60 protein-coding genes and 1 pseudogene (1 of these 61 cut by a window edge) are annotated in these 55,177 nt (G+C 66.6%); 43 read left to right on the top strand and 18 right to left on the bottom strand.

The genetic code is table 11. The features are described 5' to 3' along the window. The 25 genes from rpmC to N4R40_RS06215 all read left to right on the top strand — a co-directional run. Positions 1–162: the 3' portion of a 50S ribosomal protein L29 gene (gene rpmC, locus N4R40_RS06335; protein ID WP_298740515.1), read on the top strand. The gene continues 153 nt to the left of window position 1, outside the view; 162 of the gene's 315 nt are visible here — the last part of the coding sequence; its start codon lies beyond the left edge, outside the window; it ends in the stop codon at positions 160–162. 116 nt (positions 163–278) lie between these two features. Beyond that, positions 279–593 carry a 30S ribosomal protein S17 gene (gene rpsQ, locus N4R40_RS06330; RefSeq protein ID WP_261606541.1) on the top strand — a complete coding sequence of 105 codons (315 nt, stop codon included), beginning with the start codon at positions 279–281 and terminating at the stop codon, positions 591–593. A 3-nt stretch (positions 594–596) separates the two neighbouring features. Then, entirely contained in the window at positions 597–965 is a 369-nt protein-coding gene (rplN, locus tag N4R40_RS06325; RefSeq protein WP_261606522.1) for a 50S ribosomal protein L14, read from the top strand. Between the two features lie 4 nt (positions 966–969). Then, a complete protein-coding gene (gene rplX, locus N4R40_RS06320; protein ID WP_261606521.1) occupies positions 970–1,329 on the top strand; it encodes a 50S ribosomal protein L24 in 360 nt (119 codons plus the stop codon). After that, positions 1,329–1,916 carry a 50S ribosomal protein L5 gene (gene rplE / locus N4R40_RS06315; protein WP_261606520.1) on the top strand — a complete coding sequence of 196 codons (588 nt, stop codon included), beginning with the start codon at positions 1,329–1,331 and terminating at the stop codon, positions 1,914–1,916. The genes rplX and rplE overlap by 1 nt, the downstream gene beginning before the upstream one ends. 66 nt (positions 1,917–1,982) lie before the next feature. Continuing rightward, entirely contained in the window at positions 1,983–2,381 is a 399-nt protein-coding gene (gene rpsH / locus N4R40_RS06310; RefSeq protein WP_261606519.1) for a 30S ribosomal protein S8, read from the top strand. A gap of 6 nt (positions 2,382–2,387) precedes the next feature. Then, entirely contained in the window at positions 2,388–2,924 is a 537-nt protein-coding gene (gene rplF, locus N4R40_RS06305) for a 50S ribosomal protein L6 (RefSeq protein ID WP_261606518.1), read from the top strand. A gap of 2 nt (positions 2,925–2,926) precedes the next feature. Beyond that, positions 2,927–3,286 carry a 50S ribosomal protein L18 gene (gene rplR, locus N4R40_RS06300; protein ID WP_261606517.1) on the top strand — a complete coding sequence of 120 codons (360 nt, stop codon included), beginning with the start codon at positions 2,927–2,929 and terminating at the stop codon, positions 3,284–3,286. 32 nt (positions 3,287–3,318) lie between these two features. Then, a complete protein-coding gene (gene rpsE, locus N4R40_RS06295) occupies positions 3,319–3,966 on the top strand; it encodes a 30S ribosomal protein S5 (protein ID WP_261606540.1) in 648 nt (215 codons plus the stop codon). Further along, positions 3,966–4,151: a 50S ribosomal protein L30 gene (gene rpmD / locus N4R40_RS06290; protein ID WP_020098644.1), complete on the top strand. Its 186-nt coding sequence runs from the start codon at positions 3,966–3,968 to the stop codon at positions 4,149–4,151. The genes rpsE and rpmD overlap by 1 nt, the downstream gene beginning before the upstream one ends. Continuing rightward, positions 4,151–4,717 (top strand): 50S ribosomal protein L15, encoded by a 567-nt coding sequence (rplO, locus tag N4R40_RS06285; protein ID WP_261606516.1) that lies wholly within the window; start codon positions 4,151–4,153, stop codon positions 4,715–4,717. Before rpmD ends, rplO begins: the two co-directional genes overlap by 1 nt. Before the next feature lie 131 nt (positions 4,718–4,848). Continuing rightward, positions 4,849–6,177: a preprotein translocase subunit SecY gene (gene secY / locus N4R40_RS06280; protein WP_261606515.1), complete on the top strand. Its 1,329-nt coding sequence runs from the start codon at positions 4,849–4,851 to the stop codon at positions 6,175–6,177. Then, complete coding sequence (locus tag N4R40_RS06275) at positions 6,174–6,761, top strand: adenylate kinase (RefSeq protein ID WP_261606514.1); 588 nt, start codon at positions 6,174–6,176, stop codon at positions 6,759–6,761. Before secY ends, N4R40_RS06275 begins: the two co-directional genes overlap by 4 nt. After that, the gene (gene map / locus N4R40_RS06270; RefSeq protein WP_261606539.1) at positions 6,761–7,588 is read left to right on the top strand and encodes a type I methionyl aminopeptidase; all 828 of its coding nucleotides are present in this window, start codon (positions 6,761–6,763) and stop codon (positions 7,586–7,588) included. The genes N4R40_RS06275 and map overlap by 1 nt, the downstream gene beginning before the upstream one ends. Positions 7,589–8,200: 612 nt before the next feature. Then, the gene (locus N4R40_RS06265; protein WP_261606513.1) at positions 8,201–8,887 is read left to right on the top strand and encodes a DsbA family protein; all 687 of its coding nucleotides are present in this window, start codon (positions 8,201–8,203) and stop codon (positions 8,885–8,887) included. Positions 8,888–9,025: 138 nt separating this feature from the next. Next, the gene (gene infA, locus N4R40_RS06260) at positions 9,026–9,247 is read left to right on the top strand and encodes a translation initiation factor IF-1 (protein WP_017201569.1); all 222 of its coding nucleotides are present in this window, start codon (positions 9,026–9,028) and stop codon (positions 9,245–9,247) included. A 71-nt stretch (positions 9,248–9,318) separates the two neighbouring features. Further along, positions 9,319–9,435 (top strand): 50S ribosomal protein L36, encoded by a 117-nt coding sequence (rpmJ, locus tag N4R40_RS06255; RefSeq protein WP_005050492.1) that lies wholly within the window; start codon positions 9,319–9,321, stop codon positions 9,433–9,435. A gap of 126 nt (positions 9,436–9,561) precedes the next feature. Further along, positions 9,562–9,936: a 30S ribosomal protein S13 gene (gene rpsM, locus N4R40_RS06250; RefSeq protein WP_261606512.1), complete on the top strand. Its 375-nt coding sequence runs from the start codon at positions 9,562–9,564 to the stop codon at positions 9,934–9,936. Positions 9,937–9,979: 43 nt separating this feature from the next. Next, the gene (rpsK, locus tag N4R40_RS06245; protein WP_203189898.1) at positions 9,980–10,378 is read left to right on the top strand and encodes a 30S ribosomal protein S11; all 399 of its coding nucleotides are present in this window, start codon (positions 9,980–9,982) and stop codon (positions 10,376–10,378) included. Between the two features lie 146 nt (positions 10,379–10,524). Further along, positions 10,525–11,514 (top strand): DNA-directed RNA polymerase subunit alpha, encoded by a 990-nt coding sequence (locus N4R40_RS06240; protein WP_203189897.1) that lies wholly within the window; start codon positions 10,525–10,527, stop codon positions 11,512–11,514. Positions 11,515–11,555: 41 nt separating this feature from the next. Beyond that, entirely contained in the window at positions 11,556–12,104 is a 549-nt protein-coding gene (rplQ, locus tag N4R40_RS06235) for a 50S ribosomal protein L17 (RefSeq protein ID WP_261606511.1), read from the top strand. 500 nt (positions 12,105–12,604) lie between these two features. After that, positions 12,605–13,462 (top strand): endonuclease domain-containing protein, encoded by an 858-nt coding sequence (locus tag N4R40_RS06230; RefSeq protein ID WP_261606510.1) that lies wholly within the window; start codon positions 12,605–12,607, stop codon positions 13,460–13,462. 524 nt (positions 13,463–13,986) lie between these two features. After that, positions 13,987–14,874 (top strand): carbohydrate kinase family protein, encoded by an 888-nt coding sequence (locus N4R40_RS06225; RefSeq protein ID WP_261606509.1) that lies wholly within the window; start codon positions 13,987–13,989, stop codon positions 14,872–14,874. Continuing rightward, positions 14,861–15,721: a tRNA pseudouridine(38-40) synthase TruA gene (gene truA / locus N4R40_RS06220; protein WP_261606508.1), complete on the top strand. Its 861-nt coding sequence runs from the start codon at positions 14,861–14,863 to the stop codon at positions 15,719–15,721. The genes N4R40_RS06225 and truA overlap by 14 nt, the downstream gene beginning before the upstream one ends. 5 nt (positions 15,722–15,726) lie before the next feature. Continuing rightward, entirely contained in the window at positions 15,727–16,401 is a 675-nt protein-coding gene (locus tag N4R40_RS06215) for an endonuclease/exonuclease/phosphatase family protein (protein ID WP_261606507.1), read from the top strand. Between the two features lie 65 nt (positions 16,402–16,466). Here the strand turns inward: N4R40_RS06215 and N4R40_RS06210 are convergent, their stop codons facing one another. Further along, positions 16,467–17,006, bottom strand: a complete 540-nt coding sequence (locus N4R40_RS06210; protein WP_261606506.1) for a hypothetical protein — start codon at positions 17,004–17,006, stop codon at positions 16,467–16,469. 293 nt (positions 17,007–17,299) lie between these two features. Here N4R40_RS06210 and N4R40_RS06205 point away from each other — a divergent pair, with 293 nt between their 5' ends. The 3 genes from N4R40_RS06205 to N4R40_RS06195 all read left to right on the top strand — a co-directional run bounded on the left by N4R40_RS06205 (position 17,300) and on the right by N4R40_RS06195 (position 20,220). Beyond that, entirely contained in the window at positions 17,300–17,866 is a 567-nt protein-coding gene (locus N4R40_RS06205) for a hypothetical protein (protein ID WP_261606505.1), read from the top strand. A 115-nt stretch (positions 17,867–17,981) separates the two neighbouring features. After that, positions 17,982–18,713: a fructose 1,6-bisphosphatase gene (locus N4R40_RS06200; protein ID WP_261606504.1), complete on the top strand. Its 732-nt coding sequence runs from the start codon at positions 17,982–17,984 to the stop codon at positions 18,711–18,713. A 109-nt stretch (positions 18,714–18,822) separates the two neighbouring features. Next, positions 18,823–20,220, top strand: a complete 1,398-nt coding sequence (locus tag N4R40_RS06195) for a glycosyltransferase family 2 protein (RefSeq protein WP_261606538.1) — start codon at positions 18,823–18,825, stop codon at positions 20,218–20,220. A 47-nt stretch (positions 20,221–20,267) separates the two neighbouring features. Here N4R40_RS06195 and N4R40_RS06190 read toward each other — a convergent pair whose 3' ends face one another. The 7 genes from N4R40_RS06190 to N4R40_RS06160 all read right to left on the bottom strand — a co-directional run bounded on the left by N4R40_RS06190 (position 20,268) and on the right by N4R40_RS06160 (position 29,211). After that, the gene (locus N4R40_RS06190; protein WP_261606503.1) at positions 20,268–21,266 is read right to left on the bottom strand and encodes a response regulator; all 999 of its coding nucleotides are present in this window, start codon (positions 21,264–21,266) and stop codon (positions 20,268–20,270) included. Between the two features lie 72 nt (positions 21,267–21,338). Beyond that, positions 21,339–22,364, bottom strand: a complete 1,026-nt coding sequence (locus N4R40_RS06185; protein ID WP_261606502.1) for a glycoside hydrolase family 6 protein — start codon at positions 22,362–22,364, stop codon at positions 21,339–21,341. A 22-nt stretch (positions 22,365–22,386) separates the two neighbouring features. Beyond that, positions 22,387–22,929 (bottom strand): cell wall protein, encoded by a 543-nt coding sequence (locus N4R40_RS06180; RefSeq protein ID WP_261606501.1) that lies wholly within the window; start codon positions 22,927–22,929, stop codon positions 22,387–22,389. Positions 22,930–22,958: 29 nt separating this feature from the next. Further along, a complete protein-coding gene (locus tag N4R40_RS06175; protein ID WP_261606500.1) occupies positions 22,959–24,758 on the bottom strand; it encodes a DUF4012 domain-containing protein in 1,800 nt (599 codons plus the stop codon). Positions 24,759–24,768: 10 nt separating this feature from the next. Beyond that, complete coding sequence (locus N4R40_RS06170; protein ID WP_261606499.1) at positions 24,769–25,947, bottom strand: hypothetical protein; 1,179 nt, start codon at positions 25,945–25,947, stop codon at positions 24,769–24,771. Beyond that, positions 25,937–27,571, bottom strand: a complete 1,635-nt coding sequence (locus N4R40_RS06165; protein ID WP_261606498.1) for a sensor histidine kinase — start codon at positions 27,569–27,571, stop codon at positions 25,937–25,939. Before N4R40_RS06165 ends, N4R40_RS06170 begins: the two co-directional genes overlap by 11 nt. Further along, complete coding sequence (locus N4R40_RS06160; RefSeq protein WP_261606497.1) at positions 27,568–29,211, bottom strand: sensor histidine kinase; 1,644 nt, start codon at positions 29,209–29,211, stop codon at positions 27,568–27,570. Before N4R40_RS06160 ends, N4R40_RS06165 begins: the two co-directional genes overlap by 4 nt. A 76-nt stretch (positions 29,212–29,287) precedes the next feature. Between N4R40_RS06160 and N4R40_RS06155 the strand changes: the two genes are divergently transcribed. Beyond that, positions 29,288–29,650: a response regulator transcription factor gene (locus N4R40_RS06155; RefSeq protein ID WP_261606496.1), complete on the top strand. Its 363-nt coding sequence runs from the start codon at positions 29,288–29,290 to the stop codon at positions 29,648–29,650. Here N4R40_RS06155 and N4R40_RS06150 read toward each other — a convergent pair. The 3 genes from N4R40_RS06150 to N4R40_RS06140 are packed head-to-tail and all read right to left on the bottom strand — an operon-like array spanning position 29,640 to position 32,679. Then, positions 29,640–30,500 (bottom strand): hypothetical protein, encoded by an 861-nt coding sequence (locus tag N4R40_RS06150; protein WP_261606495.1) that lies wholly within the window; start codon positions 30,498–30,500, stop codon positions 29,640–29,642. The genes N4R40_RS06155 and N4R40_RS06150 overlap by 11 nt on opposite strands. A 1-nt stretch (position 30,501) precedes the next feature. Continuing rightward, positions 30,502–32,016: a polysaccharide biosynthesis tyrosine autokinase gene (locus N4R40_RS06145; protein ID WP_261606494.1), complete on the bottom strand. Its 1,515-nt coding sequence runs from the start codon at positions 32,014–32,016 to the stop codon at positions 30,502–30,504. A gap of 48 nt (positions 32,017–32,064) precedes the next feature. Next, complete coding sequence (locus N4R40_RS06140; RefSeq protein WP_261606493.1) at positions 32,065–32,679, bottom strand: arsenate reductase/protein-tyrosine-phosphatase family protein; 615 nt, start codon at positions 32,677–32,679, stop codon at positions 32,065–32,067. A gap of 65 nt (positions 32,680–32,744) precedes the next feature. On the opposite strand from N4R40_RS06140, the gene N4R40_RS06135 reads away from it, so the two are divergent. Both N4R40_RS06135 and N4R40_RS06130 read left to right on the top strand, forming a co-directional pair. Next, positions 32,745–33,512, top strand: coding sequence for a CPBP family intramembrane glutamic endopeptidase (locus N4R40_RS06135; protein ID WP_261606492.1), 768 nt, complete (start codon positions 32,745–32,747; stop codon positions 33,510–33,512). Positions 33,513–33,623: 111 nt separating this feature from the next. Then, entirely contained in the window at positions 33,624–34,451 is an 828-nt protein-coding gene (locus tag N4R40_RS06130; RefSeq protein WP_261606491.1) for a universal stress protein, read from the top strand. 12 nt (positions 34,452–34,463) lie between these two features. Here N4R40_RS06130 and N4R40_RS06125 read toward each other — a convergent pair whose 3' ends face one another. Together N4R40_RS06125 and N4R40_RS06120 are read right to left on the bottom strand one after the other, a co-directional pair. Continuing rightward, positions 34,464–35,228 (bottom strand): hypothetical protein, encoded by a 765-nt coding sequence (locus N4R40_RS06125; RefSeq protein WP_261606490.1) that lies wholly within the window; start codon positions 35,226–35,228, stop codon positions 34,464–34,466. Between the two features lie 44 nt (positions 35,229–35,272). After that, entirely contained in the window at positions 35,273–36,607 is a 1,335-nt protein-coding gene (locus N4R40_RS06120; RefSeq protein ID WP_261606489.1) for an HNH endonuclease, read from the bottom strand. Between the two features lie 261 nt (positions 36,608–36,868). Here N4R40_RS06120 and N4R40_RS06115 point away from each other — a divergent pair, with 261 nt between their 5' ends. Then, complete coding sequence (locus N4R40_RS06115; RefSeq protein WP_261606488.1) at positions 36,869–37,150, top strand: hypothetical protein; 282 nt, start codon at positions 36,869–36,871, stop codon at positions 37,148–37,150. Here the strand turns inward: N4R40_RS06115 and N4R40_RS06110 are convergent. After that, a complete protein-coding gene (locus N4R40_RS06110; RefSeq protein WP_261606487.1) occupies positions 37,129–38,439 on the bottom strand; it encodes a UDP-glucose dehydrogenase family protein in 1,311 nt (436 codons plus the stop codon). The two genes, N4R40_RS06115 and N4R40_RS06110, sit on opposite strands and share 22 nt — an antisense overlap. Before the next feature lie 324 nt (positions 38,440–38,763). Here N4R40_RS06110 and N4R40_RS06105 point away from each other — a divergent pair, with 324 nt between their 5' ends. Further along, positions 38,764–40,236 carry a sugar transferase gene (locus tag N4R40_RS06105; protein WP_261606486.1) on the top strand — a complete coding sequence of 491 codons (1,473 nt, stop codon included), beginning with the start codon at positions 38,764–38,766 and terminating at the stop codon, positions 40,234–40,236. A gap of 107 nt (positions 40,237–40,343) precedes the next feature. On the opposite strand, the gene N4R40_RS06100 is transcribed toward N4R40_RS06105, so the two are convergent. Both N4R40_RS06100 and N4R40_RS06095 read right to left on the bottom strand, forming a co-directional pair. Next, positions 40,344–41,381 carry a YveK family protein gene (locus N4R40_RS06100; RefSeq protein ID WP_261606485.1) on the bottom strand — a complete coding sequence of 346 codons (1,038 nt, stop codon included), beginning with the start codon at positions 41,379–41,381 and terminating at the stop codon, positions 40,344–40,346. A 115-nt stretch (positions 41,382–41,496) separates the two neighbouring features. After that, positions 41,497–42,102 carry an arsenate reductase/protein-tyrosine-phosphatase family protein gene (locus tag N4R40_RS06095; protein ID WP_261606484.1) on the bottom strand — a complete coding sequence of 202 codons (606 nt, stop codon included), beginning with the start codon at positions 42,100–42,102 and terminating at the stop codon, positions 41,497–41,499. Between the two features lie 60 nt (positions 42,103–42,162). Here N4R40_RS06095 and N4R40_RS06090 point away from each other — a divergent pair, with 60 nt between their 5' ends. The 3 genes from N4R40_RS06090 to N4R40_RS06080 all read left to right on the top strand — a co-directional run bounded on the left by N4R40_RS06090 (position 42,163) and on the right by N4R40_RS06080 (position 45,757). Further along, on the top strand, positions 42,163–42,942 hold the full coding sequence (locus tag N4R40_RS06090) for a CPBP family intramembrane glutamic endopeptidase (protein ID WP_261606483.1): 780 nt from the start codon (positions 42,163–42,165) through the stop codon (positions 42,940–42,942). Positions 42,943–43,512: 570 nt separating this feature from the next. Further along, on the top strand, positions 43,513–44,055 hold the full coding sequence (locus N4R40_RS06085) for a VanZ family protein (RefSeq protein ID WP_261606482.1): 543 nt from the start codon (positions 43,513–43,515) through the stop codon (positions 44,053–44,055). 211 nt (positions 44,056–44,266) lie between these two features. Continuing rightward, on the top strand, positions 44,267–45,757 hold the full coding sequence (locus N4R40_RS06080; protein WP_261606537.1) for a sugar transferase: 1,491 nt from the start codon (positions 44,267–44,269) through the stop codon (positions 45,755–45,757). Between the two features lie 241 nt (positions 45,758–45,998). Here the strand turns inward: N4R40_RS06080 and N4R40_RS06075 are convergent, their stop codons facing one another. Further along, a complete protein-coding gene (locus N4R40_RS06075; protein ID WP_261606481.1) occupies positions 45,999–46,220 on the bottom strand; it encodes a hypothetical protein in 222 nt (73 codons plus the stop codon). Between the two features lie 757 nt (positions 46,221–46,977). Here N4R40_RS06075 and N4R40_RS06070 point away from each other — a divergent pair. The 6 genes from N4R40_RS06070 to N4R40_RS06045 all read left to right on the top strand — a co-directional run bounded on the left by N4R40_RS06070 (position 46,978) and on the right by N4R40_RS06045 (position 54,201). Next, positions 46,978–48,084 (top strand): glycosyltransferase, encoded by a 1,107-nt coding sequence (locus tag N4R40_RS06070; RefSeq protein WP_261606480.1) that lies wholly within the window; start codon positions 46,978–46,980, stop codon positions 48,082–48,084. Then, complete coding sequence (locus tag N4R40_RS06065) at positions 48,068–49,153, top strand: glycosyltransferase family 4 protein (protein ID WP_261606479.1); 1,086 nt, start codon at positions 48,068–48,070, stop codon at positions 49,151–49,153. Before N4R40_RS06070 ends, N4R40_RS06065 begins: the two co-directional genes overlap by 17 nt. Continuing rightward, positions 49,146–50,081: a glycosyltransferase family 2 protein gene (locus tag N4R40_RS06060; protein ID WP_261606478.1), complete on the top strand. Its 936-nt coding sequence runs from the start codon at positions 49,146–49,148 to the stop codon at positions 50,079–50,081. The genes N4R40_RS06065 and N4R40_RS06060 overlap by 8 nt, the downstream gene beginning before the upstream one ends. A gap of 346 nt (positions 50,082–50,427) precedes the next feature. Beyond that, positions 50,428–51,816, top strand: coding sequence for a hypothetical protein (locus N4R40_RS06055; protein ID WP_261606477.1), 1,389 nt, complete (start codon positions 50,428–50,430; stop codon positions 51,814–51,816). Positions 51,817–51,884: 68 nt separating this feature from the next. Continuing rightward, positions 51,885–53,021, top strand: a complete 1,137-nt coding sequence (locus N4R40_RS06050) for an MATE family efflux transporter (RefSeq protein WP_261606476.1) — start codon at positions 51,885–51,887, stop codon at positions 53,019–53,021. 121 nt (positions 53,022–53,142) lie between these two features. Then, positions 53,143–54,201 carry an acyltransferase gene (locus N4R40_RS06045; RefSeq protein ID WP_261606475.1) on the top strand — a complete coding sequence of 353 codons (1,059 nt, stop codon included), beginning with the start codon at positions 53,143–53,145 and terminating at the stop codon, positions 54,199–54,201. A gap of 351 nt (positions 54,202–54,552) precedes the next feature. On the opposite strand, the pseudogene N4R40_RS06040 reads toward N4R40_RS06045, so the two are convergent. Further along, a pseudogene (locus tag N4R40_RS06040) lies at positions 54,553–54,729 on the bottom strand (IS3 family transposase); the annotation flags it as partial. Between the two features lie 59 nt (positions 54,730–54,788). On the opposite strand from N4R40_RS06040, the gene N4R40_RS06035 reads away from it, so the two are divergent. Further along, the coding region (locus N4R40_RS06035; protein WP_261606536.1) for an IS110 family transposase at positions 54,789–55,177 on the top strand (389 nt) is incomplete at its 3' end.

Here is a 55,177-nt window from a genome sequence, read left to right as displayed (position 1 = left end):
GCCGTCAAGCGCGACATCGCGCGGCTCTACACCGTGATCCGTGAGCGCGAGCTGGGCATCCGTGCCACGCCCGCTCCGGTCGAGGTAGCGACGAAGGCGAAGAAGACCAAGGCCAAGAAGGCGGATGCCGCCGACGTGGCCGAGAAGGAAGAGGCCGAGTAATGGCTGACGCAACTGAGAAGAAGGCGCCCGTCAAGAAGGCGCCCGCTGCCCCCAAGGCACCCGCCGCCAAGAAGGCTCCGGCCAAGAAGGCTCCGGCCGCCCAGGTCGACACCGTCGTGGAGACGCCCGTCGTCGCCGCCGGTCACGAGCACGGTGCCAACGACGTCCGCGATGCGGACGCTCGTGGCTACCGCAAGTCGCGTCGCGGCTACGTGGTCAGCGACAAGATGGACAAGACGATCGTCGTCGAGGTCGAAGACCGCGTGAAGCACCCGCTTTACGGCAAGGTCATCCGCCGCACGTCGAAGGTCAAGGCGCACGACGAGGCGAACACCGCCGGCATCGGCGACCTCGTTCTCATCAACGAGACCCGGCCGCTGAGCGCCACCAAGCGGTGGCGTCTGGTCGAGGTCCTCGAGAAGGCGAAGTAAGAAATGATTCAGACTGAGTCCCGCATCAAGGTTGCCGACAACACCGGCGCCAAGCAGCTGCTCACGATTCGCGTGCTCGGTGGGTCCAACCGCCGCTATGCCGGTCTCGGCGACATCATCGTCGCGACCGTCAAGGATGCCATCCCCGGTGGCAGCGTGAAGAAGGGTGACGTGGTCAAGGCCGTCGTTGTCCGCACCGTCAAGGAGACCCGTCGTCCCGACGGTTCTTACATCAAGTTCGATGAGAACGCCGCCGTGATCCTGAAGAACGACGGGGAGCCCCGCGGCACCCGCATCTTCGGACCCGTCGGTCGCGAACTTCGTGACAAGAAGTTCATGAAGATCGTGTCGCTCGCACCGGAGGTGATCTGACCTCATGGCCAAGATCAAGAAGGGTGACCTGGTTCAGGTCATCACAGGCAAGAAGCAGGACAAGGGCGGCGACCGCGGCAAGCAGGGCAAGGTTCTCGACATTCTCGTCGAGAAGAACCGTGTCATTGTCGAGGGCGTCAACTACGTCACGAAGCACACGCGCGTGGGCCAGTCCCAGCGCGGCACGAAGACGGGCGGCATCGAGACGATGGAAGCCCCGATTCACATCTCCAACGTCGCCATCGTCGACCCCTCGACCAAGAAGCCGACCAAGGTCGGACACCGCGTCGAGGAGCAGACGAAGGATGGCGTGAAGCGCACCGTCCGTGTGCGCTACGCGAAGAAGAGCGGTAAGGACCTCTGATGAGCACCACCACTGCCGCGGAGACTGGCAAGATCCAGCCCCGCCTGAAGCAGAAGTACCAGGGCGAGATCAAGAAGGCTCTGCAGGAAGAGTTCGGGTACCCGAACGTCATGCAGATCCCCGGGATCGTCAAGGTCATCGTCAACACCGGTGTCGGTGAGGCAGCTCGCGACTCCAAGGTGATCGATGGTGCGGTCGACGATCTCACCAAGATCACCGGCCAGAAGCCGATCGTGACGAAGGCCCGCAAGTCCATCGCGCAGTTCAAGCTGCGTGAAGGACAGCCCATCGGCGCGCACGTCACCCTCCGTGGTGACCGCGCGTGGGAGTTCCTGGATCGCCTCGTGAACCTGTCGCTTCCCCGCATCCGTGACTTCCGTGGCCTGTCGCCGAAGCAGTTCGACGGCAACGGCAACTACACGTTCGGTCTGCAGGAGCAGTCGGTCTTCCACGAGATCAACCAGGACAAGATCGACCGCGTCCGCGGCTTCGACATCACGATCGTCACGACGGCGAAGACGGATGACGAAGGTCGTGCGCTGCTGCGTCACATCGGCTTCCCGTTCAAGACGGACGACGCCAAGTAAGACCCCCATTGAAGGTCGGCTGCCGTGTAACGGCATCCGAAACCGCATGAACAAAGGAAACAACTCATGACAATGACAGACCCGGTCGCAGATCTGCTGACCCGTCTGCGCAACGCGAACTCGGCGCATCACGACTCTGTGTCGCTGCCGAGCTCCAAGCTCAAGACCCACATCGCGGAGATCCTGCAGCAGGAGGGCTTCATCGCCTCCTGGGAGGTCTCGGACGCACGGGTCGGCCAGACGCTGACCCTGACGCTCAAGTACGGCCCGAACCGCGAGCGGTCGATCGTCGGCATCAAGCGCGTCTCCAAGCCCGGCCTCCGCGTCTACGCGAAGTCCACTGAGCTCCCCACGGTCCTCGGTGGCCTGGGCGTCGCGATCCTGTCCACCTCCTCTGGCCTCCTCACGGACCGTCAGGCTGACCAGAAGGGCGTCGGCGGGGAAGTCCTCGCCTACGTGTGGTGATCTGACATGTCGCGTATTGGACGTCTTCCCATCGACATCCCCGCCGGAGTGACCGTTTCGGTCGACGGCCAGAATGTCGCAGTCAAGGGCCCCAAGGGTGAGCTGACGCTCGCCGTGGCCAAGCCCATCGAGGTTCAGGTCGAGGAGAGCCAGGTTCTGGTCTCGCGTCCCGACGACGAGCGCGAATCGCGTTCGCTGCACGGACTCACCCGCACCCTGATCAACAACAACATCATCGGCGTCACCACGGGTTACACCAAGGGCCTCGAGGTCGTCGGTACCGGTTACCGCGTCGCACAGAAGGGTACGGCGGTCGAGTTCGCTCTCGGCTTCTCGCACCCGGTTCTGATCGAGGCTCCGACCGGCATCACGCTGACCGTCGAGGGCAACAACAAGGTGACCGTCGCGGGCATCGACAAGCAGGCTGTCGGCGAGGCAGCTGCGAACATCCGCAAGATCCGTAAGCCCGAGCCCTACAAGGGCAAGGGTGTGCGGTACGCCGGCGAGGTCGTTCGTCGCAAGGCCGGAAAGAGTGGTAAGTAATCATGGCTGTTAAGTCGAAGAGCGACGCACGTACGCGTCGTCACCTGCGTCTTCGCAAGAAGGTCGTGGGAACCGAGGCGCGTCCGCGCCTGGTCGTCAACCGTTCGGCTCGCCACGTCTTCGTCCAGCTCGTGGACGACAGCAAGGGCGTGACCGTGGCATCCGCTTCGACGCTCGAAGCAGACCTGCGCGTGTTCGACGGTGACAAGACCGCCAAGGCCCGCAAGGTCGGCGAGCTCGTCGCCGAGCGTGCGAAGGCTGTCGGCGTCGAGGATGTCGTGTTCGACCGCGGTGGCAACCGCTACGCGGGACGTGTCGCGGCGATCGCCGAGGGCGCCCGCGAGGGAGGTCTGAACCTGTGAGCGATGCAACTGTGAATGTGGAGAACACCGAAGTGACCGAGCAGCCTGCTGTCGTCGCCGAGGCACCCGTCGAGCGTGAGCGTGAGCCGCGTCGCGGTGGCCGCGAGCGCAGCCAGACCCGCGACCGCGGTGGCCGTGACGCCGAGAAGAGCCAGTTCCTCGAGCGCGTCGTGACCATCAACCGCGTGTCGAAGGTCGTCAAGGGCGGTCGTCGCTTCAGCTTCACGGCGCTGGTCGTCGTGGGCGATGGCAACGGACTCGTCGGCGTCGGCTACGGCAAGGCCCGCGAGGTGCCCCTGGCCATCTCCAAGGGTGTTGAAGAGGCCAAGCGCAACTTCTTCCGCGTGCCCCGCTCCGGCTCCACCATCCCGCACCCCGTGCAGGGTGAGGCCGCTGCCGGTGTCGTCCTTCTCCGTCCGGCCTCCTCGGGTACCGGTGTTATCGCCGGTGGCCCGGTGCGTGCCGTGCTCGAGTGCGCCGGCATCCACGATGTGCTCTCGAAGTCGCTCGGTTCGTCGAACACGATCAACATCGTGCACGCGACCGTCGCCGCTCTGAAGCAGCTCGAGGAGCCCCGTGCCGTCGCCGCCCGTCGTGGTCTCGACTTCGACCAGGTGGCTCCGGCCCGTCTGATCCGCGCCGAGGCTGACGCCGCGGCCGCTGCAAAGGTAGGTGCCTGATGGCTGCCCGTCTGAAGGTGACCCAGGTCAAGTCCAAGGTGAGCGAAAAGCAGAACCAGCGTGACACGCTGCGTTCGCTCGGTCTGAAGCGGATCAACGACTCCGTCGTTCGTCCGGATGACGCGCAGACGCGCGGCTACATCAAGACCGTCGCGCACCTCGTCAAGGTTGAGGAGATCGACTAATGGCTGAGAAGGCCACGAAGGCGACCGAAGAGGTCGTCGAGAAGAAGGCCCCCGCCAAGAAGCCGGCCGCCAAAAAGGCGCCTGCGACGAAGGCTGCGGCTCCGAAGAAGGAATCTGAGACCAAGCGTCCCGGCGTCCTGAAGGTCCACCACCTGCGTCCGGTCCCCGGGTCCAACAAGGCCAAGACCCGCGTGGGTCGCGGTGAGGGCTCGAAGGGCAAGACCGCCGGTCGCGGCACCAAGGGTCAGAAGGCCCGTTACCAGGTGAAGGCCGGCTTCGAGGGTGGGCAGATGCCCCTCCACATGCGTACACCGAAGCTGCGCGGGTTCAAGAACCCGTTCCGCGTCGAGTACCAGGTGGTCAACCTCGACAAGCTCGCCGAGCTGTACCCGACGGGAGGCGACGTCACCATCACGGACCTCGTCGCCAAGGGCGCCGTGCGCAAGAACGAGAAGGTCAAGGTGCTCGGCACCGGCGACATCTCGGTCAAGCTCACCGTGTCGGTCGACAAGGTCTCGGGTTCGGCCAGCGAGAAGATCATCGCCGCGGGCGGTTCGATCAAGTAATCCACGGCAGGGGCCGGCCCGATCTCGATTCGCTCGAGAACCGGTGCCGGTCCCTGTTGCCGTACGCTGGGAAACGGTGCTCCCGAAGCACCCGCCACCCGCAGGCGGAAATCCCACTGGAGGAAATTCCTTTGTTCAGCGCTATTGCGCGGGTCTTCCGCACCCCGGACCTCCGGCGGAAGATCGGCTTCACCCTGGCCATCATCGCGATCTATCGTCTCGGCGCGCACGTGCCGGCGCCGTTCGTGAGCTTCCCGAATGTCCAGTCGTGCCTCGACCAGACCGGTTCCGCCAGCGAGGGCCTGCTCTCGCTCGTGAACCTGTTCTCGGGCGGCGCGCTTCTGCAGTTGTCGATCTTCGCGCTCGGCGTCATGCCGTACATCACCGCGACGATCATCGTCCAGCTGCTGCGCGTGGTGATCCCGCACTTCGAGACCCTCTACAAGGAGGGCCAGTCGGGCCAGGCGAAGCTGACGCAATACACGCGTTACCTCACGATCGCGCTGGCGCTCCTGCAGTCGACGACGCTCGTGACCGTCGCACGGTCCGGCCAGCTGTTCGGTTCGACGAACATCGCCGAGTGCAACGCGCTGCTGACCAACACCGCCTGGTGGGCGCAGCTGCTGATGATCATCACGCTGACCGCCGGTACCGGCCTCATCATGTGGTTCGCCGAGCTCGTCACCGAGCGTGGCGTCGGCAACGGCATGTCGATCCTCATCTTCACCTCGATCGCCGCGACCTTCCCGGCCGCGATGTGGTCGATCCAGCAGGCGCGCGGCTTCGAGGTCTTCCTCCTGGTGCTCGCTGTCGGCGTGATCGTCGTGGCGCTCGTCGTCTTCGTCGAGCAGTCGCAGCGGCGTGTGCCGGTGCAGTACGCCAAGCGGATGGTGGGACGCCGCACGCTCGGCGGCACGAACACCTACATCCCGATCAAGGTGAACATGGCCGGCGTCGTGCCCGTCATCTTCGCCTCCTCGCTGCTGTACATTCCCGCGCTGATCGCCCAGTTCAACCAGACTCCGGATGCCGACGGCAACATCCCCGGATGGGTCAGCTGGATCCAGGCGAACTTCACGACCGGCGACCAGCCGCTGTACATGCTCACGTACTTCCTGCTGATCATCGGCTTCACGTACTTCTACGTCGCGATCACCTTCAACCCGGTTGAGGTCGCCGACAACATGAAGAAGTACGGCGGGTTCATCCCCGGCATCCGTGCCGGGCGCCCGACGGCCGAGTACCTCGACTACGTGCTCACCCGCATCACGTTGCCCGGCTCGATCTACCTGGGTCTCATCGCCCTGCTCCCGCTGATCGCCCTGGCGACCGTCGGTGCCAACCAGAACTTCCCGTTCGGTGGCGCGTCGATCCTCATCATCGTCGGCGTCGGCCTGGAGACCGTCAAGCAGATCGATGCGCAGCTGCAGCAGCGCCACTACGAAGGGCTCCTGCGATGACCGCCGCTCGCCTCCTGATCATCGGACCGCAGGGCTCCGGCAAGGGGACGCAGGGCGTCCGCATCGCCGAAGCCTTCGGGATTCCGGCTGTGTCGACCGGAGATGTCTTCCGGGCGAACGTGAAGGACGGCACGGACCTCGGGCTCCAGGTGCAGGCCATCATCGAGGCCGGAGATCTCGTCCCCGACGAGCTCACCTCGGCGATCGTGCGCGATCGCCTCGCGCAGGACGACGCTGCCGCGGGATTCCTGCTCGACGGGTATCCGCGCAACCTCGGTCAGGTCGGTGACCTCGACGGGTTCCTCGAGGGCCGCGGCGAGCCGCTCACGGCCGTCATCGAGCTCTCTGTGCCGCGCGACGAGTCGATTCAGCGCCTGTCGCTGCGCGCCGCCGAGCAGGGCCGCGCCGATGACAACGAAGAGTCCATCGCCAAGCGCCTCGCTATCTATGAATCCGAGACCGCACCTATTCTCGACGTCTACCGCTCGCGCGGGATTGCGGTGGAGATCGACGGTGTCGGTTCGCTCGACGAGGTGTTCGAACGCATCATCGCGGCGCTATCCGCACGCGGCATCACGGCGTGATGGGGCTTCGTCGCTCGATCTACAAGACGCCCGCGCAGCTGCGGTCGATGGTGGAGCCGGGTCTGATCACGGCAGCATCCCTCGACGCGGTGCGGGCGCTGATCGCTCCCGGTGTGACCACGGGGGAGTTGGATGCCGCGGCGTTCGACGTCATCCGCTCGCGCGGCGCGGAGTCGAATTTCCAGCTCGTGCGCGGCTATCGCCACACGACCTGCATCTCGGTCAACGACCAGGTGGTCCACGGCATCCCCGGCTCGCGTGTCCTCGAGCCCGGCGACATCGTCTCGATCGATTCGGGCGCGCAGTACCAGGGGTGGAACGGCGACTCGGCGACGACGATCGTCGTTCCCGGCGGCGACCCGGTCGTGGCGTCTTCGCGGCAGCGGCTGTCGGATGTGACGGAGGGCTCCCTCTGGGCGGGGATCGCGGCGCTCGCGTCGGCTCGCCGCGTCGGCGAGGTCGGTGACGCCGTGCAGAGCTACATCGACGCGCAGGGGGAGTACGGCATCCTGCGCGACTACGTCGGCCACGGCATCGGCCGCAAGATGCACGAGGCGCCCACGGTCTTCAACTACCACGTGTCCGATCCCGGCGCCGAAGTGAAGCCGGGCCTGTGCCTGGCGATCGAGCCGATGGTGACCGCCGGATCCGACGCGACGTTCGTCGAAGACGACGACTGGACCGTATCCACGGTCGACGGCAGCGACGGCGCGCATTGGGAGCACAGCGTCGCGGTGCACGAGACCGGCATCTGGGTACTGACCTCGCCCGACGGCGGCGCGGCCGCTCTCGCCCCCTTCGGCGTGACCCCGGTCCCCGTCCCCTAACCCCGCGCGCGCTCCGGCGTGCGATACTCCCTCGCTGCGGTGTCGCCTGAGTAATTCCTGCAGGCCCGCGCCCGCTGCGCCACGCATACCCGGATTTCGGTGGTGTCCTCGCCGTCAGGCGCGAGTCCCGCAGGAGTTCTTCAGGGAGAGCACCCGAGAGACACCGCGCCGCGTCGATGGGCCCCGCAGCGGGCGCCTCGACTGCCGGTGGTTCAACGCGCCGCGCTGTCACTGCGCCGCGGCCTGAATATCTCCTGCGCGACAGCCCTCGGCGGGGTGATAGCCGCGGAAATCCGGGCGCTCATCCGCCGAGCGGTGCGTGGCTGCAGGAATTGTTCAGGCGTACGGTGCGTGGCTCGCGAGGAACACCGCGGTGGGGCTCGCTGTGCTCGTTGGCGTGACCTCCTGGATAACTCCTGCGGGCTCGCCCCGCATTGGTGGCACAACAGCGGGATTCCCACGGGTCGCTCCCGGTCCAGTCCGCCAGCTGCAGGAGTTATTCAGGTGGAGGGTGACTGCCCGGTGACCTAGCGCCGTTCACGGGGAATGCATAGCGGGGGATGAGGGAAGATAGAGGAGATAAGCGGCGGCGCGAGAAGAAGGCACACGAACATGGCACAGGCAGCAGCGGGCAAGACCAACTGGTTCGCGATCTGGGTGAGTGTGGCCGTCGTCGCCATCGTCGCTCTCGTGATCGCCCTCGTCGTGTGGATGAACAACTCCGCGAACGACCCCGGCACCCTGCCGACCGGATCCGGCATCGATCAGACGACCGGCGCGATCATCGTGGGGGAGGGCGAGCAGTCCCTCGACACCTACATCGACTTCATGTGCCCGATCTGCGGCCAGTTCGAGCAGACCTACGGCGGTGAGATCCTCGACCTCGTGAACGCCGGCACGATCACGCTGAACATCCACCCGATCGCGATCCTCGACCGCTACTCGCAGGGCACGGCGTTCTCCACACGCGCGGCGAATGCCATGTACTGCGTCGCTGAAGCCGATCCGGATGCCGCGGTCCCCTTCATGCAGGCGATGTTCGAGGAGCAGCCCGAAGAGAACTCCGCCGGCCTCACCGACGAACAGATCCTGGAGATCGCCTCCGGCGTCGGTGTCGAGGGCATCGAGTCTTGCGTCAGTGACGGCACCTACACCGATTTCGTGACCGCGATGACCCAGAAGACGCCGGTCCAGCCGGGCTCGTCGGGCATCGGTACGCCCACGCTCGCCGTCAACGGTGAGGTCATCTCGAACTCGACGATCCCGGCGACGGGCCAGTTCGCCACGCTCTTCAACTGAGCGGATGCGGTGGTTTGCCGCATCCTCCACTATCACGTACACTAGATCTTTGGTGCGTTGCGCCTCCATTGGCGTGTCATTGCACCGAACCCCAACATCCACCGCAGACCGACCGGTCTGCCCAGCGTTAGCGAGCGTATGGCGAAAAAAGACGGAGTCATCGAGATCGAGGGTGTGATCTCCGAGGCCCTGCCCAATGCGATGTTCCGCGTTGAGTTGAGCAACGGACACAAGGTCCTCGCGACGATTTCCGGCAAGATGCGGCAGAACTACATCCGCATCATTCCCGAGGACCGTGTCGTCGTGGAGCTCTCGCCCTACGACCTCACCCGCGGGCGCATCGTCTACCGATACCGCTAGGCCGGTCGAGAAGTAACGAGCGGACGGATGCCGCGGCATCCGCGCGACTCGAAGACAGCGAAAGAAAAATCATGAAGGTTAACCCCTCCGTCAAGCCCATCTGCGACCACTGCAAGGTCATCCGTCGCCACGGTCGCGTCATGGTCATCTGCAAGTCCAACCCGCGCCACAAGCAGCGCCAGGGCTGAACCCACCAGATTTCACAACTGAATACATAACAGGCAGGTTCAGAACCTCTTCGGAGGGGACACCCCGGGCTGGAGGCCCGGGCACCGATCCTGCCCCACACCTCCATTACTCCTAGGAGAAACCGCATGGCACGTCTTGCCGGCGTTGACATCCCGCGCGACAAGCGCGTGGTGATCGCCCTCACCTACATCTACGGCATCGGCCGTACCCGCTCGGTCGAGATCCTCAAGGCCACCGAGATCGACGAGTCGATCCGCGTCAAGGACCTCACCGACGACCAGCTGATCGCCCTGCGCGATCACATCGACGCCGAGTACAAGGTGGAAGGTGACCTCCGCCGTGAGGTCGCCGCCGACATCCGCCGCAAGGTGGAGATCGGCTCGTACGAGGGCATCCGCCACCGTCGTGGCCTTCCCGTGCGCGGTCAGCGCACCAAGACCAACGCGCGCACCCGCAAGGGCCCCAAGCGCACCGTCGCCGGCAAGAAGAAGGCGCGCTGACGCGCGGCCCTCGGCTTCTCACAGGTTCTAGGAGATAACGCACATGGCACAGGCCAAGTCCGCAGCGCGCAAGCCGCGCCGCAAGGAAAAGAAGAACATCGCGCTGGGCCACGCCCACATCAAGTCGACGTTCAACAACACGATCGTCTCGATCACGGACCCCTCGGGCGCCGTCATCAGCTGGGCATCCTCGGGTGGTGTGGGCTTCAAGGGCTCGCGCAAGTCCACGCCGTACGCCGCCGGCATGGCCGCCGAATCGGCCGCTCGCCAGGCGCAGGAGCACGGCGTCAAGAAGGTCGACGTCTTCGTCAAGGGCCCCGGCTCGGGACGCGAGACCGCGATCCGTTCGCTCACCGCCGCCGGCCTCGAGGTCGGCTCGATCAGCGACGTCACGCCCCAGGCTCACAACGGCTGCCGTCCCCCGAAGCGCCGCCGCGTCTGACTCTTTCGACAGGCTCAGGGACCCTCCGGGCGTTCCTGAGCCCGTCGGTCACTTTGCCGGATGCCGCTGTCATCCGGCCGCTCAAAACTCAACACTCACCACCCACACGTGTCATATAGCGGTCACGTGATCGAAAGGAACACATAGTGCTTATTGCACAGCGTCCCACTCTGACCGAGGAGAAGATCGGCGAGTTCCGCAGCCGGTTCGTCATCGAACCGCTGGAGCCCGGCTTCGGCTACACCATCGGCAACGCTCTGCGTCGCAGCCTGCTGTCGTCGATCCCCGGCGCCGCGGTCACCAGCATCCGGATCGACGGAGTGCTGCACGAGTTCAGCACCATTCCGGGCGTGAAGGAGGATGTCACCGAGATCATCCTCAACATCAAGACGCTGGTCGTCTCTTCGGAGCGCGACGAGCCGATCACGGCGTACCTGCGCAAGACCGGTGCCGGCGAGGTTACGGCTGCCGACATCTCCGCTCCCGCCGGTGTCGAGATCCACAACCCCGAGCTGGTCATCGCGACGCTCAACGACTCGGCCAAGTTCGAGCTCGAGCTGACGATCGAGCGTGGCCGTGGCTACGTCTCGGCGACCCAGAACCGCAACGAGTACGCCGAGGCCGGCCAGGTGCCGATCGACTCGATCTACTCGCCCGTTCTGAAGGTCAGCTACCGCGTCGACGCGACCCGTGCCGGTGAGCGCACCGACTTCGACAAGCTCGTGCTGGATGTCGAGAGCAAGTCCTCGATGTCGCCGCGCGATGCTGTCGCATCGGCCGGCCGCACCCTGACTGAGCTGTTCGGTCTGGCGCGCGAGCTCAACGTCGAGGCCGAGGGCATCGAGATCGGCCCCGCGCCGGTCGAGCAGGTCCTCACGAACGAACTGTCGATGCCGATCGAGGACCTCGATCTGTCCGTCCGCTCGTACAACTGCCTCAAGCGCGAAGGCATCAACACGGTGTCCGAGCTCGTCGCCCTGTCGGAGACGCAGCTCATGAACATCCGCAACTTCGGCCAGAAGTCGGTCGACGAGGTGCGCGACAAGCTCATCTCGCTCGGTCTGTCGCTGAAGGACTCGGTCCCCGGGTTCGACGGCGCACACTTCTACGGCGGCTACGACGACGAGACCGTCTGAGTCTCGGCCCTCGCTGACATCTTTCATCTGGAGTAACTGACATGCCCAAGCCCACAAAGGGTCCCCGCCTCGGAGGCGGCCCCGCACACGAGCGCCTGCTGCTTGCGAACCTCGCCGCGGCCCTCTTCACCCACAAGTCGATCACGACGACCGAGACCAAGGCCAAGCGCGTGCGTCCGCTCGCCGAGCGCCTGATCACGTTCGCCAAGCGCGGCGACCTGCACGCCCGTCGCCGGGTGCTGTCGGTCATCGGCGACAAGGGCGTCGTGCACGAGCTCTTCGCCGAGATCGCGCCGCTCGTCGCCGAGCGTGAGGGTGGTTACACCCGCATCACGAAGATCGGCAACCGCAAGGGCGACAACGCCCCCATGGCTGTCATCGAGCTCGTTCTCGAGCCGGTCAACCCGAAGCCCAAGTCGGCCAAGAAGTCCGCTGCCGCGGCTGCTCCGGCCGCCGAGGCTTCGGCTGAGGTCGAGGAGACGCCTGTCGCTGACGAGGCTGCCGACGCCGGCGCTGAGTCGCCCGAGGAGGGCGCAGCCGCTGAGGCTGCGGCCGACGAGGCCGTCGAGGCTCCCGCCGACGAGAAGTAACTCTCTCGCTGTAGCTGAAGAGGCCCGCACCGTCTATCGGTGCGGGCCTCTTCGCGCACGCCGGGGTCCCACGGTTGGTGCGTTCCTCGCTTCGCGTTCCCTCGTGTTCCACCGCTCGCTCGTTCCCTCGCTGTGTGTTCGCGCGTCCCACCTGAATAACTCCTGCAGCATCCTGCGGCGGGATACTCCGCTCACCGCATTTGTGAGGATTTCCGCTCTGGTCTCTGCTCCCGGACTCCGCAACGCAGGAGTTATTCAGGTCACCGCAGCCTCCGGGTCAGGCGGCGGTTCCGCGGCTGCGCTGGCCAGCTCACCGATGCGGGCGCGCCGGCTCGGCCGGCTGGTGGCGTAGTCCAGCCAGACCGCCAGCGCCGTGTGGCCGGAGCTGTTCAGGTGGCAGGAGGGCATAGCTTCCTCCCCAGCGCGCAGATCTCTCGCGTTGTCCCCCGATTGGATCGTGCCCGCCCCATACGCGGTTCACGACCGGCACGCTTCAGGGCATGCCATCAGATCTCCTCTCTACCCAGGTGTACTCGCGCAGCGATCTCCGAGCCTCAGGCTTCACGACATGGCGCATCGAGCGCGACGTCGCCGCCGGCCACCTCATCCGTCTTCGACGCGACCGGTATGTCGTGTCCTCCCACCCCGATATCGACCGCGCCGTGCGCATTGGTGCCCGGCTGTCGTGCGTGACGCTCCTCGCGCTCTGGGGCGCATTCGTTTTCGATAGCTCGGTTCTCCATCTGCAGGTCGAACGTCGCGCTTCCCGATTACGCGCGGCCGACGACCGAGGCGCGCGGTGGGTGCGTTCGGCCACGGCGCATCGAAAGGTCGCCCTGCACTGGGTGAACCTGCGGCACGTTGCGCCGAACCGTCACACCGTCGCGATCCTCGATGCCCTCCGCTGTGCCGTGCGGTGCCAGACGCCGCCCCTCGCGGTCGCCACCGTCGATAGCGTGCTGCACGTGGGGCTGGCCACGATGGCGGAAGTCCGCGAGGTCTTCGCGAGCCTCCCGGGGCGGTACGCCGCAGTGCTGGCCGTGGTCGATGCCCGCAGCGAGTCGGGCACAGAATCGCTCGTGCGTCTCATGTTGCGCCAGATCGGCGCGACATACGAGCTGCAGGTGAAAGTGCGGGGCGTCGGTCGCGTCGACTTCATCATCGACGGCTGGTTGATCGTCGAGTGCGACAGTAAGGCTCATCACCAGGGATGGGAGAAGCAGCAGGAAGATCGCCGTCGCGATATCGCCGCAGCGCGCCAGGGCTACACGACCATCCGCCCGCTTGCCGAAGACATCCTCTATCGCCCGGATGAGGTGCGCGCTGCACTGCGAGAGATCCTCGCGTGCCGACTCTGATCTGCCGGCCGCCGCATCGGTTGTCATCCAGCGCCCACCTGAATATCTCCTGCAGCACGGTCGACAACGCAATTGGTCGCCCGGATTTCGAGGCTTCGCCCCCAGCGACGACGCAACCAGCAGGAGATGTTCAGGTGGCGGCGGTGGAGGGTGGTTGGCCGCGCCACGCGGATGCAGGGGCAAGTCGACCGGCAGTCGCGACCCGGATGCGGATGCAGGGGCAATCGACGCCCGGACTACCGGAGGCGCCGGAGGGCAGGGTGAGGCCGCCGCCGCCGCCGACGGGACCTCACCCCCCTCTCGCCGTCGTGTGGAAGCCAGTGATGGCGCGCCTGCATGGATAACTCCTGCAGCCTGGAGAGCGACGAGGGCGAATAGCCCGGGAACACGGGGTCGGGCGGCAGTGAGGACCTCGGGGCGCAGGAGTTATTTAGGTGAGGTGCCCGCGTTGCGGCGCAAACCCCGGTCACACCCCAGGGCGTCGCAACGCGCGCAGATCCCGCTGCGTCGGCCAGACTGGGGGAATGACATCTCAGGTGCTGGTGATCGGTGAGGCTCTCATCGACATCGTCGAAACTGTCGGCGGCGACCGGGAGCTCGTCGGCGGCAGCCCCGCCAACGTCGCGATCGGCCTCGCGCGGCAGGGCCACGATGTCACGCTGCTGACACGCCTCGGCCGCGATGACCGCGGCGCGCGCATCGCCGCCCAGGTCGAAGAGTCCGGCGCCGTCGTTGCCGATGAGTCGTGGTCGGATGCCGCCACCTCCACCGCGCGGGCGCGCCTGCGCACCGACGGCTCGGCCGAGTATGACTTCGACATCAATTGGACGATCGCCGCCCCGGCGCTCCGTGACGCCAGCGCCGTCCACACCGGCTCGATCGCGCTGTTTCTCGAGCCCGGCGGAACGGCCGTCCTCGACGCCCTGCAGCGCGCGAAGGGCCGCGCCCTGATTACGCTCGACCCCAACATCCGCCCGGCGCTCGTCGGCGAGCACCGCGAGGCCCACGCGCGCTTCGTCGCCGCCGCCCGCACGGCCGACCTCGTCAAGCTCAGCGATGAGGATGCCGCGTGGCTCTTCCCGGGTCTCCTGCCCGAGCAGGTGCTCGCCGAGATCGCCGCCTACGGCCCGCGCATCGTCGTCATCACCCGCGGCGGTGAGGGCGCGCTGGGACTCGGTCCCGGCGGAATCACCGAGGTCGACCCGTATTCCGTCGACGTCGCCGACACGATCGGCGCCGGCGATGCCGCCATGGCCAGCCTCATCTCCAGCGCCCTCGACGATCCACTTCTGTTCGAATCCGAGGCGGCGTTCGAACGGGCCCTCCGCCGCGCCGCGGTGATGGCCGGGATCACGGTGTCGCGCCCGGGCGCGAACCCGCCGGCTCGGGCCGAGGTCGATGCTGCGCTCTGAGGAGGCTGGACACGCGCGTCTGCGCCTCGATCTCGCCTACGACGGCAGCGCCTTCCGGGGCTGGGCGCGCCAACCCGGGCTCCGCACCGTCCAGGGCACTCTCGAGGCAGCGATCGCCCGCATCCTCGGCGGCGACCCGCAACTGGTCGTCGCCGGGCGAACGGATGCCGGGGTGCACGCGGCGGGCCAAGTCGCCCACCTCGACCTCACCGATGCGCAGCGCAACCGGTTGACGAAGGGGCGCTCGCCCGAGCCCGAGGCGCTCGCTGCACGGCTGAACGGCGTGCTCGGCCCGTACTCCGACGTCGCCGTCCACCGCGTGGCAGCGGCGCCCGACGGCTTCGACGCCCGCTTCTCGGCCGTCTGGCGTCGCTACGAGTACCGCATCTCAGACGGGCCCTACGACCCGCTCGAGCGCGGCCGCACGACGACCGTGAAGGCCCCGCTCGACGTCGAGGCGATGGATGCCGCGGCCCGCTCCCTCATCGGCCTCCACGACTTCGCGGCCTACTGCAAGTGGCGCGAGGGTGCGACCACGATCCGCACACTGCTCGATTTCGGCTGGCACCGGGATGACCACGGCATCCTGATCGCGAACGTCAAAGCGGATGCCTTCTGCCACAGCATGGTGCGCGCTCTCGTCGGTGCCTGTACACGGGTCGGGGAGGGGCGGCTCACGCCCGCCGACGTCGTGCGTCTGCGCGACGAGGCCCTCCGCACGAGCGAGTTTCCGGTTCTCGCGGCCCGCGGCCTCACGCTCATCGAAGTCGGCTACCCGGCTGAGGATCTGCTGGCCCTCCGCGCTGAGCAGACACGTGCCCGACGGGGCGTCGAGCACCTAGGCTGAGCCGAGTGAAGGTCATCTCGTACAACCTCAACAAGCACAAGGCCGCCTTGGAGCTCGACGCCCTCGTCGAGTCGACCCACGCCGATATCCTCTGCCTGCAGGAGGCGGTCACCGAGGCGTTGCCCGCGGAGATCGCCGGCCTGCAACTGGCCGAGGCGACCGCGCGCAATCGGCTCGGTCTTGCCGTGTACTACCGTCGCAACACGTTCGAGGCGATGGAGATCCGCACCCTCGCGCTGAAGAAGTCGCTCCACGACCGCGTGCTGAAGCCGGCCGAAGAGCGGATGCTGGCCGTGCGCCTGCGCGACATCGACCACGGCCGCGAGTTCACCGTGGCAAGCTTCCACGCGGCGCCGCTCACGGCTCTCAACTCCCTTCGCCGCAAGCAGATCCAGGCAGCTCTCGCCGAGCTGTCGACGCTCGGCGAAGACCTCCCCATCCTCATGGTGGGCGACTACAACTACCCCGTCTTCAAGGAGAACCTGAGCCAGAAGGTGCGCGAGGCCGGATACGAGCTGACCCTCAGCGACACGCGGACCTACACCCGGTACAAGTTCTTCAAGGGGCACTACGACTTCGCGACGTCGGTCGGTGTCGACATCGGTGACATCACGACGTTGCCGCAGGGGCTCAGCGACCACCTGCCGATCCTTATCACTGCCGAGCTGACCCGGCGCTGACGGGGCGGCACAAAACAAGAGCGAGCCGCACCCGAAGGTGCGGCTCGCTCTTGTTGTTGCGGGTGTTACGCCGCGACGTTCTGACGGTTGCGACGAACGGTCGCAGCCACGGCTACAGCCGAGCCGGCGAGGACGAGTGCGCCGCCGCCGATCCAGACGCCGAGGAGGCCGTCGCCGTCGAATCCGGTGCTGGGGAGCGTTGCCGCGCCACCGGCAGCGGACCCCACGACGATCTGCTGCGTCGCGTTGCCGCTGGCAGCCGATGCAGCGAGCGTGTAGGTGCCGGAGGCGTTGGTCGGGAGCGTCACCGAAACCGGTGCTGCGCCCGCTGCCGTCGCCGACTTGGTGAGCGACGCGCTGCTCACGGCGAACTTGACGAACGCGAGCGTTGCGCCCGCTCCGTTCTCGCCGGTGAGCGTGAAGGTGACGCTTTCGCCGGGCTCGAACCCGGTGAACGTGAGGTTTGCAGTGCCACCCGGAGTGATCGTGGTGGTGCTGCTGTCGGGGCCGCTGGGGGTGTAGGCGTTCGCCATGGCGGGTGCAGCGAACACCGCGGCCGTGGCGATGGCCAGAGCGGCGGCAGCCTTGGTCAGACGGTGCTTCATGATTTCTGCTTTCGTTGAGCGGGTGGTGCAGGGGGATGTCGCTCACCGCGCGCACACACCGTCGAGGGCGTGACCGACGGTGGTTGGGGGGAACTCCGTTTGTCTATGAAGACTCTTCGAGTATTGCGGAGGGCCTCGCTGAGTGCAAGCTGAGAGGATTTCGTGTATGTAAACTTTCGTCATCGTTCATCTCGCTAGACTCGCTCCGAGCGTGACGACAGGAGACCCGAGTGCACCGTGATGATCGGCGATCTCGACGAATCCGGACGCTGGGGGCGCTGGCGGGGACCACGGTGTCCGTCGCGCTGCTCGCTGGATGCGGCCCCGCACCCTGGAACTCCGGCGGGGAGACTCCCACGGCAACGGCGACCGCGGTCGCCCCACCGATCTCCAACGACCTGTCGGGAGGATCGACCGAGCGTGAAGTCGTGGCGGGCGCCGTCTCGGCGACGATCTCCTACTGGTCCACATTGCGTATGGACCGCTGGACAGCGGACGCCGTCAAGCCCGTCAGCCTCTCGATGGTGACCACCGTCAGCCCGGATGACGGCCAGAAGGTCTATCTGCAGAAGGCGACGATGATCGCCGTGCCGGCCAACGGATCGACGGGTTTCGAGCCGCTCGCCACCCAGATCGACCAGTCGACCGTGTCGCCCGGGTATCTCGTGCTCGCGCCCTACAGCTATTCGCAGACCTTCAACGTGGGCACGGTCCCGGCGGACGCGACGTTTGTGACGCTCCAGTTCACCTACGACTTCCTCGTGCAGACGACGCCGACCTCGAATGAGTTCGCGAAGCAGACCGCGACCGACACGCTCACGGTGGCGATCGCCGGCAGTGCCGCGGATTCCGAAGACTGAGCCAACCTCAAGGCCAGCGCAAGACTGCGTCGAGATCGGCTGAAGTCCGGGCGATCAGGATGACCAGGCACGTACCGTGGAGCGAAACCCCGGTTCGTCTCCCGAAAGTCTCCCCATGCGAATTATCTCCCGCCCTCGCGCGCGCTTCCTGGCCACGATCGGCCTTGCCGCGGCACTCATCGCTTCGCTGACGGGGTGCTCGCAGGTCGTCGAAGCGTTCAACGGGCTGAACGCCGGGCAAAACGCGACCATCGCCATACCCACCCCGAACCCGACCGCGTCAGATGTCGCGCGGCCGTTCGACTCCGACTTCAGCTACGACGGCAGCACCACGCTCTCGAGCGAGGTCGCGGACGGACTCGAGCTGCGCATCGATGTGTGGGCGGCCGATCCCAAGCGCACGCAGGAGTGGACGCCCGACAGTGAAAAGGCTTTCGGCTTCGCCGTCAATGTCTACGACTCCCGCGTCGACGAGAAAGCGGTCCTCGCCCAAAAGCGCCGCGTCTACCTCTCGATGGTGAGCATCACCTCCCAGGTGTCGCAGTCGGCGATGAACCAGGGCCAAATGATGTCGCCGTTCCAGTTCTCGGCAGATCCCCGCACCCTCGTGCCGACCGACACGCTCCGCTCGGACCGCGGGCTCTTGCTCAACAGCTTCCAGGGCGGTCTGCTCGTTCCCGAGACGACCATTCACCAGCTGCCGGCCGATGCATACGGCATCACCCTCCAGTTCGCGCTGCAGATCGCCGTCGAGGGCAGCGCCAACGACGACAACAGCTTCGCGACGCAGACCGTCTACCAGGTTCTGCCGATTGCGATCTACTCACCGAGCACCGCGAGTGAATAGTCTGAGCGTGAGAGCGGAGGACACCACCGTGACATTTCCCTATGAGCAGGCGCAACCTGCGCCGTCGGCTGCGGTCGATGCCTACGAACACCCGCTGACGCCGGCGGGAATGGATCCCCTGGCCGATGATTTCTCGTCGGTGTTGGAGAACACGACCGTCCACCGATCGACGATCGGATGCGTCGTCCCGGCGTACAACGAGGAAGAGTCGATCGGCGACGTGCTGCGGTCGCTCCTGGATCAGACGCGCGTGCCCGACGTCATTCACGTCGTCGTCAACAACACGACGGATGCCACGGTGCGCATCGCGAGCGAATTCAGCGGTCCGCACGAGATCACCACGGAGCTCGGCGAGCAGTTCACCGAGGTCTTCGTGCACGACATCGGCAAGAACCCCGACAAGAAGGTCGGCGCGCTCAACTACGGCTACTCTCTCGTCGAGGGATACGACTACCTGCTCGGCGTGGACGGCGACACGACCGCCGACCGTCGCGCCGTCGAGTACCTCGAGTCCGAAGCCGTCTCCGACTCACGCATCGGGGGGATCTCCGCGATTTACACGATCGACGATCAGCCGATCAAGGGCACGATCGCCAAGTTCCTCATCGCGGGGCAGCGCACCCAGTTCGCGGCCTTCAACTTGCAGAACCTGCTTCGCGGTCGCAACATGGCGGTCCTCGGTGGGCAATTCTCGATCTTCTCGACGACGGCGCTGCGCGATGTCATGAAGGCGAATCACCAGAACTCGCCGTGGGTCAAGGACAGCGAGGTCGAGGACTCGCTTCTGTCTCTGCAGATCAAGAGCGCGGGCTATCTGACCAAGATCAGCCCGTTCGCTCGGGCCGAGGTCGGCGGAATGACGACCCTCAAGGGCTACGACGCGCAGCAGGTCAAATGGACCTATGGAGCGATCGAGCTCATGTGGCCAGGCCAGCGCGGTGACACGAAGGGCCAGCCGTTCCACCCGAACCTGCGGCTGCGGTGGTTCGAGAACTTCTCGATGCTCACGAATCTGTTCGTGCGGGTCGCGTTCCTCACCTTGTTGATCGCATCGCTGTCGATCAACGCGTTCGTCTTCTCGCCGTGGTGGCTCCTGCCGCCCGTCGTCGCGATGCTCTTGAACCTGCGTGTCGCGCGGGCGATGAAAAACAGTAATTCGCGTGATATCGGCTTCGCGGTGTTCATGATTCCGGCTGAGATGTTCATGTGGATCCGGATCAGTCACTTCCTGCGTTCGTGGACGCGGTTCCTCTCGCGCAAGAAGGTCGACAACTGGGCTATGCAGGCCAAGGCGGAAAAGGGCGGCGGGAGCATCGGGCACTGGGTGCCCTTCATCCTGCTCGCGATCGTCGCCGTCGCCGTCGCCGTGATCTGGAACCTCCTGAGCCCCGTGGCTCAGTCTGCGATCCTCTGGGTGGGGTGGCCCGTCGTCGGCGTCGTCACCGTGATTCAGACGGTGTTGATGTCGTTCAAGCTGTTCCGACGTCATCAGGGCTTCCGCGTCTGAGCGGAAGGGCCGGGACGGCCTGATACGGGTTTCTGGGGGACCCGCGATCAGGCCGCTTCGGCCGTCAGCCGGTAGCCGACGCCGCGCACGGTCTCGATGTACCGCGGATTGTTCGGGTTGTCGCCGAGCTTGCGTCGCAGGTTCGTCATGTGGGCCTCGATCGCGCGCTTGTCCGCGTCGCCGACGAAGTAGCTCGTGACATAGGACTCGCCGCGGAGGACGAGTGTCAGATCCGCCTTGCTGCGCACACGACGCTTGGATTCCATGAGCGTTGCAAGGAGATCGAACTCGGTGCGGGTCAGGGGCAGGTCGCGGCCCCCGACGATCACCGCGCGCTGATCCGGGTTGACGGCGAGGTCGCGGTGGATCACCCATCCCGGTCCCACGCCGGGGGCGCCCGGGGTGGCGAGGTCGGTGCCCGGAGCAGCGTCTTGTGGGCCCACGTGGGAGGGGACGACGATCGGCGCCGCGTAGCCGGGGTTCTCGGCGAAGACCGGCGTGGGGGGCTGCTGCAGGTCGATGTCGGCCATCGGATCGACCGGTGGCATCCATGTGGGCGGCGGGTATGCGGACGGCGCATCCGGCCGGGCCGCGGGCCGAGCGCCGGGGAAGGACGGTCCGGCGGATTCCTGGCGAGGAATGGCGGGGGCCGCGCTCGCCCCAGCCCGGGGACGGCGCAGGAGCGAGTCGATGCGCGCGCGCAGCTCGCGCGGGCGAAACGGCTTGACGATGTAGTCGTCCGCGCCGGCTCCGAGTCCGATCACGACGTCGGCCTCTTCTTCGAGTCCGGTGATCATGATGATGAACGTGTCGCTCTGCGCCCGGATGCGGCGTGCGGCTTCGAAGCCGTCGATTCCCGGCATATTGACGTCGAGGGTCGTGATGAGCGGCTGGTAGGAGAGCACCGCGCGCACCCCGTCGATGCCGTTGCCCACCGACACGGTCGAGAAGCCCGCCGCCTCGAGGACCTCGACGATGAGGTGGCGGATGTCGGGGTCGTCCTCAATGATGACGGCAGTCTTCAGCAGAGCCGAGGGATCGGTCATAGGACGGTGCTCCGGGGGGGATGGAAGGGGCGTCGGTGAGTCACATGCTACAGGCGTGCCGCCACGGCGGCGTCAGCCCACGTCCTGGGTGAGCTCGACGGCGACATCGGGCCACCACACGCCGGCTGCCGGGCCGCCGTTGCAGGTGCCGTCGCTCTCTCCCGGGGGCTTGATCCACAGGTTCGTGTCGACGACCTCGTCTCCGAAGGTCCCGCCCGGTTCGCCGATGCGCTGGCCCCGCGGGTTGCACCACGTGGCGCCTGCGGTGGCCGCCCCGTTGCGGGATGTGTCGATGATGGCGTGCGTGCCCCCGAGGGCGTCGGAGAGGGCGTGAGCGAAGGCGAACTCGTCGTAGGAGGACTGATAGTTCGACACGTTGAGAGCAACCCCCCGCACGCGGTCGATGACGCCGATCTGACGGATGAGGTCGGCCATCTCGGCGGCACTGCGCCACCGGCTGTGACCGCCGTCGACGTAGATCCAGGTGTGGGGGGCAACGAGCGAGCCGACGGCGGCCTGGAGCGTCCGCGCGCGGTCAGCGATGTCGCCGCAATCGGAGGCGAGGGCGATGCTGTCGGGCTCGAGGATGACGATCGTCCGCACGTCGGGTCCGGTCGCGATACCCGCCGCGATCTCCTTCACCCACACGCGATAGTCGTCCTCTTCGAGGCCGCCCGCAGAATGGTTGCCGCAATCGCGTTCGGGAAGGCCGTAGACGACCACGGCCAGTGTGCGCTTCTCTGTGCGCGCCTGGGCAAGGAGGGATGTCACCGTCGCGCCGGCGGTGCCGATCGGGTCTTGCTCGGGGGTGAGCCAGTAGGCGGTCGGCTGCGCGGCGAGATACTCCGTCGCGGTGACGGCATCGGCATCCATCCCCATCGTCTTGAGGGCGACGGTCGCCTTCGACTGCTCCGGCGCGATGACGGTCGTGCCGTGCGCAGGGGGCGTCGCCACGGCGGCGTAGAAGCCCCGCGTCACGACCCACCCGACGACGGCGAGCACGGAGACGACGAGGATGCCCGCGGCGATGAGCCCGACGACGATCCAGGTGCGTGTCGACGGGCGTCGTCGGCGCCGGGGAGAGCGGGAATGGGCCACCACTGCACTCTATCGAGCGGGATCAGTCGTCGTCGCGACGGCGGCGGAGCCACACGGCCACGAGGATGACGACCCCGGCGAGAACGACGGCGCCACCGCCGATCCACAGACCGAGGAGCTGCGAGCTATCGCCGCCGGTCGACGGCAAGCCGTCCGCTCCGAGCGCCGAGACGCTCGAGGTGCCGCCGGCCGATGTCGCAGAGACGGCGGCGATGTTGTAGATGCCGGAGCTGTTGCTCGGCAGCGTGATGCGGACGGCATCCAGGGCGCCGCTCGACGTCGACGTGTAGGCGCCGCTCAAGGTCGACACCTCGAGGCGAACGAGGGCGAAGCGGGCGGAGGCCGCGTTCTCTCCCGTGAGGGTGACCGTGACCGCCTCGTCGGCGCCGAAGGTCCCGGCGTTGCACGAGAACGTGATGGTTGCGCCGGCAGCGGCGGCGGACTGCGAGCTTTCGCACGCGTCCACGGGCGGGTAGATGCTCGACGCCTGCGCTGCGAAAGGCGCACCGAGAGTCAGCAGTATGATCGCCGCGGCCGTGATGGCAGCGCGGAAGCGGAGCGGCATGCTCACCCTTTCCCCGGGAGACTTTGATCTTACCCGAGGGCTCCGCAGCCGGCGGACACGGTGGTCGCCAGGTCCGCGTCGGCGGTGGGGGTGACCAGCGCTTCCGCGTGATCCGCTCCGGTCACGGCGCGCACGGTGACGGTGGCCGTCGCGGAGGCGCCGGGGGCGAGGACGACGCCGAGCGTGAGGACCTGCCGCCCGTCGTGCATGCCGCCGCCGAACCCGCCGCCGGTGCTGAGCGATGATTCCGTGAGCTCGTAGCCAGTGGGCAGATAGATGTTGCCGACCACATCGGAGTCTCCGGGGGCTGTTCCGAACGCCCCGTCCGCCGTGAGGTACGGCGGGAGGGAGGTCGCGGCATCCGCGGGCGCCGTGCTCTCGAGGGTGAGGGTCAGAGTGAGGGAGCGAGCGGCGACCGTCTCGGAGGGGGCGCACGTGTTCCACGCGAGCTGCACGCTCGGATGCGTGTAGTAGCTCATTTTCGAACCGCCGCCCTCGTTGAGGTACACGCCGAACTGCGCGGTCTGGTCGTTGGTTGTGGGCAAAGGGCCCGCGAGGGTGGTGTCTGCGAGGATGAGCTGCTCATCAGGGTCGGCGCTCCACAGCAGGAGGCGCCGTTCGGCGCCGGCCTGCCCGAGTGCCGAGACGAGGTCGCCCGGCGATGCCGTCCCGCGCGCGAGCGCGTCGAAGACGGCGCCGGCCGCCGCAGAGAAGAACGCATCCTGATCGGCGGGCTTGTCGTATCGGAAATACACCTCATTGAGAAGAAGGCTCACGGCGTTGTCGGCCGTCAGGACGTCGCCCGTGGGTACGGTGACCGGTCCTGTCGCGTCGAGGAGGTATGAGAGGACGACGGGGTCGACGGCGAGGACTCCATCCACGGTGAGGCCCGTCTCACTCCGAACCATCTCGGCGGCGAGGGGGGCGCCCACGGCGAAGTCCGGGATCTGCGTGGTGTTCTGGATGTAGCGCGCGGGTTTGGTGTCGAAGAGGGCCACGATCTCGTCGGAGAGGGGCGCGACCGGGTCAGGGAAACCGGAAGGAAAGTCCGTGGAGGACAACGTGCCGGACAGCGTGAGGACCCCATCCTCGGTATGCAGCAGCACACCCGCGCCGGCAATGCCCCCGAGGGAGCGCCACTCGGCGTTGTTCTGGACGATGACCAGATAGGTGCGCGGACCGTCTTGCCCCAGCATGCCGGGGAGGAGCGCCGCGGCGCGGGCGAGCGCGTCGGTCGCCGTGGCGACCTCGGCGAACTGTGCGTCGGCGTCGCGGACGGCATCCGCCACGACACCCGCGAGGGGAACCGTGTCGATCGCGTGGATGCGCGCCGACGAGCGGGCCACGGCATCGGCGCCGGCGCGGGCTGGTTCGGCGATCGTGGCGAGCGGTGCGGGGTCGATGCGACCATCCACCGGCTTCAGTGCGTCGAGCGAGAGACCCCCCGCCGAGCGGGCGATCGGGGTGAGGCCCTCGGTGAGGACGGCGTCAAGGCCTGCCGCGACGGTGGCGAAGGCGGACAGCTGCGGGCCGATCCATGGAACGCTCTCGCCGAGTCGCCAGATGGGATCGGAGGTGAGATCGCGGGCGGCGGCGGCGTGTGCGGCGAGGCCTTCGAGCGTGGTGCTCGCGGCGGCGGGATCGGCCGAGAGCGCCGCGATCGCGTCCGACGTGCCGTCTTGGACGGCGCGGACATGGCCGTAGGCCTCGGCGCCGCGGACGCCGATCCATCCGGCGATCGCGATTACGGCGAGCAGGCAGGCGCCGAGGGCGATCACGAAGATGCGCCCGGCGGTGCGCGCGGCAGGAGGGAGAACGGGCGCAGTCACCCGCCCGATCCTACGCGGGGCGTGCGTCGGTGATGTTTCCGGTCGGCGCGTTGTCCAGGAAGGCGAGATCGTCCGCGCGCTCCCAGCGGTCGCCTCCTTCACGTTGTGCGGTGTCGGCAGCGTCGGCGGCGGCGGCCAGGAGCGTGTCGAGGGAGAAGCTGAGGAGGCCGACTGGCGCCCAGCCGATGCTCGCCGACAGTCGGGTCTCGATCCCCTGCCCCTCGGTGGGAGTGGCAACCCGCGCCAAGAGGCGGCTGAGGAGGGGGCGCACGGATGCGTCGGGCCGGGGAAGGAGGACGACGTAGCGGCTCGCCGACTTCTGGTCGATGTCGGCTTCGGCGGGAAGCATCGAGAGCACGTCGCTGGCGAAGCGGGCGACGACGCGGTTGTACGCCGCGGTGCTCGTCGCCTCGCGGATCGCGATGGGGTCGTCGAGGCGGATCTCCAGGACCGACCACCACAGGTCGTTGGCGACCTCCGCGCGTGCCAGGCGATCGCGGGCGATCGCGCTGAAGTCGAAACGCAGCGCGTGATGGGTGCCGGCACGTTCTTCGCGCACGAGCAGCAGGAGTGTCACGAGCGCCGCGACGAAGTACACCGCCCCGCCGAGCACACCGAGGGCGCGGAGCGCGAGGACACCCCCGTCGATCTCGAGGGATTCACCGCGCGCGAGGCGGAGGGCGCCGTCGACCACGCCGGCCGCGGTGACGATGATGAACGCGAGCGAGGCGAGCGCGAGCGGGAGGATCTCGTCGCGGTGCAGTGGCCCCATTCGGAAGAGCTCACTGGTCGTCGCTGCGGCTACCGCGGCGGCGACCAGCAACGCCGCGCGGAAGCCGATCTCCGCCCACGAGGTCTCTGCTGAGATGACGATGAGCGCCGTCAAAGCGACACCGAGGAGAAGGATCGGGGCGAGGTAGGTGCGCTCGGCGGCGCGACGCGCGCGCAGACCCACCCACATGCACATCGACGCCGTCAGGACGATGCCGATGCCGGCGGAGCGGAGGGGAGCGAGGCCCAGGACGTTGCCGGCGAGCCAGACGTACGAGGCGCACATCGCTCCGACGAACGCTCCCGACCAGATCGCGGCCTCGCGGGAGGGCCGAGGCAGGAACCCCAACCCGATGATGATGATGGTGCACAGCGTCGCCAGGGCGACGAAGACGATGAACACGTCGTTATCGATCACGACCTTCTCCTTCGAGCGTCGATGCGGCCGGCAGGGTGACCGTGACCGTGGTCCCTTGTCCGAGCGTGCTGGTCACGGTGATATCGCCATGATGGCGACGGACGATTTCGCGAGCGATCCCCATGCCGAGTCCCGTGCCGCCGACATGACCGTCGGTGGCGCTCTGCGCTCGGAAGTAGGGGTCGAAGATGCGCGCGAGATCGTCCGACCCGATTCCGATGCCGGTATCGGCGATGCGGAGCTCCGCCGTGTCGGCGGTGGAGCTCGTGGACACCACGACGGTGCCCCCGCGGGGCGTGTACTTGATGGCGTTGCTGATGAGGTTGTCCACGACCTGACGCATCCGGAATCCGTCGCCACTCACCGGTAGCGACGCGCCCATCTCCTTGACGACCGTCACGTTCTTGGCGGCCGCGGTCGGGGAGAAGGCGGCGACGGCGCTCGCAGCAACGCTGCCGAGATCGAAGTCGCGCGGTGCGCGGTCGGACGGCTGGGTGTTGCCGAGCAGGCCGCGGATGAGCACCAGCATCCGCTCGGCAGCGTTCTCGATGACCGTGGCGTGCTCTTTGGCGGCGGGATCGAGAGTGTCGTCGTCGAGCAGCAGGTCGGCATGCCCGAGGATCGCGGTCAGCGGGTTGCGCAGCTCGTGCGAGACCGCACTGGCCTGCGACCGGCTCTCCGCCTGCTGCCGGACGCTGTCGCTGTCGTCGACGATCTCGATGATGGCACCGCGGGCGCCTCCCGCGTCGATGTTGCGTTCGCGGATGGACAGGCTGAGCGCACGCCACTCTCCCTCGGCGTCGTACAGCCACATGCGTTCGTTCGTCACCCGCGCTCCGGCGGCCGCGCGCGCGACGGAGGTCTGGTCGGGGGAGAGAGCGTCGCCGAGGTAGTCGGCGTATTCGACGGCGGAGGACGGATGGGTGAGATCGTCGCCGGGGTACGAGTACAGCGCGCGATAGGCAGCGTTGGCGGCGAGGAGTTGTCCGTCTTCGTCGACGCGCGCGAGCGCGACGCCGACCGCATCGAAGAGGGCGTCGGCGCGGTGCCCCTCGGCCACGATCCGCTGGATCGCGCGGTCGAGCTGCTGGGACTGCCGGCGCATGAGGTGGCGCAGAGCACGCGTGCGACGCGTGCCGATCGAGATCGTGACGCCGAGGAAGCCGAGCGAGACGATGATGATCAGCAGGGTCAGAGTCGTCTCGACCGTGCGTCCGCCGTTCCACCACTGCGGGACCTGTGTGGCGAGCGCGATGCCGAGGGCGGAGACCAGGGCAGGCGTGCCGTAGTACGTGGCGATCCAGGCGACCGGGAAGCACCAGAGAAAACTGAACGACTGCGTGCTCGCGGCAAGAAGACCGATCGCCGCAGTATCGAGGAGCGGGACGGTCAGCGCGACGCGCGTGGGATGGCGAGTCCAATCAAGACCGATGGCCGCGAGGCCGATGGCGACGATGAGCAGCAGCCCCGTCAGGAAGGGGACGGATCCGAAGAGATGCGGGTCGAGCACGGCGACGACCGCACCCATCACGACGACGCTCAACGTGAGGATGAGTTGCCACTGCCACACCGATCGCGCAATCGACCCCACAAGACTGCGCTCGGCCCACCGGTCGACGCTCATGTGAGACCCTCTACGGCGAGGGGGCCCGCCGCGCGGAGGAGCAGCGTCGCGCGCACGCCGGCACCCGTGCTGGTGACGAGGGAGAGCTCGCCGTGGTTGCGGCGCGCGAGCATGCGCGCGATGGGGAGACCGAGCCCGACACCCGGGGTCGAGTGGAGCGCGGCGTTGGAGCCTCGGTAGAACGGTTCGAACACGTGCTCGGCGACCTCGGGGGGCATGCCCGGGCCCTGATCGCGAACCGAGAACATGATGTCGCTGCCGATCCGCTCGGCCGAGACCGCGACCTCACCGCCCACCGGACTGAAGTTCACGGCGTTGGAGATGAGGCTGCGGAGGATTCGCTTCGCGTCTTCACGGTCGGCCCAGACGGCGAGGTCGGCCGGAGCCGTCATGGCAATCGAGACACCCGCGGCACCGATCGCATCGCTGAGGGGGGCGAGCGCTCCGGCGATGAGATCGGATGCGGACGTCGACCTCGGCCACGGATCGGGATCGTCTTGCGGGTGGGCGAGGGAGAGGAGGTTGCTGAGGAGAAGACCGAGGCGTGCCGTATTGCGGGTGATCGCTTGCACCCATTCGCGCGAGTGGGTGTCGAGGTCGCCGTCGCCGAGCAGTGAGGCGTACCCGGCGATGATCGTCACCGGAGTCCGCAGCTCATGGCTCGTCGTCGCGATGAAGTCTTCGCGCTGTCGCTCGAGCTCATAGCGGGCGCGGAGGGCGGCGGCCGTTTCGCGTTCGGCGTCCGCGATTGCGCGCGCCGACGCCACGGCGGTGCGGTTGCGGAGGACGCTGTCATAGCGTGATGAGACAACGGCAACTGTCACGAGTCCGATGGTGCCGAGCAGGGTGACGGTCGTGACCGCGACCTCGGTGGGGGTGAGCGCTTCGGGGAACGACGCGTACCCGGCACGGGTGAGGATCACCACCGTGATGCCGAGGATCAGGGACTGGGCGTAGGCGATGATCGGCGGGAAGCGTAGGACGGCCCAGATGAGGACCACGAAGACGAGAAAGCTCAGCGGCAGGCGCGAGGCGGGGGCGAAGGCGACGGACAGAGCACCGGCCAGCAGGACGGTTTGGATCGCCACCTCCCACCACCCGACCGCGTCTTCTTCGCGTGGGGGGAGAAGTGCAAACGGGGCCGCCAGCAAGACTGCCGAGGCGTGGGACGCCGCCGCGATGATCGCTGTGAGGAGGATATCTCCGCCAGCGGCGAGGGCGCTCACCATGCCGACGGTGACACCGTAGGCGCTCGCCGCAATCGTCGCGGCCGCGGCGAAGCGCGTCGCGTCGCGCAGGGACGTCAAACGGAAGTCGGGGCGGCGGAAGAAGAGCAGGCTGACGAACAGCACCGTCTCGCCGGTACCGGCGGCGGCGTAGGCGACGGCGGTCATCGGCGCCGTGCCGGCGGCGATGCCCGCCAGCGAGATCGCGGCGAAGATCGCCGCGTAGGCGAAGGCTCGCTGCCGCGCCGGCGTGAACAGAGCGAAGCACGCCGCGGCGCCGGCGGCAGGCCACCAGAGGGAGATGGGCAAGCGGGGCACGATCATCCACACACCGATGACGCTCAGGGCGAAGATGGTGGCCGGTCCCCCCACCCACAGCAAGAGTGCACGAGGGGTCGGCCGGGGGAAGCGCATGACTCGACGCTAGCGCCGATCGGCGCTCGGACGCGTGTACGGTAAAGGAAAACCGGCAAGCTCGCGAAGGATCACCGTGGCATACGTACTGGTCGTCGAAGACGACCCCGATGTCGCTGCGCTTGTTTCCGCGGTGCTCAGCGCGGCGGGGCATGAGGTGGATGTGGCCCGCGATGGTGGCGCCGGTGTCGCCGCTGCTCAGGCGCGCCGGCCTGACGTCATGGTCCTGGATTGGATGATGCCCGTCAAAAACGGCATCGAGGTCTGCGAGACGTTGCGCGCCGACGACGCGTTCGCGGCGACGCGAATCATGATGCTGACCGCACGGTCATCCGCAGACGATGTCGCACGAGCCAAGAACGCCGGGGCCGACGATTTCTTCGTGAAGCCGTTCGCGCCGCGCGAGCTGCGTGCGCGGGTGGCGGCCCTTATCGGCTGAGCCGGGCGACTTCGTCCCCGGACCATGCGACGACCTCACCCTGATCGAGGTCGATCGCGAGGGGTGCGGCAGGGTCGGCAACCGTGAGACAGGCGGGCGTGCCGCCCGCCTGACCGTCGTAGCGGGTGAGCTCGATGCCGGCGCACGCATCGGTCCGGGCGGCGGTGACGACGCCGGCGGGGTCGACCGCGAGAGCGACGACACCGGTCGCGAGCTGGTTCCACTCCGTGCCGGAACGCGCGTACGCGACATCCTCGCAGAGGAGGGCGATGGTGCCGTCGACACGGAGATTGCGGGGGGTCGAGCACGGCGCCGCAATTGCGTCTCCGGCGACGACGACTTGGCCGGGGTCGGCGGTGAGGTAGCTCGCGGCGGCGAAGAGGTTGTCGTAGGTCTGCCAGTATGCGCCCGAGGTGAAGCTGCTGAGAGCCACGGTGTCGCACGCGCTCGCCGCGTCGACGACAGCCGTGGCGTTCACGCCACCGAATGAGGTGAGCGAGCGGACCGCGCCGATCCCCTCCGGGGTGACATCCGTCCACGTGAGGCCGTCGTCGCCGGACCATTCGATCACGGGGGAGGTGCCGTCGCAGGCGCCGCTGGTGGCACGCCACGCGGCCGCGGCGCCCACGCTCAGAAACCGGTCGGCGGTGGGTGCGGAAGGCGTCGGCGTGGGCGTGGGCGTCGGGGAGGGTGACTCGATCTCGAATGTCGGCACGGGCCGGGCGGTGGCGGCGGATGCGGGCGGCCGTCCGTGCTGGATCGCGAGCACGGCGAGCGCGACGGCAGCGACCGCGATCGCCGTGAGGGCCGCGGCGCCCGCGGCGCGGCCGAGGGCTGACCTACGGGCCATCTCAGCTCTCTCGGTCGGCTCCGCGCGCGTCGCGCCGGGTCTCGATGCCGAGATCGGTCAGCGTCGGTGCGGGGGGAACCGACGCGACGGGTGCGGTGCGGCGGCGGCCTCCAGCCTTCTTGGCCTTCCGGCCCTTCGGCTGGTCTTGCACGTAGGCGCCGTACCCGTATCCATACCCGTATCCGTATGCGGAGTAGTACGAGTCGGGGCCGCGCGTGGGCACCATCGACATGACGAACCCGGCGAGCTTGGCGCCGACCGTGCTGAGCGATTCGACGGCGCCGGTGAGTTGGTGCTTCGTCGTGCGGCCCGCGGCGACGACCATGAGGGCGCCGCTCGTGGCGCGGGCGAGGATGGCGGCATCCGTCACGGGCAAGAGGGGCGGCGCGTCGCAGAGGACGACGTCGAAATCGCGCTCGAGGATCTCGAGAAGAGTCGCCATCTGCGTCGAGCCGAGGAGTTCGCTCGGGTTCGGCGGAATCTTCCCGGCGGGGAGGACGAAGAGGGTGCGGCCACCCCAGGGCAGCATGACGTCGCCGACGCGCGCACGCCCGATGAGCACGTCGGTGAGGCCGACGCCGCCTTCGATGCCGAGGTATTCGGCGACCTTGGGCTTACGCAGGTCGGTGTCGAGCAGGGCGACGCGCTTGCCGGCGTCGGCGAGGGCGATCGCGAGGTTGATCGTCGTCGTCGACTTGCCTTCGCTCGGGACGGAGCTCGTGACGACGAAACTCGCACGTCCGCCCATGTCCAGGAATTGCAGGTTGGTGCGGAGCGCACGGAACGACTCGGCGCGCGGGCTGAGCGGGTCGGCGTGGACGATGAGCGGACGCTCTTTCGCCTTGGCGTCGAAGGCGATCGCACCGATCGACGGTGCCGCGGTGATCTGCTCCGCATCGCGGGGCGTGCGCACGCGGTTGTCGAGGACGCTCCGGAGCACGGCGAGTCCGATGCCGAGAGCGAGACCGACGAGGGTGCCGAGCGCGAGATTGAGCGGCACGTTGGGACTCGAGGGAGCCAGCGCCGGCTGGGCGTCGCTGACGCGGCTGAGACGCACGGGGCTCGACCCGTCGGCGGCCTCGGGCTCGAGGCGCGGGACCGCGCTGGAGAGGCTCGCGGCGACGGCGTTGGCGATGTCGGCGGCCGCGACGGGGTCGGGGTCGGACACCGTGACCGAGATGAGGGTGGAGTTCAGCGGCGCGGCAGCACTCACCGACCCGGAGAGTTCTTCCGATGTGATGCCGAGCTCGAGTTCGGCGATGACCGGGTTGAGCACGACGGGCGTGCGGACGAGGCCGACGTACGTGTTGATGCGGGCCTGCGTGAAGTTCGAGCCCTGCTGCAGCTCAGCGGCCGTGCCACCGGTCTGCGTCGAGACGAACACCGTGCTCGACGACTCGAACACGGGCGTACGGGTGAGGGAGTACGCGGCGGACGCTCCGAGCCCCAGGAGGGTCAGCACGACGATCAGCAGCCAACTCTTTCTCAGGACGCGGATGTAATCGGTGAGCTCCATGGTGCCTCTCGGTGACGTGGCTGCACGGATGCGCCGGGCGGTACGGAATCAGTCTGCCACAGGCGTGTTTCGTGTCAGTGACGCGTGAAAGACCCGTGTGACTGCGTCGACGGCGGGAATGAGCTGGGCTGCGGAGCGCTCGTACGTGGCGGCCGAGCGGCCGAACGGGTCGATCACATCGTCGTCGTCGGGATCGGCGGGCGGGAGGGTGAGCCCACGACGGCCGCCGACGACGTCGAGGGCGGCGGCGACGCGGGAGGCGGGATCGTCTCCGGCGGCATGCGCGGCGGCGCGGATCTCGTTGTCGGTGACGTCGGCGGCAAGGCGGGCGAACTCGCGGATCGTGAACGTGGAGCGGAGCCGCGTGGGGTCGGCTTCGACGATGGCGCGGCGGTGCTCGCGTGCCATAGCGAGGAGCAGGACAGGCTCCTGGAGATGTGCGGGCTGAAGGTAGCGCGCCCGGTGGGCGGCGGCGGTGTCGGCGGGGATGCCGCGGTCGGCGGCGAGCTGGGCGGCTTCCGGGGTCATGGGTTCGCCTCCGCGGGCGCGCGTGCCGGCGGATAAGGCGACGACGTCGAGATCGTGCAGGCGCGCGGTGAGGAGCTGGGCGGCGAGGGGGGAGCGGCAGATGTTTCCGGTGCAAACCGTGAGGATCTCGAGCACGGCGGTGACCTTCCTCGTGAGGGGGGAAATCGTGGTGCGGAGGCTGCGCCGGGTAGGTTTAGCGCGTGTCCGATCAGCTTATCGACGCTCCTGACGTGTCCGACGCCGCGCCCGCACCCCGACGGCGGCGACGCGCGCCGCGCCAGGATTGGCGACTCGGTGGGCGCACGGTCCGCCGGTGGGACGTCGTGGTGCTGGCGGTCGCGCTCGTCTCGGTAGGACTCGGCATCGTCGGCGGCGGGCTTCTCAGCCGGGTCGATGCGCCGTGGGCGCCGATCGCGTCGTCGCTCACGCTGTGGGTGGGATTCGCCGTGGCCATCGGTTTCGCGTTCGCGCGGTCGCGGCCGATCGGGCTTCTCCGCTTCCGTCCGGTCGACGTGCTTTTCGGCGTCGGTGTGGGGTTGGCGTTGCGCGGGATGCAGGGGGCGGTTGCGGGCGTCGCGCCGTTTCCGACGGCGGGGATGCTCGACAGTTCTCTGCCCGCATCCTGGTGGCTGACCGACGCCCTGCCGGCCGTGCTCGTGGCTCCGGTGCTCGAGGAGTTCCTCTTCCGCGGTGTGCTGCTCGTCGTCGTCTATCAGCTGTTGCGCCGCGCGGCGGGGTCGCTGGCCGCCGGGTTCGCGGCGTTGCTGGTGTCGACGGGCGCGTTCATCCTGGTGCACGCGATCGGCGGGACCTTGTCGGTTGCGGATGCCGTGGTCTTCGGCGCCGTCGGGCTGACGTGCGGTCTGCTCGTCCTCTTGACGGGGCGCGTGTGGGGGGCCGTGCTCACCCACGTGGTCTTCAACGCGGCCTACGTCGTTCTCATGGTCGTGGGGACCGCGCTGAGTTGATGCTCCGACGCTGATGCGTCCGACCGGGTTTTTCACGGCCCGAACCGTGGCCGCCCGGTGTCGCCGCGAGTAGCGTGCGGGCTACAGGGGAGCCCAACGGAGGGACGTGCCATGTCAGAGAAGATCGTCGTCGGAGTTGCGGGGGCTTCGGACCGTGCCGTGCAGTGGGCGGTCGCGCGGGCGTTGGCGCGCGGGCAGAGCATCGAGCTGATTGCCGTCGTCGGGGGAGCGGTCGGGGCTGTCGGAGAAGGGTCGGTCGTCTCTGCGGCGGCGAGTGCGGCTCAGGATCTTCTCGACGAGCATGTCGCTCGCATCGGGGTGCCCGTGACGACGCGGGTCCTGACGGGGAATCCGGTGACGCATCTGATCGATGCGTCCAAGGACGCGGCGCTGCTCGTCATCGGGAGCGACTATCGCGGTCCGGGCGAGGGGCCGGCTCGCGGCGCGCACGGTATTCGCATTGTGGCGGGGGCGATGTGCCCGGTTGTCGTCGTGCCCGATCTCGACCTCGATGCGGGGGTTGGTGTGGTGGTGGGGCTCGACGGGTCGGCTGTGTCGGAGCGGGCGCTCGCGTTTGCGGCGGCGGAGGCTGATCGGCTGGGCGAGAAGCTGGTGGCGGTGAGCGTGTGGACGCCGCTCACGGCGCCGCGCAATTCGCTGGCGGTGTACCCCGAGGTGTATCTCGCGAACATGCAGGCGGTGACCGAGGAGGTGCAGGCCGTGGCGCTGGCGGGCCTCGCGTCGGACTATCCCGACCTCGTTGTCGAGCGGGTGGTGGAGCAGGGCTACCCGTCGCACATCATCAATGCGCGAGCGCACGGGGCGCGGATGGCCGTGTTGGGGACGCACGGGCGCAGCGCACTCGTCCGCTTCCTCCTGGGTTCGATCAGCCAGGAGGTGCTGGCCCGGCTGGCGACGGTCACCGCGATCGTGCGCTGAGCGCGGGGTCGTTCAGCGAAGGCTGGGGTCGGGGTCGTTCCACTTCTCGATGCTTTGGACGATCCAGAACACGGCGAAGAGGGCGAGCGCGACGCTTTCGGCGAGCAGCACGACGTTCGATGTGGTCAGGTAGGCGACGAGCACAAGGCCGAGGAGTGCTGCGATCCCCGTGTAGATCACGCGGAGCGCGCGCGGCGGGGGCGCGGTGGTGCGCGGGAAGGCATGGAGAATCGCGACGGCGCCGAAGAGGGCGAAGAACGCGACGGTGGCGATGACGTGCCCGTGGGTGAGAACCGCGTGCGGCGCGAGCATCCAGGCGAGGCCGAGTGTGAGGATGACGAGGGCGGCGACGCTGCCGCTTGCGGCGACACCGGCGACCGGCATGTCGCCGGTGAGGGTGAGGGTGACCGCGACGATCAGCGCGAGGGTCGTGATCACGAGGTAGGTGGTGATGCCGTTGGCGACGTCGGGGAGTGCGGCAGGGGGGATGTGCGGTGTGGGGATGAGGGCGATGAGGGGCGCGAGAACGGCGCATGCGTCGAGGAGGGCGCGCTCGGGGCCGCGGCCGGAGAGGGCGAGGAGCACGGCGGCGGCGACGAAAAGAGCGCCGGTGAAGGTGGTGCGGGCGGGGGAGTAGTAGTAGTCGCTGAGGGAGGGAAGCCAGCCGACGTCGGATGCGGCGACGGCGACGGCGGTGAAGATCGCGACGACGGCGCCGACCAGCGTGAGTCTCAGGTAGCGGTAGGTGCGCTGCAGTGCGGTCGTCGGTGGGCTCATGTGTTCACGCTAGCGAGGGGTGGACGCGCGGGGCGGGGCGTGGGTCACGCGCTGAGTCGGTATCGGTTTCGCCCGCCCGGACGGGGCGCGCGGTCGGGGTCGATCCACGGGGGTGGGATGAACCAGACGTGCGCGTCGATGCCGGGGCCGTCGATTCTGATCTCCCACCCGTCGTCGTGCACCTGGTGATGGCATCCGGTGCAGAGGAGCACGCCGTTGCGGAGGTCGGTCGCCCCGGTGTCGCGTTGCCACCAGTCGATGTGGTGGGCGATGGTCCAGGCGACGGGTGCCCCGCACAGGGCACATCCGCCGTCACGTTCGGCGAGGGCGAGCTTTTGAGCGGGGGTGAAGAGGCGCTTGGCACGACCCCAGTCGATGATGTCGCTGTCGCCACCGAGCACGCAGGGGATGACCTGCGTGTCGGCGGCGATGCGGCGGATGGCGGCCGCGGGGAGGGGCTGGTCGATGCCATCGACGGCGGCGAGGCCGGTGCCGGTTTCAAGATCGGCAAGCGTCATGCGCACGACGACGGTCGTGGTCGGCCCGGTGGGCACGGTGGTGCACCCGAGGGCGTGCTGGCACAGGTCGGCCAGGGCGTCGGCGCGCATCTGGCGAGGTGAGCGCTGGTCGCGGGTGGCGTCGTCGGCATTCTCATTCGTGCGAAAGATCTGGGTGAGCATGCTGTCGAGCGCGGTTTTGATGGGGGCGCCGGTGCCGATGTCGAAGATGCCGGTGAGGTGTAGCCGTCCGTCGCGTTCGCTCAGGGTGAGAGAGCGCTCGGCGCGGGCTTCTTCGTGGCGGGGTGCGACGCCGTCGGGGTCGAGGTGGGCTTCGGCCCGGCAGATGAGGCGGGAGAGTTCGTCGGCGCGCAGCCCGGGCGCAAGCGCTACAAGTTCGCGCTCGGCCGTGGCGCGGCGTTCCGGGCTGACCCGCAGGGCAAGGCGGTCGAGGAGCGTCACGATCGCGAAGGCGGCGGTGACACTGAGTGTGGCGGAGGCCACGGCATCCGCCACGAACGGGTGCGGTGACGGCAACGCTTCGCCCGTGAGCGAGAGGCGCGGCGCGGTTGCTTCGGCCACCTGGACGATCTTGATGGCCTCGCCCACGCTCGAGCCGGTCGTGGCCTGAATAAGCGCGACGGGAGAGCGGAAGCCCTGTCTCTTCGCCAGTGAGTCTTTGCCGAGTTCGGTGCGTGACTGACGGGCGATCTCGGCCGCGACGGGCGCGAACGCCGCATCAACTCGGCGCTTGAGTGACCCGAAAGCGGCGTTCAACGACACCAACTCGCCCGGGGTCAGTGCCTCGGGGGCCCGGTCGCCGCCTGCCATCGCGAGCGCGTCGAGCGCTTCGGCGATGGAGGTGAGCAGCGGGTTGTTCATACCCTCAATGTAGAACATACCTCCGACACTCGTCCGAAGTTATCCACAGACCCCAGCCCCCAGGTCACACCCGGCCCTGCCACCACTCCGGCGCCGCCGCGAGGATGACATCGGTGAGGGTATCGACGTCCACCGGATCATCGCTGCGGAGCCACTCCTCGATCACGCCCCCGGTGCCGGCTCCGCCGTACGCAGCGAACGCGCGAAGTGCGAACGCGTCGGACCGGCCCCGGCCACCGCCGGCGCGATCTCAGGGTGGGCGTGGGCTACGCCGCAGATGCGCTCACCGAGCCCCTCCCGTGGGGTGTCGACGTGCGCCGGTCGTACGGAGGGACGCGCGCCGATCAGCGTCAGGTGCTCGACTTGGCCCGTATGGGCGCCATCACGGTCGACACGACGACGTATCCGCAGGCTTTCGTTGACCTCGAGGTGGGCCGCGTTCGCGGTCGCGCGGTGCTCGTGCCGTACATCACAGGTGTCCGGGGCGCACCGCAGCGGGCGCCCCCGCAAAAGGCGCCCCCTTACGGCCGCCCCATGCCGTAATACGTCCATCCCGCCGCGCGCCATGCGGCGGCATCGAGCCCATTGCGTCCGTCGACGACGACGCGTCCCGCTGTCAACGTCGACGCGTGTTCGGGCGCGAGATCGCGGCGGTACTCGTCCCACTCGGTGACAAGAATGACGGCGTCGGCGTCGCGGATCGCCTCATCCCGCTCGTCGATGTAGGTGAGCTGCGGATGCACGCGGCGTGCGTTGGCAATCGCCTCCGGATCGGTGACGACCACGTCCGCACCGAGACCGTGCAGGCGCACGGCCACGTCGAGGGCGGGCGAGTCGCGGATGTCGTCGCTGTGGGGTTTGAACGCGGCACCGAGCACGGCGATCTTCTTCTCGAACACCTGGCCGCCGAGGCCTTCGATCACAAGCTGCACCGCACGTTCGCGCCGGCGCAGATTGATCTCGTCGACTTCGCGGAGGAACGCGACCGATTCGCCCCGACCGAGCTCTTCAGCGCGCGCGGAGAAGGCACGGATGTCTTTCGGCAGGCATCCACCCCCGAAGCCGATTCCCGCGCCGAGAAAGCGCCGGCCGATGCGGACGTCGTGACCGATCGCGTCGGCAAGCTGCGTGACGTCGGCGCCGGTGACCTCGGCGATTTCGGCCATGGCGTTGATGAACGAGATCTTCGTCGCGAGAAACGCATTCGCCGCCACCTTGACGAGCTCGGCGGTGGCGAGGTCGGTCACGATGAACGGCGTGCCCTTGGCAACAGCCGGGTGGTAGACCTCGCGCAGCACGTCGGCGGCGCGTGCTCCGGCCTCGTCGGAGGGCACACCGACAACGAGCCGGTCGGGGTCAATCGTGTCCTCCACGGCGAAGCCTTCACGCAAGAACTCCGGGTTCCAGACGAGCGTCGCCCCGGCAGCCTCGACCCGCGGGGTGAGATCTGCCGCCGTGCCGACGGGCACGGTCGACTTGCCCGCGACGATGTCGCCGGGCGAGAGAAACGGCACGAGCGCATCGACGGCCGCGTTGACGTAGGTGAGGTCGGCGGCGTAGCTGTCTTTCTGCTGCGGCGTGCCGACCCCGACGAAGTGCACCGCAGCGCCGCGAGCCGCAGACATGTCGGTCGTGAAGCTCAACCGCCCCGAGGCGATTCCTTCGGCGAGAATCTCGGGCAGCCCGGGCTCGAAGAACGGCGCCTCACCCGCCGAGAGCGCCGCGATCTTGCGCTCGTCGACGTCGATCCCGACCACCTCGTGCCCGATCGAAGCCATCGCCGCCGCGTGCACGGCGCCCAGATATCCACACCCAATGACAGAAAGTCGCATGCGGGAGAGCGTATCGACGCCGTGTTACAGCTGTGGTCCCCGGCGAACGCGCCGAAAAGCTCATCCGAAAGTTGATGAGACGGCTCTCATTCTTATCCTAGGCTCGAACGACGGAGATCAGGAGTGGACGTCACGCGATACACGGCGGACACATACGACTGATAATCTCCCGAGAGCCGAGATAGAGACGACGAAGGAGGATGCGAAGTGTCGACCGAAGTTGAGGTCGATGCGACGACGCAGTCGCCTCACGACTCGAATATGCACCGCAGCGCACCCGCTGACTCCACCGGACCAGCCGTGCCGCCTGCGCGCCCCCTTCTTATGACTCCCCCCACGCCCGCTGTTGATGACTGGCGCCGCCGTTTTCAGACGCGTCTGGTCATCAGTGACTTCCTCTCTCTCGTGTGGGTCGTCTTCGGTACGCAGATCGCCTGGTTCGGTCTCGGCAATGCGCAGCTGGCGATCCGCGCCGACGCGCGCATCTCTGAGGTGTCGTATTGGGTGTTTTCAACGACCCTGATCATTGCGTGGATGCTGGCCTTGTCGTGGAGTGATTCGCGCAGCGTGCGGGTGCTCGGTTCAGGCCCCGACGAATATTTGCGCGTCGTCGATGCGAGCCTGCGGTTGTTCGGTGCGGTCGCGATCATCGCGTTTCTCACGCAGACCGACGTCGCGCGCGGCTTCTTGCTGATCAGCTTGCCCGCGGGTGTGCTCGTACTCCTCTTCACCCGATGGCTGTGGCGCAATTGGCTCGTCACCATGCGGAGCAACGGACGCTACTCGGCACGGGTGCTGCTGGTCGGGTCGAGCGAGTCGGTCACGCAGATCGCGCGCGAGCTCGGCCGCAACCCCAGCGCGGGGTACCACGTCGTGGGGGCGTGCACGACGAGCGGAGAGATCGGCAACGTGGTGCCCGGCACCCAGATTCCGATGATGGGCAGCGTCAAAGCCGTCGAACGTGCGATGGCGCTGACGGGTGCCGACACGGTTGCCGTGACGAGTACCGACGAACTGCCGCCTGACAAGGTGAAGCAGATCTCGTGGAACCTGCAGGCCGGCCGGCAGCACCTGGTGCTCGCGCCGAGCATTGTGGATATCGCCGGCCCCCGGTTGCACACGCGCCCGGTCGCGGGGTTGCCCCTCATTCATGTCGAGACGCCGCGCTTCAGCAAAGGGCAAGACTTCGTCAAACGGATGCTGGACATCTGCGTCAGCATTGTCGCCATCGTGCTGCTGAGCCCCGTGCTCGCGTTTCTCGCGATGAGCATTCGCCTGTCGTCGGAGGGCCCCGTGCTCTTCCGTCAGACCCGGATCGGCCGCGGCGGCCAAGAGTTCACCATGCTGAAGTTCCGCTCGATGGTGACGAACGCCGAAGAGCTGCTCGAGAACCTGCAACGCGAGCGGCAGGAGCAGGGCGCTGACTCGGGCAACGAGGTCATGTTCAAGATGAAGAACGACCCGCGCATCACTCCCATCGGCCGCATCATGCGCAAGTACAGCCTCGATGAGCTTCCGCAGCTGTTCAACGCGCTTGGTGGGTCGATGTCTCTTGTGGGCCCTCGCCCGCCGCTGCCGAGCGAGGTCGAGCAATACGCAACGCACGTGCACCGCCGGTTCTTGGTGAAGCCTGGGATCACAGGGCTCTGGCAGGTCAGCGGGCGGTCGAGCCTGTCGTGGGAGGAAACCGTCAGGCTCGATCTTTCCTACGTCGAGAACTGGTCGCTGCTTGGCGACCTGGCCATCCTCGCCAAGACGGCGAAAGCCGCTGTCGCCCCCGGCGACACGGCCCATTGACGAGGTCGCGCGAGAACGTGAATCGTGGCTGGTGCGATTTCTCGTCCTAGACCATCGCAATCGGACGAACCTCTCGCTCATCTCAGTCGGCCGACTGAGGTCGCCGGCTACGGTCGGCCCAAACCGTAGTATTCCCAGCCAGCTGCACGCCACGCGGCGGCGTCGAGGCAGTTGCGTCCGTCGACGACGATGCGTCCGGTGGCGAGGGATGCCGCATGTCTCGGCGACAGCTCGCGACGGTGGTTGCGCAGGTCGGTGTCGAGCAGCGCAACGCGCTTGCCGGCGTCGGCGAGGGCGATCGCGAGGTTGATCGTCGTGGTCGACTTGCCTTCGCTCGGAATCGAGCTGGTGATCACGAAGCTCGCCCGCCCGCCCATGTCGAGGAATTGCAGGTTGGTGCGCAGCGCGCGGAACGACTCGGCCCGCGGGCTCAGCGGGTCGGCGTGCACGATGAGTGGCCGGTCTTTAGCCTTCGGGTCGTACGCGATGGCGCCGATCGAGGGCGCGGCGGTGATCTGTTCGGCGTCACGGCGGTTGCGGACCTTGTTGTCGAGCACCGTGCGCAGCACGGCGACACCGACGCCGAGCGCGAGCCCCACGAGCGTGCCCAGCGCGAGGTTGAGCGGCACGTTGGGGCTCGAGGGCGACAAGGCAGGCTGGGCATCGCTGACGCGGCTGAGGCACACAGGGCTCGACCCGTCGGCCGCCTCGGGCTCGAGCTGGGGGACGGCGCTGGACAGGCTCGCGGCGATCGCGTTGGCGATGTTCGCCGCCAGCACCGGGTCGGGGTCGGAGACGGTGACGGTGATGAGCGTCGAGTTCAGGGCTGCGGATGCCGAGATGCTGCTGCGCAGCTCGGATGCCGTGACGCCCAGGTCGAGTTCGGCAATCACCGGGTTAAGCACGACCGGGGTCGATACGAGTCCGACATACGTGTTGATGCGTGCCTGGGTGAAGTTGGAGCCCTGTTGCAGTTCCGCGGCTGTGCCTCCGGTCTGCGTCGACACGAACACGGTGCTCGACGACTCGTAGATTGGGGTGCGGGTCAGCGAATAGCCCGCCGCGGCGCCGAGACCGACGAGGGTCAGCACGACGATGACGAGCCAGTTCTTGCGGAGGATGCGGATGTAGTCGCTGAGCTCCATCGTGCCTCTCGAGGGGACGCGATGCCGACGGGGGCTGCCGGACGTGACCGGATCAGTCTGTCACAGCCCGTGTTTCCAACTGGTATCCGGTCGCACTCTCTTCTCACTTCCCCGCTCACCCGACGCCTCGGCCCAACACGAGCCGCACGACTCGCTCGACGGCGTTGATGCCAGGCGCGAGCTCCTCGGCCGACCGCGCATAGGTGGCAGCGGACCGCCCGATGGGGTCGATGATGTCGTCGTCATCGGGCGACGCCGGCGGCAGCGTCACCCCGCGACGACTCGCGATCACGCCGAGCGCGGCGGCGAAGCGGGCGCGATCGTCGTCGCCGCCGGTCGCGGCGGCGACCCGCAGCTCCTCATTGGGGACGTCGGCGCTCAAGCGCGCGAACTCCCGCGCAGTAAAGGTGCTGCGTCCGCGCGTCGGATCGAGTTCGACGATCGCGCGACGATGCTCGCGTGCCATCGCCAGGACGAGGTCAGGACGCTGCACATGCTGTGGCAGCAGGTAGCGCGCCGAGTGCGCACTCGTCGCGGCCACAGGTACTCCGCGTTCGATGGCGAGTTGCGCCGCCTCGGGGGTCATCGGTGCGCCCTCGCGGGCGTGGGTGCCCGCGCTGGTCGCGACGACGTCACGGTCGGCGAGCCGGGTCGCGAGAAGCTGGGCGGCCAGGGGCGAGCGGCAGATATTGCCGGTGCATACGGTGAGAATCTCGAGCACGGCTGCTCCGTAGGGGGAGTGGGAAATGCGTGTCGCGCTACGTGACGGTAGTTTGGCCACGTGCCCGATCAGCTTAGAGACACCGCCATCGTGCCCAGCACCGAGGCCGCGTCATCCGCGAGTCGTCATCGTCGGCGTCGGCGCACCGACTGGCGGCTCGGCGGCCGCGCCGTGCGCAAGTGGGATCTTTCCGTGCTCGCCGTCGCGCTCATCGCGCTGGGGGTCGGGGCGGTCGGCGGGGGACTGGTCAGTCGCATCGCTGCGCCGTGGGCGCCGATCGCGTCGACCGTCGTGCTGTGGGCCGGCATGCTCGTGCCGATCGTCTTCGCGTTCGCCCGGGCGCGTCCGGCGGGTCTGCTGAAGCTTCGCCCGGTCGACCTGCTCTGGGGCCTCGGTCTCGGACTCGGGCTGCGCCTGCTGCAGGGCTGGATGAGCGGGGCGGACGCCATGACCTTCCCGTCGGCCACGACGCTCGACGGTGCGCTGCCGACCTCGTGGTGGCTCACCGAGGCGCTGCCGGCTGCCGTCGTCGCGCCGGTCGTCGAGGAGCTCTTCTTTCGGGCCGTGGTGCTCGTTGCGGTCTATCAGCTGTTGCGCCGCCGGGCGGGCGGGCTGGCTGCGGCGGTGACGGGACTTCTGGTGTCGACCGGCGGCTTCATCCTGCTGCACGCGAGCGCGGGGGCGCTCACCGTCACCGACGCCATGACGTTGTTCGCTGTCGGGGGGACGTGTGCCTTGCTGGTGCTGCTGACCGGCCGCATCTGGCCTGCGGTGCTGACCCATGCGGTGTTCAACGCGACGTATCTGGCGCTCGTCGTGGCAGGCACCGTGCTGTCCTAGCCGCCACGGCAGCTTCACGCTACGTCGGCCAATTCATTCAAAAGTCGATGAGAGGTTTCTCATCTGTGTCGTAGGCTCAAGATCTGAGCTGTATCACGCCTTCGTCACGTGATACATGGCCGTCACAAGCACCTGCTATTCTCCCGATTGCCGGGGGGCAGACCGACAAGGAGGATGCCGAAGTGTCGACCGACATCCAGGTCGATGCGACGACGGAGTCGCCTCACGACTCGAAAGGTGCCGCCACGTCCAGCACAACGGGCGGCGCGGTGAAGTGCGGAGAGACATCCCACACCTTCGCCATCGCGACGGCATGGATGCGTCGCACCTCCGATGACCGCGCGGCGCGGCCTTCCCTGTCCGGCGCGCACGCCTGGCGAGTTTGTCATCGCTACCCTTCGCTAAACCAACAACGACAAAATGCCCAGTGCAGGTGGATGCCGCGATCGCAGACCCGCCCTCACCGCTCAGCGCGCAATCCCCCACCAAACCGCACGCCTCCGGCCGTCCGCGGTACACTCACCTCCACGCGTGCACCGTGGCAACGCCCCGACTCGTCTGGGAGGCCACATGACCGATGCCCCATCACCCCCGCTGCACATCCCGCCGCGCCCTCCCCTCCCCGCCCTCTCTTCCCCCCGGTCGTTGAGCGAGACCCCCAGGGCCGAGTCGAAACGCCGCAACACCCGCGACCCCCGCGCATACCTGCTCGCCTACACCCTGCTCCTCACAGGCATCGCCTTCTGGCCCGTGCCCGTCGACCAGGGCGCCGGTCCGCTGCTGCGCCTCATCACGCGGGCGATCCCGGCGCTGACCTACGAGCGCATCGAGTTCGCGGCGAACATCCTGCTGTTCGTGCCGCTGGGTCTACTGCTGACGCTCATCCTGGTACGCAACCGCTGGCTCGTGCTGCCGGTCGCGTTCCTCGCGACGGTCACGATCGAGTGCGTGCAGGCTCTGCTACTGGATGCCCGTACGCCGAGCGTCCTCGACATCGTCGCCAACACCGCCGGAGCCTGCATCGGAATCCTGATCGCCGTTTTCATCGACGCGCTGCGCGCCAGTTACCGTCCTCGACGTTTGGATGAGGACTCCCTCATCCACGAGAGCTAATCTGGGAACTTGCTGACCAGCTCCCCTCCCCCCTCTCCGCTGGGCCGACATGACACACGACACATCACCGAAACCTGTACTCGATACGATCGCGCCTGCCGCATCGATCTCGGAGGTGACCAACGTGACAGTGGAAGCGCAGCACGTCCCACCTGCCGAGCGGCTGTCGTCGACCGTCATGCACACGCCGAGCTCCCACGCCGAGGCGCCGATGGCTGAGCCCAGCGCCACCACCGCGCCGACGCCGACCGCCCTGCCTCTGGACCCCTGGCGAGAGCGCTACGCCCGCCGCCTGCGTATCACCGACTTCCTCGTGCTCGTGTGGGTCGTCTACGGCACGCAGCTGGCGTGGTTCGGCCTAGGCAATGCTCAGGTCTCGATTCGCGAAGACAGCCGGCTGAGCGAGTTCTCCTACTGGGCCTTCTCGGCTGCGCTCATCGCCATCTGGATGCTCGCTCTCGCTCTCGCCGACTCGCGCAGCGAGCGCGTGATCGGCGTCGGCCCGACCGAGTACGCGCGTATCGTCCGCGCCAGCTTCGGCGTCTTCGGCACGATCGCGATCCTCGCGTTCCTGCTGCGCATCGACGTCGCACGTGGATACCTGCTGATCTCGTTGCCCCTCGGTGTGTTCATGCTGCTGCTCACCCGCTGGCTGTGGCGCCAGTGGCTCGTCGCGCAGCGCCAGATGGGGCGCTACACCGCGAAGGTGCTGCTGGTCGGTTCGCGGCAGTCGGTCGCGCAGACCGCCCGTGAACTGCAGCGCACCCCCTCCGCCGGCTACCGCGTCGTGGGCGCCTGTGTGCCGTCGGGCAAGGTCGCCGACACGATCGAGGGCACCGGCATCCCGATCATGGGCAGCGTCGACCGCGTCGAGCGCGCGCTCGCGATCACCGGCGCCGATACGGTCGCGGTCACGAGCACCGACGACTTGCCCGCCAACAAGGTCAAGCAGATCTCGTGGAGTCTCGAAGCGGGCAAGCAGCACCTCGTGCTCGCCCCGAGCATCACTGACATCGCCGGTCCGCGTGTGCACACCCGGCCGGTGGCCGGTCTGCCGCTGATCCACGTGGAGACGCCGCGATTCAGCACCGGCCAGCAACTCACCAAGCGCGCGGTCGATCTGCTGCTGTCCGGTGTGGGCGTGATCGTGATCAGTCCACTGCTGCTGATCCTCGCCTTGATCGTCAAGCTTTCGAGCCCCGGCCCCGTGCTCTTCCGCCAGACCAGGATCGGCTACCACGGCCGCGAGTTCTCGATGCTCAAGTTCCGCTCGATGGTCGTCAATGCGGAGGATCTGCTTGCCGACCTCAAAGCGCAACAGGCGCAGGATGCCGGCAATGAGGTCCTCTTCAAGATGACAAACGACCCTCGCGTGACCAACGTCGGCCGGTTCATGCGCCGCTTCAGCCTCGACGAGCTCCCTCAGCTGTTCAACGTGATCGGCGGCTCGATGTCGCTGGTCGGACCCCGCCCGCCCCTGCCCTCTGAGGTCGAGCAGTATGCCGACCACGTCCACCGCCGGTTCCTCGCCAAACCGGGCATCACCGGGCTGTGGCAGGTCAGCGGACGGTCGACGCTCTCTTGGGAGGATTCCGTACGCCTCGACCTCTCCTACGTCGAGAACTGGAGCCTGCTCGGCGATATCTCGATCCTCTTCAGGACGCTGCGAGCCGCGATCGCGCCCGGCGAGACGGTCGCGTAAGCAACGGGTCTGCCCTACCCCACGTCGGCGAGCGTCCTGAGCCGCGCGCCGAGGGAGGCCGCAATAGCGGCCGGACCCGAGCGCTCCGCGAGGGCATCTACGCTGACCGGCGAGCCGTCATTGAGTAGCGCTCCGTCCCGCAGCGAGAAGGTCCACGTCAGCCCGACTTCAGCCGTCGGCCGCTCCGTGGCCACCCGAGGTACGGTCTCAGCTTTGGCGGTGAAGCTGACGAGCTGCTGGGTTACCGGTCCTGTACGAGTTGCGCATTGTGTCGGCTACGGTCAGGGGTCGAGCTCAGCACCGGCCCGGAGATTCCGATCCGGTAGACGGCCGAGGCCGTGGTGGGCTCACCTTCGGGGGTGGCGGATGCGCAGCCGCCAAGCGCGAGCGCGGCTGCACCGACCACCGCGAGGCCCGCGAGCAGCCGGCTTCGGATCCCGGCGGAAAGTGTGAGGGTTGTCATGGTGGTGTCCTTGGGTCGGGTGGGCAGCGAGCGCCCAACCCGCTCAAGATATGTGTCCGGCGCGTCGGCACCGCAGCGAGTTGCATGACGTGACGCGACCTGACACCGGATGAGAGCGCAAGCCGGGCCGCCGGCAGAGTGGAGTGGTGAAGAGGCAACCACGCCAGCCCGGGGTCGCCACAGCGCTCAGCTCGAGCGCAAGAACCCTCTTCATCTGCGAAGATTGACCTGTTGGTTAGTGACTCCCTCTATCGCCCTCCTAGATGAAACCGCACGACACACCTCCGAAACCTGCCCCGGCTACGCTCGACCCCGTCAAGAGCCTTCGGGAGGATTGCGTGGACGCCACACTGATGGACGCAGACGCCGCGCTCGCCGCCGCTCGCCTCGCGATGGCTGAACAAGCGAAGCGAGGCGAAACATCCGATCCCTTCACGACGGGGAGTCTCAGCACACTGTCACAGCACTTCAGTGTGATCGGCGACTCCATGTTGCCCGCCAGGCGACGCCCGCCACGAGCGAGCGAAGTCCCCGATCAAGCGGAGCATGCTCATCGGCGGGCTCTCGCGAGCTTCGGGATCACCGAGGCGCGGCGGGTCTCGGGCTGCTCATCCTTGCCGTGGGATGATTCAGTTCGACTTGACCTCGGTTCCGACGAGAGTTGGCCGCTCCTGGGCGACCAAGTTCTTCTTCGGAGAACCTCAAAAGCCGCGATTGCCGCCAACGGCAGTTCGCACTAGACAATAGGATCTCTTCCTTGCCCTCAGTTGCCATTATCGGAACCCGCGGTTATCCCAGCTACTACGGCGGATTTGAGACCGCCATCCGCAAGCTCGCTCCATACCTCGTGGATCAGGGGTGGGACGTTACGGTCTACAGTCGGCCCGGCGCGACAAGGCCGGATGACCCGGAGCGCGACCCTCGCGTGCGAGTCATTCAAACCTGGGGGCTCGAGAAGGAGTCGCTAAGCACCCTGACATATGGGTTCACTGCTGCGCGCCATGCAGCAAAAGAAAAGCCGGATGTCGCGCTGGTAATGAACGTGGCCAACGGGTTTTGGCTCCCTGCTCTCAAGCGCGCACGGATCCCCACCTTAGTCAATGTGGACGGCATCGAATGGGACCGCGCCAAGTGGGGGCGGGTAGCCAAATGGTTGTTCCGCACAGGCGCGAAACTAACTGCAAAGTATGCTAGCGAATTGGTGGTTGATGCTGTCGCAATCGGTGATCGCTGGGAGACCGATTTTGGCAGACGCGGAGTGTTCATTCCTTACGGTGGAACAGCTATCGACACCGCCCCCGTCCCGCTGGGGTACGAACCTGGGGGATACGCCCTCGTAGTTGCTCGATTCGTCCCCGAGAACACGATTCCCGAGTTCTTGAGCGCGGCCGCCCAGATATCACGAGAGTACCCGGTGGTCATAGTGGGCTCGACAGGCTACGGCGGAGAGCTGGATGAGAGCGCAAGACGGCTAGCGGAGCAGCATGCGAATGTGCGATGGCTCGGGCACGTGAATGACGACGGTCTGTTGTTCGCGCTACTCAACAACGCTGGCGCCTACTTTCATGGTCACAGCGTTGGCGGCACCAACCCCGCTCTCGTACAGGCAATGGCATGCGGTGCGCCGATCGTCGCCCGCGACACGATCTACAACCGCGAGGTTCTAGGTGAACAGGGCACCTACGTCAGCCCAGTACCTGAAGCGATTACGCGGTCGGTGCAAGCCATGATCAGTTCGCCTTACGAGCAGGAGCGAGCAAGGCACAACGCTCGCGAACGTAGCGAACGACTGTACACATGGGATCTCGTGTGCTCTCGCTATGATCAGACCTTGAAGGAGCTCGCAAATGCGCGTCCTCTTTGACGGATTCTGGTGGGTCAAGGGCCCGACCGCCAATCAAACGGTGATGCGTGAGTTCGTGAAAGCCTGGGTACGGGCGTTTCCCCGCGACGAGGTTCTCGTCGCGGTCCGATCTCGCCATCGAGACGACGCTATCTTGCCAGCCACCGCCGCCCCGGTCTACACGCATCTCGCGCCGCAGGCCGCGACCAATGCGCTCGAACTCGGAGTGCTTGCTAAGAAGCATCACGTCGATGCGGTCGTGGCTCACAACTATGCTCCGCTTTTCGGCAGATCAGCCGTGTTCATTCACGATCTTCTTTTCAAGGATCACCCGGAGTGGTTCACGACGAAGGAGCGCGTGTACTTCGCAGCTATGGGTCCACTCGCAAGGCGAGCAGATGCGGTTTGCACTTCTTCGCTTACGGAGGCCTACCGGATCGAACGTCTCGAGCCCAGGCTTCGTCCCGTTAGCGCAACAGGCCTCGGGGTCTCATCTCAACTGGCCGCTGCCACAGCGCGCCGCCCGGCATCACTGCGTGATGTCCGGCGATTCGTCCTATCGGTTGGTCGGATGAATGTTCGTAAGAACCTCGGAGTAGCCATCGAGGGCGCGATGCTCGCTCATTCCGTTTCCTCCGAACGGCCGTTGGTCATCGTCGGCAGCAGCGAGTATTCGGGAGCCGCCGCGGATTTGCCACCGACAGTGAAGGACTATGTTGCGGACGGTCGCCTGGTGTTCCTCGGTCGGATCAGCGACGAGGAGTTGCGCTGGATGTACGAACAGGCCGACGGCTTCATCTTCGTGTCGCGCGACGAGGGGTTCGGCCTCCCCCCCATCGAGGCCAGGCACTTTGGAGCACCAGTCATCGTCTCGGATATCGCCGTTATGCGTGAGGTCGCGGGGCCAGAAGCGGTGTTCGTGAGCCCCAACTCACCGCGTGAAGTGGCTCGCGCGATAGACTTGCTTCCGGCGCGGCGAGGAGTGCATCGTCCAGTAGGTGGTATCGAGCACGAGTGGGAGCGTTGTGTCGCGGTGATTCGAGCACGGCTTGATGGAGACGTTGGCGAAGAGGCCAAACTCAATGACTGACACTTCTTCGAGCCCGCTGCTTTCGGTGATCGTCGTTACCTATAACAGCGCCGAGGTGGTAAGGACCGCGCTGTCCGATCTCCCGCTGGCTGAGATCGAGCTGATCGTGGTAGACAACGGGTCCGCAGACGGGACCGTCGCGCTCGTCTCTGCGGAGTTTCCGAGTGCGCAGGTCATTCAAACGGGCGCTAACCTGGGCTTCGCGAAGGCTGTGAACAAGGGGGTCGCGGCATCAACGGCGAAGCACCTTCTGTTGCTCAATCCGGATGCACAGATATCGGCCGAGACCATTCACCGCGCCATTCAGATCCTCTCCGAGGACGCCACGATCGGCATCCTTGCTCCTGATGTTGTCGAAGCCGATGGAACGCTACGAACTATGGCGGGCGGCTACGAGCCGACGATCATTCGCATGTTCACACACGCAAGCGGCATGTCGCGGTTGGCAAAGCGTTGGCGTTGCCTACGTGGTCACTACCTCTTGCGTGGCCAGATCGAAGGTGATGCACCGATCGACGTTGCGTGGGTCTCGGGCGGATGCCTATTCTCACGGAAGGATACGTGGACTTCACTCGGCGGCCTAAGCGAGAGGTGGTTCATGTATGCCGAGGATGTCGAGTACTGCCTGCGTGCGCGGGGGGCAGGCTTCCGAGTCGTTCTCGCTGGGAACCTATCCGCGAGCCATACTGTAGGCGCGAGCAGCGGGCCGACGACGGCGGTCAAGACGGTTTGGCTGGAGAACCTCTTCGACTTGTATCAATCCCACTATCATGCTGGGGTTGTTCGCAGAGCGGCCTGGCGTGCGATCGTTGGCTCCGGCTACGCGATCCGCAGTTGCGTTGCGCTACTTTCCCCGTCACACGACCGCACCGAGTCAACACGCTTTGCCGCATACGCGCGAGCGGCCTTCCGAGCTCGTCGCAATTGACCTATCGGCTGTCTCCTGTGGGACGCGACGCGACACGTCAGACACCAGAGTCCAATCGTGAAATACTGCCAGTTCTCGAGGATGCAGATCCGCACCAAAGACTCATCACAGCAGAGGAATCGTATCTAGTACCAGGAGTCCACCAACCACCGACCACCCGCTACACCGACACAACCGAGCTCTAAGGGGGCCCGCGCCTCCGCTACGCTCGCGGAAGCGACGTACCCGAAGTGGACACCCAAAGCAGGATTCGGGAGTCAGGATCACAGCATGTGGACGGATCCTCATCAGGCGGCGTACTTTCGCAAGCCACAACGAGCCAGCAGAAGGGAGATGAAGATAGTCCATGGCCACAACCAAACCTCTAGCGAAGCGCGATGACCGCGTCGTGGCGCGTGCGTACGAGACCGCATCGCAGACAGGTGTACTCTTGGCAGTGCTGTTGGGCGTACTTGCTGGCGCTGGTATCGGGCTTTACTTTCAGAATCTCGGGCTCGGGCTGTCGGTCGCCGTTGGATCTTCCTGGCTGATCGCCAGCATCGGTTCCGCATCAAGTGCCGTTGAGCGCTGGTCGCCGCTTCGCGTCTTCCTTCCAGTGCTCTTCACCTACACGTCAGCAGGAATATCGCTATCTGGCAGCGATACAGCGACACTGGAATGGTGGGCATTGGTCCTTGCGCTGATGGGTTTTGGGCTCGGCTACAGCATCGCATTCTCCGGCGCAAAGCAGCGAGCGATTGCAGAGACACCGCTTCCCCCCTCAGAGCCGCGGGTGAAGATGATCTTCCTACTGTTCGCGATAGCGACAGCCGTCTATGCTCTGATGTGGTTGCAGGCTGGTGGTCCCCCAGCGCTCGCCGATGATGTCAACACCGCGAGGACGCAGTTCTTTACTAGCGGGGTGGCCTCCACCTTGGTCTCTATCGGCTATCAGGTCGGACTGATCGTTCCCGTCGGCCTCATGCTGCTGCGCGAGGAGATACCGCACCGGAGGGGACTCATGTGGGTGGCTGCGTTGAGTCTCCTCGCACTTCTGAGCCTCGGAAATCGTGGCGTCATCGTAGGACCCGCCGTCATCCTGCTGATCATTGCCTTGTGGAACCGAGCGCTGCCAATCGTGCTGGGAATGCTGCTGGCGAGCGCAGGCCTGATCATCTTCAGCTATGCCGGCTTCGAACGGAATTTGACCGCGTGGGGGTCTAGCTACCTCAACGATCTCGCGCTTGCAGGATACTCCGATGCGGACCGCATCTTCGCCCCCGTGCTCAGCTACGTATCGGGCACTAGTTGGACGTTCTCGCAAACAATACACCTGATACCGGCTCAGGTTCCTTTTCAGATGGGCCAGCAGTTCTTCGGCCCTATCTTGTTCAGTCCGAGCGCGGACCTTTTCTTGAAGGAGGCCCTCGGTCTTGACTTCGTCGGATTCGGGTTGGCGCTCGGGTTCGTCAACGCCTTCTATCTTGATTGGGGATTGATTGGCTGCTTCGTGGGACCGTTCGTTTTTGGCATCTTTATCGCAATGATCTATCGGCTCGCCCGCTTCAGTTCACCCGCTTGGGTGATCTTGATCGCATATGTGCTTTCAAAACTTCTACTGTCTGTCTACGGTCATCCGTTTGCCTACTTGGCGTACATCATCGCGCCCCTCCTTATTTACTTCGCTGCAGGAGGAACTCTCCGTGAACTTACCCCGCGTCGCAGTTCTACTCCGATTGGGCTAGCGACAGCGTGACGATTAGGCGGCCCCGCTTTCAAGCGAGTGACAAGAGGTCCCGAGTAACGAAGCGCTCGTATCTGCTGGTGGTCTCCTTGTCCGCCGCGTTAGCTCTGAGCCAGATGCTGCTGTTGCCGTTGTTCCTGTCCCCCGCCAGCTTCGGTATCGCGATACTGGCTCTGTCCTTGGTGCAATACATGAACCAGGCCGCGGATCTTGGGTTCGTGAACGCGGCCACTCGAACGGACCTGTCGCCTGCAACCCGCGCATACTTCCGCGAGACCGCGTTCACGCTCGTATCCTGGGTCGCTCTATTGGCGCTCGTTGCACTGTGGATGAGTACGCTCTTCGCCGGGTTTCGAGCGGAAGTCGCAGTCCCCTTGGCTATCGGCGTACTGACAGGCTGGCTACTTACGCCCAACAGGCTACGTGCGAATGCTGCCGCTGCAGGAGGTAATGAGCGTCACGCGCTGTGGTATGGGTTTGCCTGGCAGAATGCGAACAAGGCAGGGATGTTTCTTCTGCTACCGACCGCGAATGTGGCTCTGACGATGCTGTCTGGGGGACTGGCGTCGGCGGCCGCTGGACGACCGCTTCTTCCACGATTCACTGCGTCAGTCGAGTATCTCCGCCGCACAGCACGCTACTGGGTACCAGGGCTTGCCGCATCCTTCTCAGCCTTCCTTCTCTCATGGACGGAAACGTATGTGCTCGGCGCCTACTTCGGGGAAGAGGCTATGGGCGAGTATCAAGCCGTCTTGCGGCCACTGGCGGGGGCTATGTACATATACATACCCTTGATGACGCTGATTCAGGCATCCGTGAGCGTCAAGGACTACTCACGAGCTCGTCGAATTCGAGTCCTAGTCCTGGTACTGACGCTTGGTGCGCTTGTAGTCGGCGCCACTGTGCTGCACGCGTGGGGGAGCACGCTTTGGCCGAGATACCAGTTCCCGCTCATGCTCGTATGCCTCTGCGCGACCGCCGTCCTGTTTGGTGCGCTCTCAATGTCGTATGGGATCGAGCTTGTGGTTGCAGGTCGCCAGCTGTTGGCCGCTTGGATCAATGCGGGATCCGCGGTGGCGCTGGGTCTCTCCGCCGTGCTGCTAGTGCCGCATCTTGGCCTGAACGGGGCCGCGCTATCGGCGACCGCGGGATGGGGCCTGGCCGCGCTGCTACAGTCGTGGGTGGTCTGGCGGATGCGCCGACGGGCAACGCCGTGACGGGGGCTACCGTCTCGCCTTGATGACGTGACGAAGTGAGTGGAGAGCGAACGCCACGATGGCTGATGACCGTAAGACTACGCGGCGACCTGATGGCGCATCCGTAACTCGATTTGCGTGGGTGGACGCGGCGAAGTCGTTCTCCATCCTCCTTGTGGTGTTGGTTCACGTCGAGGTTGAGCTCGCGTTCATTGAGGCTGCTCCGAGCTGGTTGCAGATGGCTTCCGTGGTTTTCGCGCCCTTGCGTATGCCTCTCTTCTTCGCCGCCTCAGGGTTGTTCGCATACAAGTGGACACAAGCGTCATGGACTGAACTCTTCGACCGGAAGATCTCGTTGCTTGCCTGGGTGTTCCTTGTATGGCAGCCCGTGGTCTTCATGTACAAGGTCATCGAGACTGAGGTTCTCCCGAACCAGCCCAGCAATACCATCGCCGATCAAGTGCTTAAGTTCTTGGTAGCTCCGATTCGTCCCAATGGCGAGCTTTGGTTCCTCTGGGCCCTCTGTCTGTTCTTTATCGCCGGGCGCGCGTTGAAGAGGATCTCTACTAAAGTAGTAGTGGTTGCTTCTGCAGCAGTCTCCGTCGCAGCAATGGTTGGTATCCCTGCATTGCCGCCCGAGGTCAATCGGCTTCTCGGCGCTGGCTGGGCCGGTGTGCCGATGTACTTCTTCTTCTTCATCGCGGCCGCCCGACTATCGAAACGAATCCTCTCCATCGTGACGGCGCTCAACTGGTGGCAATCAGCCCTGCTGACTTTGCCTTGGGTTGCACTGACGCTAGTGGCGTCACTATTCCCGGACTCAGCGATCCTCTTGCACTTTCCTGCGAGCATCTTTGCCGTGGCAGCGGGCTTCGGAGTTGCGCGGCTTGTCGAGCGTCTGTCACTGTTCTCCTATCTTGGGCAACGAACGCTTCCAATTTATGTCGCGCACATCGCTGTGATCGTGCTCGTCGTATCCACACTCCATCTCGTCCACCCAGGCTCGTGGGCATGGGCCTGGATAGGTGACGTCCTGGTTCCTGTCGCGCTCTGGGTTGTTGCGATCTGGGTCCCATTGGTGATTCATCACTTTGCCCGTCGCCAGCAGTACGGCCGCTACTTGTACGAGAGCCCAGCAGGGTTTCTTCGAGGCTGGCCTTCGCTCGGTCGACGGATACGAGGTTCCAGCACGGAAGGCTAGGAGGTCTCGTACGCCGATCGTCCGGCGCTTCCGTAAGCTGGCTTGAGTGATTGGTCGGCGTTACACATCTGGTAGTTCTGCCTGACGATCCGGAGATCCTGGCATCCGGTCGATGGCAAGACCCTGTCCAGGTCGATGATACCTCGGGCACCCGCGAGAAGATTGACCCGGCAGGTGCTATGACGGCGCTTAGCGAATCTGGCTCATCGCAAACGAGGGTGTAGGGCGGGTCTGAATCCCCCGGAGCCTGACCCGCTTTTCCGGACACCTGAGTTGAGGCGATGGGAGCCTGACCCGGTTTCCCGGACGGTTCTTGTGGGGCGTGAGGAACGAACTGGTGACAGGTTCGGTTTAGGCCGCGAGTGTGAGCGGCTCGGCTAGCTTGGCTTCGAACTCGATGGGCGTCAAGCCGCCGAGGGTGTCCTGGGCTCGCTGGCGGTGGTACTTCCGTTCGATCCAGACCACGATGGCCAGCCGCAGCTCCTGCCGGCTCGTCCACCGCTGCTGGTTGAGCACGTTCGTCTGCATCGCGATCCTCGGCGGCCTGCTGATCACCTGGCACGAAGCGGGCGCACCATTGCGTCGTCATCGACCACGCCGGCACTGTCCTGCTGTCTCAACGCGTCGAGAATGATGAGGCCGAGCTGCTCGAGCTCATCGCTGCGGTCACGGAGCTTGCTGTTGACGGTGAAGTCTGCTGGGCGACAGATCTAAACGCCGGTGGCGCTGCGCTGCTGATCGCGTTGCTCACCGCGCACGGACAGCGGGTGCTCTATATCCCCGGCAGGATCGTTCACCACGCCGCGGCAACCTATCGCGGTGATGGGAAGACGGACGCGAAGGACGCGAAGATCATCGCCGACCAGGCGCGTATGCGGACGGACCTGCAACCGGTGCGGGGAGCGGACCAGGTCGCGGTGGACGTGCGGTTGCTGACATCTCATCGCCTCGATGTCATGGGCCTTGACCCCGGATC

This window comes from Microbacterium memoriense (assembly GCF_025398275.1).
In the GTDB taxonomy this organism is placed as follows: Bacteria; Actinomycetota; Actinomycetes; order Actinomycetales; family Microbacteriaceae; genus Microbacterium; species Microbacterium memoriense.
Note: the sequence above shows the minus strand (reverse complement) of the source record. Positions and strands in the feature narration are given on the sequence as shown.

What these genes read in the sequence shown, in the direction of transcription:
- rplN (WP_261606522.1), top strand. Translation starts at nt 597, where the DNA reads ATGATTCAGACTGAGTCCCGCATCAAGGTTGCCGACAACACCGGCGCC.
- rplX (WP_261606521.1), top strand. Translation starts at nt 970, where the DNA reads ATGGCCAAGATCAAGAAGGGTGACCTGGTTCAGGTCATCACAGGCAAG.
- rplE (WP_261606520.1), top strand. Translation starts at nt 1,329, where the DNA reads ATGAGCACCACCACTGCCGCGGAGACTGGCAAGATCCAGCCCCGCCTG.
- rpsH (WP_261606519.1), top strand. Translation starts at nt 1,983, where the DNA reads ATGACAATGACAGACCCGGTCGCAGATCTGCTGACCCGTCTGCGCAAC.
- rplF (WP_261606518.1), top strand. Translation starts at nt 2,388, where the DNA reads ATGTCGCGTATTGGACGTCTTCCCATCGACATCCCCGCCGGAGTGACC.
- rplR (WP_261606517.1), top strand. Translation starts at nt 2,927, where the DNA reads ATGGCTGTTAAGTCGAAGAGCGACGCACGTACGCGTCGTCACCTGCGT.
- rpmD (WP_020098644.1), top strand. Translation starts at nt 3,966, where the DNA reads ATGGCTGCCCGTCTGAAGGTGACCCAGGTCAAGTCCAAGGTGAGCGAA.
- rplO (WP_261606516.1), top strand. Translation starts at nt 4,151, where the DNA reads ATGGCTGAGAAGGCCACGAAGGCGACCGAAGAGGTCGTCGAGAAGAAG.
- N4R40_RS06275 (WP_261606514.1), top strand. Translation starts at nt 6,174, where the DNA reads ATGACCGCCGCTCGCCTCCTGATCATCGGACCGCAGGGCTCCGGCAAG.
- map (WP_261606539.1), top strand. Translation starts at nt 6,761, where the DNA reads ATGGGGCTTCGTCGCTCGATCTACAAGACGCCCGCGCAGCTGCGGTCG.
- N4R40_RS06265 (WP_261606513.1), top strand. Translation starts at nt 8,201, where the DNA reads ATGGCACAGGCAGCAGCGGGCAAGACCAACTGGTTCGCGATCTGGGTG.
- infA (WP_017201569.1), top strand. Translation starts at nt 9,026, where the DNA reads ATGGCGAAAAAAGACGGAGTCATCGAGATCGAGGGTGTGATCTCCGAG.
- rpmJ (WP_005050492.1), top strand. Translation starts at nt 9,319, where the DNA reads ATGAAGGTTAACCCCTCCGTCAAGCCCATCTGCGACCACTGCAAGGTC.
- rpsM (WP_261606512.1), top strand. Translation starts at nt 9,562, where the DNA reads ATGGCACGTCTTGCCGGCGTTGACATCCCGCGCGACAAGCGCGTGGTG.
- rpsK (WP_203189898.1), top strand. Translation starts at nt 9,980, where the DNA reads ATGGCACAGGCCAAGTCCGCAGCGCGCAAGCCGCGCCGCAAGGAAAAG.
- rplQ (WP_261606511.1), top strand. Translation starts at nt 11,556, where the DNA reads ATGCCCAAGCCCACAAAGGGTCCCCGCCTCGGAGGCGGCCCCGCACAC.
- N4R40_RS06230 (WP_261606510.1), top strand. Translation starts at nt 12,605, where the DNA reads ATGCCATCAGATCTCCTCTCTACCCAGGTGTACTCGCGCAGCGATCTC.
- N4R40_RS06225 (WP_261606509.1), top strand. Translation starts at nt 13,987, where the DNA reads ATGACATCTCAGGTGCTGGTGATCGGTGAGGCTCTCATCGACATCGTC.
- truA (WP_261606508.1), top strand. Translation starts at nt 14,861, where the DNA reads ATGCTGCGCTCTGAGGAGGCTGGACACGCGCGTCTGCGCCTCGATCTC.
- N4R40_RS06210 (WP_261606506.1), bottom strand. Translation starts at nt 17,006, where the DNA reads ATGAAGCACCGTCTGACCAAGGCTGCCGCCGCTCTGGCCATCGCCACG.
- N4R40_RS06200 (WP_261606504.1), top strand. Translation starts at nt 17,982, where the DNA reads ATGCGAATTATCTCCCGCCCTCGCGCGCGCTTCCTGGCCACGATCGGC.
- N4R40_RS06195 (WP_261606538.1), top strand. Translation starts at nt 18,823, where the DNA reads ATGGATCCCCTGGCCGATGATTTCTCGTCGGTGTTGGAGAACACGACC.
- N4R40_RS06190 (WP_261606503.1), bottom strand. Translation starts at nt 21,266, where the DNA reads ATGACCGATCCCTCGGCTCTGCTGAAGACTGCCGTCATCATTGAGGAC.
- N4R40_RS06180 (WP_261606501.1), bottom strand. Translation starts at nt 22,929, where the DNA reads ATGCCGCTCCGCTTCCGCGCTGCCATCACGGCCGCGGCGATCATACTG.
- N4R40_RS06165 (WP_261606498.1), bottom strand. Translation starts at nt 27,571, where the DNA reads ATGAGCGTCGACCGGTGGGCCGAGCGCAGTCTTGTGGGGTCGATTGCG.
- N4R40_RS06160 (WP_261606497.1), bottom strand. Translation starts at nt 29,211, where the DNA reads ATGCGCTTCCCCCGGCCGACCCCTCGTGCACTCTTGCTGTGGGTGGGG.
- N4R40_RS06150 (WP_261606495.1), bottom strand. Translation starts at nt 30,500, where the DNA reads ATGGCCCGTAGGTCAGCCCTCGGCCGCGCCGCGGGCGCCGCGGCCCTC.
- N4R40_RS06145 (WP_261606494.1), bottom strand. Translation starts at nt 32,016, where the DNA reads ATGGAGCTCACCGATTACATCCGCGTCCTGAGAAAGAGTTGGCTGCTG.
- N4R40_RS06130 (WP_261606491.1), top strand. Translation starts at nt 33,624, where the DNA reads ATGTCAGAGAAGATCGTCGTCGGAGTTGCGGGGGCTTCGGACCGTGCC.
- N4R40_RS06125 (WP_261606490.1), bottom strand. Translation starts at nt 35,228, where the DNA reads ATGAGCCCACCGACGACCGCACTGCAGCGCACCTACCGCTACCTGAGA.
- N4R40_RS06120 (WP_261606489.1), bottom strand. Translation starts at nt 36,607, where the DNA reads ATGAACAACCCGCTGCTCACCTCCATCGCCGAAGCGCTCGACGCGCTC.
- N4R40_RS06110 (WP_261606487.1), bottom strand. Translation starts at nt 38,439, where the DNA reads ATGCGACTTTCTGTCATTGGGTGTGGATATCTGGGCGCCGTGCACGCG.
- N4R40_RS06105 (WP_261606486.1), top strand. Translation starts at nt 38,764, where the DNA reads ATGACTCCCCCCACGCCCGCTGTTGATGACTGGCGCCGCCGTTTTCAG.
- N4R40_RS06100 (WP_261606485.1), bottom strand. Translation starts at nt 41,381, where the DNA reads ATGGAGCTCAGCGACTACATCCGCATCCTCCGCAAGAACTGGCTCGTC.
- N4R40_RS06085 (WP_261606482.1), top strand. Translation starts at nt 43,513, where the DNA reads ATGACCGATGCCCCATCACCCCCGCTGCACATCCCGCCGCGCCCTCCC.
- N4R40_RS06080 (WP_261606537.1), top strand. Translation starts at nt 44,267, where the DNA reads ATGGCTGAGCCCAGCGCCACCACCGCGCCGACGCCGACCGCCCTGCCT.
- N4R40_RS06075 (WP_261606481.1), bottom strand. Translation starts at nt 46,220, where the DNA reads ATGACAACCCTCACACTTTCCGCCGGGATCCGAAGCCGGCTGCTCGCG.
- N4R40_RS06065 (WP_261606479.1), top strand. Translation starts at nt 48,068, where the DNA reads ATGCGCGTCCTCTTTGACGGATTCTGGTGGGTCAAGGGCCCGACCGCC.
- N4R40_RS06060 (WP_261606478.1), top strand. Translation starts at nt 49,146, where the DNA reads ATGACTGACACTTCTTCGAGCCCGCTGCTTTCGGTGATCGTCGTTACC.
- N4R40_RS06055 (WP_261606477.1), top strand. Translation starts at nt 50,428, where the DNA reads ATGGCCACAACCAAACCTCTAGCGAAGCGCGATGACCGCGTCGTGGCG.